The following is a 56,257-nucleotide window of genomic DNA, read 5'->3' as shown; positions in this document are numbered from 1 at the left end:
AGGGCGAGATCGCGCTCGACCTGTCGGAGCGCCCGGTGGGCCTGATGACCGGCTACCACGGCGACCCGGAGCGCACGGACGAGGCGATGGCGGGCGGCTACTACCGCACGGGGGACATCGGTTCGCGCGACGCGGACGGCTACCTCACCTATGTGGGCCGCGCGGACGACGTGTTCAAGGCGTCCGACTACAAGATCAGCCCCTTCGAGCTGGAAAGCGCTCTCCTGGAGCACGAGGCGGTGGCCGAGGCCGCCGTGGTGCCCGCGCCGGACGAACTGCGGCTCGCCGTACCGAAGGCGTACATCGTGCTCGCCGACGGCTGGGAGCCCGGACCCGGCACCGCGAAGGCCCTCTTCGCGCACTCCCGCGAAGTGCTCGCGCCCTACAAGCGGCTGCGCAGGCTGGAGTTCGGCCCGTTGCCCAAGACCATCTCCGGCAAGATCCGCCGCATCGAACTGCGCGAGGCCACGGCCGAGGGCTCGGAGAACGAGTACCGCGAGGAGGACTTCCGGTGACCACTGCCCTGTCGTACACGCACGGCACGGGCGACACCGCCCTGCTCGGCGACACCATCGGCGCGAACCTCCGCCGTACGGCGGCCACGTGGCCGGACCGGGAGGCCCTGGTCGACGTGCCCTCCGGGCGGCGCTGGACCTACGCCGAATTCACCGTCGACGTCGACCGGTTGGCGTGCGCGCTGCTCGCGAGCGGGGTGGCCAAGGGCGACCGCGTCGGCGTTTGGGCGATCAACTGCCCCGAGTGGATGCTCGTGCAGTACGCCACCGCCCGCATCGGCGCCGTGATGGTCAACATCAACCCGGCCTACCGCACCCACGAGGTCGAGTACGTCCTCAACCAGGCGGGCATCTCCCTGCTGTTCGCGACCCCGGCCCACAAGAGCAGCGACTACCGCGCCATGGTGGAGGAAGTGCGCGGCAGGTGCCCCGAGTTGCGGGAGGCGGTGTACTTCGGGGAGCCGGGCTGGGAGGAGTTCGGCACGCGGGGCGAGCGGCTGGGCGCGGCCGAACTGGACGCCCGAGACGCGGAGTTGTCCTGCGACGACCCGATCAACATCCAGTACACCTCGGGGACGACCGGCTTCCCGAAGGGAGCCACCCTCTCCCACCACAACATTCTCAACAATGGTTACTTCGTCGGGGAGTTGGTCTCCTACACCGAGCAGGACCGGGTCTGCGTTCCCGTCCCGTTCTACCACTGTTTCGGCATGGTGATGGGAAACCTCGCGGCCACCTCGCACGGCGCCTGCATCGTCATCCCCGCCCCGTCCTTCGAGCCGGAGGCCACCCTGGAGGCGGTCCAGCGGGAGCGCTGCACCTCGCTGTACGGCGTACCCACCATGTTCATCGCGGAGTTGAACCTCCCCGGCTTCGCGGACCACGACCTCTCGTCCCTGCGCACCGGCATCATGGCGGGCTCCCCCTGCCCGGTCGAGGTGATGAAGCGGGTCGTCGCCGAGATGCACATGGCCGAGGTCTCCATCTGCTACGGCATGACCGAGACCTCCCCGGTCTCCCTCCAGACCCGCGTGGACGACGACCTGGAACACCGCTGCGGCACCGTCGGCCGCGTGCTGCCCCACCTGGAGGTCAAGGTCGTCGACCCGGCCACGGGTGTCACCCGACCCCGAGGCGCGGCAGGCGAGTTGTGCACCCGGGGCTACAGCGTGATGCTCGGCTACTGGGACGAGCCCGAGCGCACCGCCGAGGCGATCGACGCGGGGCGCTGGATGCACACCGGGGACCTCGCGGTCATGCGGGAGGACGGGTACGTCGAGATCGTCGGCCGCATCAAGGACATGATCATCCGGGGCGGCGAGAACATCTACCCGCGCGAGATCGAGGAGTTCCTTTACGGCCACCCCAAGATCCGCGACGTCCAGGTGGTCGGCGTGCCCCACGAGCGGTACGGCGAGGAGGTCCTGGCCTGCGTCGTCCCGCAGGACGCGGCGGACCCGCTCACCCTGGAGGAGCTGCACGCGTACTGCCGGGACCGGCTCGCCCATTACAAGATCCCGAGCCGTCTTCAGATCCTGGCGGGGTTCCCAATGACCGTGTCGGGCAAGGTGCGGAAGGTGGAGTTGCGGGAGACGTACGGGGAGCTGCGCGGGGACTGAGGGGGTCGGGGACTGAGCGGGTCGTACGGAGCGAGGTCGTCGTACGGAGCCGGAGGCCGTACGCAGTGATGTCGCTCCGGTATCTCGTGGGGCGCGGCCACCCCCGTGGCCCGACCGGCCGGGCCGCGCCCCACGAGTCCCCCGTGCGGGACCTCGCCGCCCCCGTCCCGGCGGGCCCCGCGTGGTCGTAATCTGCCCGTCGCAAAGGGTGGTTGAAGCATTCCCGGGCGGGTTCAGAGGTTGATTTGAGGTTGGGCGGTCCGTCGTCGCGCCGGGCGTTGTCAGTGGCGTGTGTCACGCTCCGGGCATGGGATTCTTCGACGATCTGGTCCTGCCGGAAGAGCCGGCGGAGGCGGGTGACGTACTCGCCCGGCTGCGCCCGCCGGACGCGGACGACGGGCGGTACGCCCCGCCCCTGGACCGGTACGTGCCGGTGCGGGTCGCCCAGGTCGAACCGGCCGGGACCGGGCCGGAGACCCGGGTACTGCTGACCGGCTGGTCCGTGTGGCCGGGCTCGGTCACCCTGCACCTCGCGGTCTTCCGCCGGACCCGCCGGAACGGCGGCGGGGCGCCACGGCAATCCGGCCTCCGCGTGGGCCTGCTCCTGCCCGACGGGCGCCGGGTGACCTCCCTGGACGGCGTCACGACGCGCCGGATCGCCTTCACCGGTCCGCAGGGCGAGCCGCGCGTGGCCCAGACGGATCAGGCGATCGGCCTGATACCGCTGGACCCGGGACTCCGCCCCGCCCTCTTCAGAACGGACGTGGACCTCTATCTGCCGGAGCTGCCGCCGCCGGGGCGCGCCGAGCTGGTGGTCGAGTGGCCCGACGAGGCGATAGCGGAGACGCGCACCGCTGTGGACACGGACGCGCTGCGCGCGGCTGCGGCGGGGGTGGTGGAGGTGTGGCCGGAGGCGAGGTCAGTGGCGCCCGAGCCGGAGGCCGCCGGACAGACGGCCCTGGCGTGGACGGCGATGGGCGGCCCCGCGGCCTTCCTGGCCCCGCCCCTGAGCCGCGACCAGATCGAGCGACTGCGCCGGGAGGAGGAGGCCCGGCAGCGCTACGTCCCCCGTGCCGACTGGGAGGGGCTGCGGTACGACGACTGGGCGGACGCGGCGCTGATCCGGGCCCGGCTCGACGGCGGGGCCGCGCCCACCGCCTCCGTCGGACGGCCCGGCACCACCGCGCTGCACCTGGCGGCCGAGTGGGGTTCGGCGGAGGCGGTCCGGGTGCTCCTGGACCGGCTGGGCGAGGACGCGGATGCCGACCTACGGGACGAGGACGGCCACACCCCGCTCTGGCACGCGGTGTGCGCCATGGACGAGGACCGCGTTCGGCTGCTGCTCGCCGCCGGAGCGGACGCCTGGACGCCCCAGTTCGGCCCCTGGTCCCCGGGTCGGCTGCTGCTGACCACGCCGCTGGCCCCGCTCGTACGGGACCTCCCCGGCGCGGTGGAACTCTCCGAGGCGGAGATCGCCGCCCAGCGAGCGGCGGACGCGCTGATCGCGGCCTTCAGCACGGAACCGGTGTGGATCGAGGGCCTCGGCGTCTGCTTCGTCCGCGATCTGACCGAGGACGAGGTGATCCGCCGCCTCGGCGCCGACCCCGCGGACTGTCCCGTCGAGGACCTGGACGGGGCGGAGTTCGACGGGCTGGACTGGGAGGAGTCCCTGAGATACGTCGCCGTCCGGCACGTGGACGGCACCCCGGGCGGTTGCGTGATCACCCAGGACGGCTATCTGCCCAGCGACAGCCCCCTCCTCCGCGCCGTCTCACCCGGCACCACCGCCTACGGCCTCTACTTCAACCCCAAGGGCGGCGCGTTCGGCGCCCTGGCTCGCGACGGCGAAGTCGTCCACACCGGGGAGATAGGTCTCTGGCCCCACGACTCGGACCCCGCCTACTGGCCCTTCCGCTTCTGGCAGCGCGACCGGTCCATCCCCTGGGGCGCCAACCATCTGGCCTACGCCTGCGGGGCGGCGGGCCTGACCATCACGGATGCGCGAAACACGGCAGACCGGAACGCGCGGGGGAGGTGGGCGCGGCTGGGGTTGCCGGAGGAGTGAGGGCGGGGGAACGAGGCCCTGAGCCGCCCGCCAGGGCCCCGCTAGGGCTCCGGTTCCGACAGCCCCGGCCACTCGTCCGGACCGCCCCCCTGCCAGTCGATCAAGTCGCTCTCCTCGACCTCGATGCGGTCCAGGTCGGCCATGCGGAGGATCTCGATCACGTCGTCCAGGTGGGAGGCGAGGCCGAGGGTGACGTCGCCCTCGGTGACTCGGCGGGAGCCGTCGAGGGCGGGGGCGTGGACGACGATGTGGGGGTGGTGGGGTGCGGCCATGGGTCCAGCCTCCTGCCGACGGCGGGGCCGCGCACGTCGGAGCGGCTCGTCATACGCACCCCGCGCACCCGCGCACCCGCGCACCCGCGCACCTCCGCACCCCCCGGCACCCTGCACCCCCCCCGCACCCGTGCACCCCACGCACCCGCACATCGCGCGGACCCACGTACCCGCCCCCGCGTACCCCCGCGCCCCCACCGGGACGGCCGCCGCAAGAGTTCGCCCAGGCTTCATCATCCGCAGCGCCCGCACTCTTCCCCCGCACCGGCCGCCCCTCTAGCCTCACGTCGCCCACTGTCCCGTCCAGAAAGGCGACTTGACGATGCGTCATCTGCTCACGCGCGCAGCGAGACGGCTCGGTACGCGCACCGCTGTCGTGGCGGTCACCACGGCCCTCGCCGTGGCGGCCCCCTTCCCGGCCGCAGCGACGACCGGCCAGGAACCCCTGTCCCAGCTGGTCGACCCGCTCCTCGGCTCCGCGAACGGCGGCAACACCTTCCCCGGCGCCACCCTGCCCCAGGGCATGATCGCCTGGTCGCCCACGAGCACCACCGGGGACCAGACCAACACGGGGGCGGCGAACGGCTACGCGTACAACACCACCCGGATACGCGGCCTGAGCCTGACCCACGTCAACGGCGCGGGCTGTCACCCCGGCGCGGCCGGTGACGTGCCGATCATGCCGTTCGTCGGGGACGTGACCTCCTCGCCGAGCGCCGACACCCGGGACGCGGTGTACGCCGCCGACTTCTCCCACGCCGACGAGAAGGCCGTGCCAGGGCGCTACACCCTCGGCCTCGCCTCCGGCGCCTCCGCCGACCTGGCCGTGAGCGAGCGCGCCGGGGTCGCCGACTTCCGCTTCCCGGCCGACCGCCCGGCCAGCCTGCTGTTCCGCGTCTCCAACTCCCTCAACGGCAGCGAGGACGCGCACGTCGACATCGACGCCGCCCACCGCAAGGTGAGCGGCTGGGTCCTGACCGGCGCCTTCTGCGGCCGTCGCGCCAACGGCGGGACCAACAACCGCAAGAGCTACTACCGCCTCCACTTCAGCGCCACCTTCGACCGCGACTTCGCCACCACCGGCACCTGGCACGACGGCACCCTCTCACCGGGCGCCACCTCGGCGGACGGCGGCGAGGGATACGCCACCGGCAATGACCGGGCCGGACGCGGCTCCGGCGGCTGGGTCGGCTTCGACACCCGCGCTGACAACGATGTCCACATGCGGATCGGCATCTCCTACGTCAGCCTCGCGGGCGCCGAGGCCAACCTCCGCCACGAGATCGCCCCGCACGCGAGCGTGGCCGACGTGGCCGCGGCCGGGGCGCGCGCCTGGGACCGCGAGCTGAGCACCGTACGGGTGGAGGGCGGCAGTACGGCCCGCCGTACCGCCTTCTACACCGCGCTCTACCACTCCCTCATGCAGCCCAACCTGATCAGCGACACCGACGGCCGCTACCGGGGCATGGACCAGGCCGTGCACCGGCTCGCGCGCGGACAGCGGGCGCAGTACAGCAACTTCTCCGGCTGGGACCAGTACCGCGCCCAGATCCAGCTGCTCGCGCTGCTACGGCCCACCGTCGCGGGCGACTTCGCGCAGTCGCTGTACAACTTCGCCCGGCAGAACGGGGGAGTGTGGGACCGCTGGGTGCACATCAGCGGCGCGACCCACGTGATGACCGGCGACCCCTCCGCCGCGACCCTGGCGACCTTCTACGCCATGGGAGTGCGCAACTTCGACTACAACGGCGCCTACGCCTCCCTCGTCCGCCAGGCCACCGTCCCCACCCCCGCCGACCTCTCCGACGCGGGCTGCCCCGGCCAGTGCGAGGGCCAACGCCCCAACCTGGCCCAGTACTTGACCTCGCACTACGCCGCCCAGGACGTGTGCCACTGCTGGGGCGGCGCCGCCGAGACCCTGGAGGACGCGGTCGCGGACTTCGGACTCGCCCAGTGGGCGAAGCTGCTCGGCCGCACCGAGGACGCCAAGTCCTTCACCGAGCGCGCCGGTTACTGGCGCAACGTCTTCAACCCGGACACCGGCTACATCCAGGCCCGCCGTCTCGACGGCTCCTGGGTCACGCCGTTCAGCCCCGGCAGCGACCTCGGGTTCGCGCAGGGCACCAGCGCCACGTACACCTGGATGGTTCCGCAGGACGTCCAGGGGCTCGCCGAGGCGATGGGCGGCCGGAGCCAGGCCGAGGCCCGGCTCGACGGCTTCTTCCACAAGCCGGACGGCTCCTGGTCGGTACGCGGCGGTGACGCGCTGCGCTACGACCCCACCAACGAGCCCGGCATCCACGCCCCTTGGCTCTACAACGCCCTCGGCGCCCCCTGGAAGACCCAGGCCACCGTCCGCCAGATCCTGGACACCGTCTACACCACGGGCCCCGGTGGCCTGCCCGGCAACGACGACCTCGGCACCATGTCCGCCTGGTACGTCTTCTCCGCCCTCGGCATCTACCCCGAGACCCCGGGCCGCGCCACCCTCCTGCTCGGCGCCCCCCTCTTCCCGAAGGCGACCGTCGCCCGCCCGCACCACCGCGACCTCGTCATCACCGCCCCGGAGGCCGATGACACCCACCTCTACATCGACGCCGTACGCCGTGGCGGGCACCCGCTCACCCGCTCCTGGCTCGGCCCCGACGTCCTCCGCTCCGGCGCCAGGCTGGACTTCCACCTGACCACGGCGCCCAACACCACCTGGGCGACCGACGAGAGCGAGCTGCCGAAGTGACGTGAGCGACGGACCGGCCCTGCGGACCGCACTCCGCAGGGCCGGACGGTCCACAGCAACAGTCACTGACCTCCGCCCCCGCGCCCTCCGTTAAGGTCATGACCGAACGGCAGGGGCACGCCACGCCGGCCGGGCCGCGCTGCGCGATCCACCACGTCAGGGGGCACCCGTGCGACTGAGAGCGGAGTTCACCACCGAACCCTTCGACCTGGACGAGGCCCCCGCGCACGCCGTGGTGGCCCGCGAGGTCATCGAGGGCGCCGGGCTCGACGCCGTGGACGTGGGACCGTTCGGCAACACGGTCGAGGGCAGCGCCGACGGGGTGCTCGCCGCGCTGGACGAGGTGCTGCGCCGCACCCTCGGCGCGGGCGCCACCCGGATCTCCCTCCAGGTCAACGTGATCGGCGCCGAGGAGGAGGGCAGATGACCCCCACCCCGGACGAGCCCTTCGTCGCCGCCGTGAAACCGCTGGTCGACGCCATGGGCGGCCGGCTCCTCCCGCCGGACGAGGCGGGCCCCGACGACGTGGTCCTCGCCTGGGCGGGCGCCGATGTCGTCGCCGTACGGCTGCCCCAGCTCGCGGAGTCCCTGGACCACATCCTCGCCGCCATGGAGCGCGCGCGGGGCCGCCCGCTGGCCGACCTGGACCGCAAGGCCAAGCAGGAGGTCGTCCGCACCCTGGAGGCGCGGGGTGCCTTCGCTGTACGGCACGGAGTGGAGACGGTGGCCGGGGCGCTCGGCGTCAGCCGCTTCACCATCTACAACTACCTCAACCGGGAGAAGGGCCGCTGAGAGGCGGGGCAGCCGAGGGACTTGGCAGCAGAGGGGCCCGGGCGCCCTTCCGGGGCCTGTTAACCCGGAATTTTCAACAAAGTGTTGACGTGCCGTCGCCGTCAGGCGTTAGCTGACCGCACCTCGTCCGGCACGACGGCCCACGCGGCCACGGAGGCGCCCGTGACTTCGCCAGCGACACCCCCGGGACTGGCCCGGTTCAACGCCCTGGAGGACCACGCGGCCCGCGCCGCCCTCCACGAGGTCTGCGCCGCCGCCGAGTGGGGCCGCCGTCTGCTCGCCGCCCGGCCGTACGCCACCCCGGACGAGCTGTACGCCGCCGCCGACACCGCCCTCGCGGAGCTGGACGAGCCCGGCCTCACGGAGGCCATCGCGGGCCACCCCCCGATCGGCCGGCCCAAGCCCGGCGACCCCGCCTCCGCCCGGGAACAGCGCGGCATGGCGGGCGCCTCCGACGACCTGCGCGCGGAGATGCTGGACCTGAACCTCGCCTACCAGGAGCGGTTCGGCCATGTCTTCCTCATCTGCGCCACCGGACTGACCGCCGAGCGGATGCGCGACGCCCTGAAGGAGCGGATCGGCAACACGCCGGAGCGCGAGAGGGAGATCGCTCGCGCCGAACTGGGCAGGATCAACCGCATCCGGCTGACCCGCCTCGTCGCCAAGGACGCGTGACCCATGCCCACCACCTCCGTCTCCACCCACGTCCTCGACACCGCCGCGGGCCGCCCCGCCGCGGGTATCGCCGTACGGCTCCTCGCCCGCGCCGCGCCCGACGCCGACTGGCGGGAGGCGGGCACCGGGGCCACCGACACCGACGGCCGCTGCCGCGATCTGCCCGACCCGCCCGAGGGCACGACCGCGGTACGGCTGGACTTCGCCGTGGAGCCGTACCTCGCCGCGTCCGGGACGTCCGCGTTCTTCCCCGAGGTGAGCGTCACCTTCGCCGTACGCCCCGGCGAGCACTACCACGTACCGCTGCTGCTCAGCCCGTTCGGCTACTCCGTATACCGAGGGAGTTAGCACCATGGCCGATGTGTCCCGCCCCGCAGGCCCCGCGTTCCTGGGCCAGAACCAGTACGGCAAGGCCGAGAACCGGGTCGTCCGGATCACCCGCGACGGCACCACCCACCACATCAAGGACCTCAACGTCTCCGTCACGCTCAGCGGCGAGATGGACGAGGTCCACTACTCCGGCTCCAACACCAACGTGCTGCCGACCGACACCACCAAGAACACGGTGTACGCCTTCGCCAAGCAGCACGGCATCGAGTCCGCCGAGGCGTTCGGCATCCACCTCGCCCGGCACTTCGTCACCTCGCGGGAAGCGATCGGGCGGGCGCGTATCCGCATCGAGGAGTACGCCTGGGAGCGGATCGCGCTGCCCGGCGCCCCCGACGGCGGCCACTCCTTCGTCCGCAAGGGCCAGGAGACCCGGCTCGCCCAGATCACGTACGACGGCTCGGCGTGGGAGGTGGTCTCGGGCCTCGCGGACCTGGTGGTGCTGAACTCGACCGACTCCGAGTTCTGGGGGTACGCCAAGGACGAGTACACGACGCTGCCCGAGGCGTACGACCGCGTGCTGGCCACCGAGGTCACCGCCCGCTGGCGGTACGGCTGGACCGGCGAGGGCAAGACCCCCGACTGGGACGTCTCGTACGAGGAGGCCCGGCGCCAGCTGCTGACGGCCTTCGCCGGGACGTACTCGTACTCGCTCCAGCAGACCCTGTACGCGATGGGCTCGCAGGTGCTGGAGACGCGCGACGAGATCGACGAGATCCGGCTCTCGCTGCCGAACAAGCACCACTTCCTGGTCGACCTCGCGCCCTTCGGGCTGACCAACGACAACGAGGTGTACCTCGCCGCCGACCGGCCCTACGGGCTCATCGAGGCGACCGTCCTGCGGGAGGGGCGCGAGGCGGCGATCCCGGTGGACCTGACCAATCTCTGAGCCATCCCCGAGCACAAAGGACGCACCCGTGGCAGCAGCCGAGCGCATCGTCATCGAGAACTGCGCGATCGCGACCGTCGACGCGGACGACACCGAGTACGCCTCGGGGCATGTGGTCCTCGCGGGCGACCGGATCGAGTCGGTCGGCGCGGGCCCGGCGCCCGAGGGGCTGACGGACGTCGGCCGCCGCATCGACGCCACCGGGCATCTGGCGACCCCCGGCCTGGTCAACACCCACCACCACTTCTACCAGTGGCTCACCCGGGGCCTGGCCACCGACCACAACCTCTTCGACTGGCTGGTCGCGCTGTACCCGACCTGGGCGCGCCTTGACGAGGACATGGTCCGCGTGGCCGCGCAGGGCTCCCTCGCGATGATGGCGCGCGGGGGAGTGACCACCGCGATGGACCACCACTACGTGTATCCGCGCGGCACCGGCGACCTGTCCGGGGCGATCATCCGGGCCGCCCGCGAGACCGGCGTGCGCTTCACCCTGGCCCGGGGCTCGATGGACCGGGGCGAGTCGGACGGCGGACTGCCCCCGGACTTCGCGGTGGAGTCCCTGGACGACGCGCTGGCGGCCACGGAGGCGACGGTGCGCGAGCACCACGACTCCTCCTTCGGTGCCATGACCCAGGTCGCGGTCGCCCCCTGCTCGCCCTTCTCGGTCTCGACCGAACTGATGCGCCGGGGCGCCGAGTTGGCGCGCTCGCTCGGGGTGCGGCTGCACACGCACGGCTCGGAGACGGTGGAGGAGGAGAAGTTCTGCCACGAGCTGTTCGGCATGGGCCCGACCGACTACTTCGAGTCCACCGGCTGGCTCGGCGAGGACGTGTGGATGGCGCACTGCGTCCACATGAACGACTCCGACATCGCCGCCTTCGCCCGCACCGGCACCGGCGTCGCCCACTGCCCGTCCTCCAACGCCCGTCTCGCGGCCGGTATCGCGCGCGTCCCCGACCTGCTCCGCGCGGGTGTCCCGGTCGGCCTCGGCGTCGACGGCACGGCGTCCAACGAGTCCGGCGAACTCCACACCGAACTGCGCAACGCCCTCCTCGTCAACCGCCTCGGCCCCCACCGCGAGTCCGCCCTCACCGCCCGCCAGGCCCTGCGGCTCGGCACCTACGGCGGCGCCCAAGTCCTCGGCCGTGCGGGGGAGATCGGTTCCCTGGAGCCGGGCAAGCTGGCCGACCTGGTCCTGTGGCGCCTGGACACCCTGGCCCACGCCTCCATCGCCGACCCGGTCGCCGCCCTGGTCCTCGGCGCGGCGGCCCCGGTCACGGCGTCGTTCGTCGGCGGACGGCAGATCGTGGCGGACGGACGCCTGCTGCACGTCGACGAGGAGGCCGTCGCCCGCGCGACCCGGGCCGAGGCGCGGCGACTGGCGCGGATCGCCGGACAGGCGTGACGCGGGGGCGCGGGGGCGCGGGCCGGTTCGTCCGGTCAGAGCCCGAACAGGACGGGGTCCGCGGCCAGTTCCTTGAACACCTCGCGCGGGTCGGCGACCAGCTTGCGCTTCGCCAGGTCCATCAGGCCGCCCACGGCGGTGACCTCGGCGGCGAGGGTGCCGTCGAGTTTGCGTATCTCCTGGCGGATGCGGAAGGTCTTGCCCTCGGTCCACTCGAACGCGCAGGTCACGTCGGTCTCGTCACCGGCGAGCAGTTCGCGCCGGAAGCGGATCGTGGTCTCCAGGGCGACCGGACCCACGCCCCGGCCGACCAGGCGCGCCTGGCTGATTCCGGCGGCCTGGAGGAGGGACCAGCGGGCGTGCTCGGCGTAGTTGAGGTAGACCGCCTGGTTGAGGTGGCCCTGGGTGTCGGTCTCGTAGCCGCGGACGGTCACACGGACGGAAAACGGTTCGGGCACTGCGTCCCCTTCTCGCGTCGGACTTCTCCGGTCACCCGATCTTGGCACGCGGCTCACACCCGGCGCGGGGACGCCAGCAGATACCGGACCCGGGTACGGGGCTCGGTGCACACCCCGGGCTGCCAGCCCGCCCCCTCCAGGGTGGCCGCACAGGCCCGCAGGCTCTCCTCGTCCGGCGCGTACACGGCGACCGCCTCCGGCTGCGGGGTGGCGCGCACCCGGTAACCGGGTGTCTCCCCGCTCTCCGGCTGGTGCCCGGCCGCCTCAAGGGCGAGTGCGGCGGCCCGCACGAGGTGGCTGCGCTCCCACGCGCAGGGGCGGTCCGTCGCGCCGTCCCGGTTGGTCATCCGCCGCATCTCGAGGAGCCCCTGCCAGGCCCCGCGCACCTCGCGCAGCCGGGCAGGACCAGAGGAGGCCCCCCGCTCCTCCTCGCCCCCGGCCCGCGCCGCGAAGACCCCGCCGGAGGCGGACTGGGACACGGCCGCCGGTGCGTCCGCCCCCTCCTCCCGTATCCGCTGCCCCGCCGGAGTCAGAAAGTGATCGTGCGGCGGTCTCGGATGCCGAAAGGCCAGCCCCCGCTTCACCAGCCCCGCGAGCTGCGCCTCCGTCCCCCGCAACCGCCCCGTCTCCGGATCGGCCTCCTCCATGACCCGCCGCTGCGCGGCACTCGGCGGTCCTCCCACGACCGACTCCCTCCGCTCCGCACCCGAACTGGACCCGCCCACCGGCGGACCCATTTCCGAAGCGTACGGCGGGGGTCTGACAACGCCCTCCGGCTACTGCCGGTATCCGCTCAGGAAGCGCCCGATCCGGCCGATCGCCGCCTCCAGGTCGTCCGCGTGGGGGAGGGTGAGGATGCGGAAGTGGTCGGGAGCGGGCCAGTTGAAGCCGGTGCCCTGGACGACCTGGATCTTCTCGCGGAGGAGGAGGTCGAGGACGAAGCGTTCGTCGTCGTGGATCTTGTGGACCTTGGGGTCCAGGCGGGGGAAGGCGTACAGGGCGCCCTTGGGTTTGACGCAGGAGACGCCGGGGATCTCGTTCAGCTTCTCCCAGGCGACGTTGCGCTGTTCGTGGAGGCGTCCGCCCGGGGTGGTGAGGTCACGGATGGACTGGCGGCCACCGAGCGCGGCCTGGATGGCGTACTGCGCGGGCGCGTTGGCGCACAGCCGCATGGAGGCCAGCATGGTCAGGCCCTCCAGGTAGTTCCTGGCGTGCTGCCTGGGTCCGGTGACCACCAGCCAGCCGGAGCGGAAGCCCGCCACCCGGTAGGTCTTGGAGAGGCCGCAGAAGGTGAGGACGACCAGGTCGGGGGCGAGGGCGGCGGCCGAGTGGTGCACGGCGTCGTCGTAGAGGATCTGGTCGTAGATCTCGTCGGCGAAGACCATGAGGCCGTGGCGGCGGGCGAGGTCGAGGATGCCCTCGACGATCTCCTTGGGGTACACCGCGCCGGTCGGGTTGTTCGGGTTGATGATGACCACGGCCTTGGTGCGGTCCGTGATCTTGGATTCCATGTCGGCCAGGTCGGGGGTCCAGTCGGCCTGCTCGTCGCAGAGGTAGTGGACCGCCTTGCCACCGGCCAGCGTCGTCACCGCCGTCCACAGCGGGAAGTCCGGGGCCGGGATCAGGATCTCGTCGCCGTCCTCGACCAGGGCCTGTACGGCCATGGAGACCAGTTCCGAGACGCCGTTGCCGAGGAACACGTCGTCCACGTCGACTTCCAGGCCGAGGTCCTGGTAGCGCTGGGCGACCGCGCGGCGGGCGGAGAGGATGCCGCGCGAGTCCGTGTAGCCGTGCGCCTGCGGGAGCATCCGGATCATGTCCTGGAGGATCTCCTCCGGCGCCTCGAACCCGAAGACGGCCGGGTTGCCGGTGTTCAGGCGCAGCACGCTGTGCCCCGCTTCCTCCAGCGCGTCGGCGTGCTCTATCACCGGGCCACGGATCTCGTAGCAGACCTCACTCAGCTTGTTCGACTGCCGGAATTCCATGCGCCGCACCCCTTCGCCGTCTGGTGACACTTGGTTTTACCAAGCGAGAGCTTGGAAAGTCCAACGAACTGTCTAGACTGCGTCCCATGCCACCTCGCCGACGCTACGACCAGTACTGCTCCGCGGCCCGCGCCCTCGACCTCGTCGGGGACCGCTGGACCCTGCTGATCGTCCGGGAACTGCTGGCCGGTCCGCGCCGCTACACCGATCTGCACGCCGACCTCCCCGGGGTGAGCACCGACGTCCTCGCCTCCCGCCTCAAGGACATGGAGCGCGACGGCCTCGCCACCCGGCGCCGCCTCCCGCCGCCCGGCGCGGCCTTCGTCTATGAACTCACCCCGCGCGGACGTGGGTTGCTGCCCGTGCTCCAGGCGCTGGGGGAGTGGGGCCGGGACGGCCTGCAGGAGCGGCGCCCCACCGACGCCGTCCGCGCGCACTGGTTCGCGCTGCCCCTGCTGACCGCGCTGCGCGGGGTGGACACCGGGCCCGGAACGCTGGAAGTCGGCCTGGAGGAAGGGAACTTCCATCTGTACGTCGGCGCCGAGGACGGCCCGGTCTACGGCGACGGACCCGCGCCCGGCGGCGCGGACGCGCGGCTCGTGATGGACGAGGGGACCTGTACGGCCGTCGTCCGGGGCGAGTTGACGGTTCCCGAGGGGATACAGGCCGGGCGGATCACCGTGACCGGCGACAGCCCGCTGGGCAAGGCGCTCCGGGAGGAGTGAGCCCTGGGAACGACCGAAGGCCCGCCTCGGGGGCGGGCCTTCGGCCACGGGCTTCAACTAGGGTGTACGGCCACTGACTTCAGCCGCCGCTCAGGCGCCCGGCGGCACCCGGTACGGCCGTCCCGAGCCCCGCGTCAGCGCGTACCCGCCGATACCGGCGAGCGCGGCCAGCACGCCGCCGATCGCGGTCCACACCCAGCGGTCGGACCACCAGTTGGAGGACCAGCCGTCGTCCGGCTCGATGCCGGAGAGCACGGCCGACTTCGAACCGTCGTCCTCCGCCTGGGACTTGACCGCGATGCCCGGCACGAGCGGCTTCGCCAGCGAACCGTCGACCGCCGCCGCGCCGCCGATGTCCTTGGACCCGACGCGCACTTCGGTGCTCACCGGCTTGCCGAGGTCGCCGGAGGAGAGGTTCAGCACCGTCAGCCGGACGTAGTACGTGCCCGGCAGCGGGTCGTTCGCCCACGGCTCGGACCAGGCCCGCACCGTGCGCAGCACACAGGCCAGTTCGACCGAGGGCGCGTCCTGCGCGGCGGTGCGCGTCGCCGCGCCGTACTGGCACGCCTGGCGGCGGCGCAGGCCGTCATAGACGTCGATCTGCCAGGTCTGGCCCGCGTGGGCCTGCGGCAGCTTCACCGTCGCCCGCACGGTGGGGCGCTGGCCCGCGTCCGCCGCGAACGACCAGTAGAAGTAGTCACCGGTGGAGCCGGACGCGGTGGCCGTCTGCCCCTGGTCCATCTCCGCCGCCGTACGGAACGAGGTGCCCGCCTGGGTGGGCGCCTTGGCGTCGGACGACGCGCTCGGCGACGGGGAGGAGTCGGCCACGGCCGGAGCGGCGGCGAGCCCGAGCGCCAGCGCGGCGACACTCAACACATGGGTGAAACGCATCAGTTGGTCCTCCAGACCGCGACCCGCCAGCGCGACAGCCAGCCCCACAGCAGACCGGCGACGAAGCCGGTGAGCACCAGCGCGCCCAGCAGCCACCAGCCGCGTCCGAGACCGAAGGCGGCCACGTCATGGGCCGCGGACGGACCGTCCACCACGTCCACCGTCAGCTCAAGCGGCAGACCCGGCGTGGTCTTCACCCCCGGCGCCGCCGAGAAGGAGTTGGTGACCTGGAGACACACCGGCTCCGCGGTCGCGGTGTCGTCGTCGCTGTCCGGCTTGGCGTAGCGCAGACCCGTGGAGATCACGTCCGTGCGGCCCCGGCCGGCCGCCTCGCCGCGCACGATCTCGCGGCCCTTCGCGGTCACCGCGCGCAGCAGCACGCCGTAGTCCGGGGAGACGGCGCGGTCGTCCGCGACGCTCACCGAGGCCCGCAGCTCCTGACCGGGCCGCACGTCGACCTTGTACCAGCGCTCGCGGCCGAACTCCTCACGGTCGGTGAAGAGTCCGGACTTCAGCGTCGGGGCGGCGGCGCAGGAGGCGGCGCCGTCGGTGGCCACCGGGGTCACCACCGGGTCGGCCGCGCGGTCCACCAACTGGCCGACACGGTCGGACAGTTCCTCCTTGTGCCGGACGGAGGTGTAGGTGCCGCCGGTGGCGTCCGCGATGCAGCTGAGCTGGTCACGGGTCTTGGCGTCGGGCACCAGGCCCAGGGTGTCGATGGTGAGCCCGATGCCCTTGGCGGCTATCTCGCGGGCCACCTCGCACGGGTCGAGCGGCTGGCAGGTGTCCTCGCCGTCGCTGATCAGGACGATGCGGCGGGTGCCGTCGCCGCCCTGGAGGTCGTCGGCGGCCTTCAGCAGCGCGGGGCCGATCGGGGTCCAGCCGGTCGGCGAGAGCGTCGCCACCGCCGTCTTGGCCTCCGTCCGGTCCAACGGGCCCACCGGGTAGAGCTGTTCGGTGTCCTTGCAGCCGGTCTTGCGGTCGTTGCCCCGGTAGTTGGCGCCCAGGGTGCGGATGCCGAGTTCCACCTCCTTGGGCGTCGCGTCGAGAACCTCGTTGAACGCCTGCTTCGCCGCGGCCATTCTGGTGCCGCCGTCGATGTCCCGGGCCCGCATGGACCCGCTGACGTCCAGGACGAGTTCGACCTTCGGAGCAGCCGCCTGTGGCTCTGTCTCGTCCGCCACAGCTCCGCCGGGAAACGCGATCCCGGCTCCCAGGGCCGCGAGCAGGGCGCAGACGCCTGTCGCCAGCCGATGTCTTCTGATCATCGGCGGATCCTATTGACCGGACGCGCCCCGCTCCAAAACGAATGGGTGTGGCAGCGCCGCCCATTGGTCGCCCGGCGTCTCGGGCGACAGCCGCATCAGCGTCAACGCCTTGGCGGGCAGCGGCTCCTCGCACAGCGCCGCCAGATCCGGCGTACGGGGCAGTCCGGGCAACGCGGCCCGCAGCGCGGCGGCCAGGGCCGGGCCCGAACCGGCCGTCGCGGCCAGCGCGCCCGCCACCAGCGAGCCGAACAGCTTGCGCCGCAACACCGTGACGTCGTCCGAAATCAGACGCCCGGTCAGCGCGGGCGGCGTGATGCCATGCCGGGCCAGCCGCTCGGGGCTGATCCGGATGTCCGCCAGATCGCGGTAGACCAGCCGCAGCGGGGTGTCGTCCGCCGCGAGCACCACGAGCAGGTTCTGCCCGTGCGCCTCCAGCGCGACCCCGAGGTCCAGCAGCCGCAGCCCGATGGTCAGCGCGAGCCGCGTGAAGGCGGCCATCCACTCGGCGGAGCGCGGCAGTTCGGTCGCGGCCAGCGCCGCCACCGGCACCACCCGCTCGCCCGGACCCGCGTACAGCTCCGGCGACTCCCGCAACTGCGCGGCCAGATCGGGGGAGTGGGCGGTGGCCGCGCCCAGTGCGCGGGTGACGTGCAGCAGACCGTCGGTGCGCTCGGCCAGCTCCGTCGCGAACGAGGAGAGCGTGGCCGACGCCCGCACCGAGTACACCGAGATGTCCCGCACCGAGGAGGTCAGCCGGGCGCTCAGCGCCGTCTTCACGTGCGGGCCGCCCGGGACCGCCAGCGTGCGCAACGCCATCAACGGGCGTGCGGCGCACCAGGGTTCGGCCGACCGCTTCAGCACATGCGCCGCCTGCCAGGGATGCACCGGCAGCAACAGATCGCCCCCGGCCCGCAGTTCCTCGGGCCAGCCGCCCGACACCAGGCACTCCGACGCCGGTACGGCCACCGTCCCCAGCAAGACCACCGGCCGGTGCTCCGGGCCGTACGCCAGCTGGTCCGCCACCGAGAAACCGGGCCGGGAACGGCAGTTGGGGTGGTACGGATGACCGTCCACCACGCGCTGTTCCCACTCCCAGTCGTGCCCGGGCCGCTCCTTCGACACCTCGGCGTCCGCCCGTGAGAGCGCCAGCGAGGCCACGCTGCCCGCGAGTTCACCGGCGAAGGCCGCCGCGTGCGGCACCGCCAGGTCGGTCATCAGGCGCGCCGGGTCGTCGTAGCGCTCCCGGTCCAGCCGTATCGCACGGACGTGGTCGCCGGTCGCGTACGGGTCGCAGTACGGGCCGCGCAGCGTCCGGCCGTCGGCCAGGCGCAGGGTGTGTCCCTCGGCGTCCGTGGCGCGTCCGGTGATCCAGGGCAGCGGCTCGTGGACCAGCGCCCGCCACAGCCGGGTCAGGACGGCCCCCCGGGCTCCCGGCAGCGCGGCCGTGTACCGGCCGAGCAGGGCGGGCCGTACGGCGGCCAGCTCCTCGGCGATCTCGGCCTCGGCAGTGGGAGAGTGGTACACGTCGGCTCCTCGGGGACGGGCAGCTCAGAGCACGATTGTCGGCTACGCGAGCCATACTGAACGCGACCGGCCCCCGGACGCGAACCGGCGGACGGCGCGGTCCGCCCGCGTGAGGACACCGGCGTCGAAAAGCCCCACGAGTACGGTCGAAGAGCCCGACGAGCACGAACGAATGGATCGCGTGGACCTCCACCCTCACACCGACGACGCCGGCCGGCGTGCCGACGCCTACGCGGCGGCGCCGCTGCTCAACTGCCTGCTGCGCGAGGTCGCCACGCCGCTCCCGGACCCCGGCGAGCGGCCCGTCCACCGGCTGCCCGGCACCGGTCGGCTGCTGCGCGTGCGCCCCGGCCGCCGCCCGGCGGAGCCCGAGGTGCGCACCGGGGACCGATGGCAGCGCATCGGCCACACCGAGCTGGTCAAACTCGTCGCGGAGGAGCTGCGTCGGCAGACCGGCCTGACCGGGGGCGATCTGCCCGCCGAGATGATCGACAGCCGGGACACGGTCGCCGCGCTGCTCACCGCCCGCGCCCGCACCGTCGCGCCCGAGGACCCGTATCTGCGCTCCGAACAGTCGCTGATCACCGGCCACCCCCACCACCCCGCCCCCAAGGCGCGCGGCGGCGGTCCGGCCGCCGCCTGGCTGCGCTACGCCCCCGAGGCCCACGGCCGCTTCCCGCTGACCCTGCTCGGCGTCCGCGCGGACCAGGTGGCCGAGGAGGGCGACACCAGCGCCCTGGACGCCCTCGGCACCGCCCCGCCCGGCTACCGGCTGCTGCCCGCCCACCCCTGGCAGCTCGACCTCCTCGCCCGTGAACTGGCCCCCGCCTTCGAGGACGGGCGCCTTGTCCGGCTCGGCGAGACGCCGTTCGTGGTGTGGCCGACGGCCGCCGTCCGCACGGTGTACGAGCCCGGGCGCGATCTGTTCCTGAAGTTCAGCCTCGATGTCCGCATCACCAACGACATCCGCCGCCTGTGGCGCCACGACCTGGCCCAGCTCGGCCGCACCGACGCGGCGGCCACCGGCGCCTTCGCGGCCATGGGCGGCCCCGCCGCCTGGCTGAGCGACCGGGGCTACCGCACCGCCGCCTTCGCCTTCGAGGAACTGGCCGTCCTCGTCCGCGACGGCCTGCGCGACCACGTCCTGCCCGGCGCCACCCCGCTGCTCGCCGCCGGGCTCGCGGAGGGCTTCGACGGCAGTCCGCTGGCCGCCGCGTCCGACCCCGACGCCTGGTGGGCGGCCTATCTGCGGGCGGTCGTGCCGCCCGCGCTCACCGCCTTCGACACCCACGGCGTCGTCCTGGAGGCCCATCTCCAGAACACCCTGGTCGCCGTGGACGCCGGTGGTACGCCCGTCCAGGCGCTCTTCCGCGACGCCGAGGGCGCGAAGCTCCTGCCGGAGGTCTCCCGCGCGGCGGGCTGGGAGCGGCTGGTGTACTGCCTGGTCGTCAACAACCTCATCGAGATCGCCGCCGCCCTCGCCGAACACCACCCCGGCTTCGACCCGTGGCCCGCAGCCCGCCGCGAACTGGCCCGCCACGGGCTGCCGGACGGGCTGCGCGAGATACCGGCCCTGCTGACGGCGCCCAGCCTGCCGGGCAAGACCAATCTGCTGCTGCGGTGGACCGGCGCGGACGGCGCGGACGCCCGCTATCTGCCGCTGCCCAACCCACTGGCCGACGGACACCCGGGCGGGTGATCTAGGCTGGCCGGTGTGCTGCGCGAGGTGACCGCCGTCCGATACGTGACCCCGTTGCGGTCCGGCGGCTCCGTGCCCGGAGTCGTCGAGGCCGACGACCTGGGGACCTATGTCGTGAAGTTCACCGGCTCCGCCCAGGGACACAAGGCCCTGGTCGCCGAGGTGATCGTCGGGGAGCTGGCCCGCGCGCTCGGGCTGCGCTTCCCCGAACTGGTCCTGGTGCACTTCGACCCGGCCATCGCCGCCGACGAGCCGCACCAGGAGGTGCGTGAGCTGCACGGCGCCAGCGCGGGCGTCAACCTCGGCATGGACTATCTGTCCGGCGCCGTCGACCTCACCCCCGAGCTGGCCCGCGACTTCCCCGTGGACCCGCTGGAGGCGGGCCGCATCGTCTGGCTCGACGCGCTCACCGCCAACGTGGACCGCACCGTCCACAGCTCCAACCTGATGCTCTGGCCCACGCGCGGCACCGTGCCCCCGCGCCTGTGGCTCATCGACCACGGCGCCGCCCTCGTCTTCCACCACCGCTGGGACACCACCGCGCCCGGCAAGAAGTACGACTTCCGCCACCACGCCCTCGGCGTCTACGGCCCCGACGTACGGGCCGCCGACGCCGAACTGGCCCCGCTGGTGACCGAGGAACTGCTGCGCCGCGTGGTCGCCGAGGTGCCGGACGCCTGGCTCGCCGAGGACGCGGGCTTCGCGACCCCGGACGACGTGCGCGCCGCCTATGTCGACTACCTCCTCGACCGGGTCCGGCTGTCCGAGCAGTGGCTGCCCACCGAGTTCCCCAGCCGCGAGGAGATCGCGGCCGAGAACGCCGCGCGCGCGGAACGCACCCAGCGGGGGCGTCCGGACTGGCTCAAGGCGGTGCCCGATCTGCACGGCAGACCGGCGGCGGAACAGGACTGGTCGGTGCATCTGAAATGAGCGGTGCGTCTGCAACGAGGGGGCCGCGATGAGCCATCGTGTCGTGATCGAGTACTGCACCCAGTGCCGCTGGCTGCCCCGCGCGGCCTGGCTGGCGCAGGAACTGCTCACCACCTTCGAGAGCGAGCTGACCGAGCTGTCGCTCAAGCCCGGCACCGGCGGCGTCTTCGTCGTCCGGGTCGACGACGAGGTGGTCTGGGACCGCCGCGAGCAGGGCTTCCCCGAGCCCACGGCGGTCAAGCGGCTGGTCCGCGACCGGGTGGCCCCGGGCCGCTCCCTCGGTCACTCGGACAAGGGAGGCGACCCGGCGCCCGGGGTCAGCCCCTGAGGTGCCGGTAGGCGGGCAGCGTCAGGAAGTCGGCGTACTCCGCGTCCAGGGCCACCTGGAGGAAGAGATCGTGCGCCTCCTGCCAGCGGCCCGCGGCGAACGCCTCCTCGCCCAACTCCTCGCGGATGGCGGTCAGTTCCTCGGCCGCGACCGAGCGCACCAGCTCGGCCGTGGCCCGCTCGCCGTTCTCGAACTCCACGCCCGCGTTGATCCACTGCCAGATCTGCGACCGTGAGATCTCCGCCGTGGCCGCGTCCTCCATCAGATGGAAGATGGCCACGGCGCCCAGGCCCCGCAGCCACGCCTCGATGTAACGGACGCCCACCTGAACGGCGTTGACCAGCCCGTCGTACGTCGGCCGCGCCTCCAGCGCCCCGACCGCCAGCAGGTCGGCCGCCGTCACCCGGACGTCCTCGCGCAGCCGGTCCTTCTGGTGCGGGCGGTCGCCGAGCACCTTGTCGAAGGACTCCAGGGCGATCGGCACCAGGTCCGGATGCGCTACCCAGGAGCCGTCGAAACCGTCCGCCGCCTCACGGTCCTTGTCCGCGCGCACCTTCTCGAAGGCGACCCGGTTGACCTCCGCGTCCTTGCGGGACGGGATGAACGCCGCCATCCCGCCGATCGCATGGGCACCCCGCTGGTGGCAGGTACGGACGAGGAGTTCGGTGTACGCCCGCATGAACGGCGCGGTCATCGTGACCGCGTTGCGGTCCGGCAGCACGAACTCGGGCCCCGCGTCACGGAAGTTCTTGATGATCGAGAAGAGATAGTCCCAGCGTCCCGCGTTCAACCCCGAGGCGTGCTCGCGGAGTTCGTAAAGGATCTCCTCCATCTCGAACGCGGCCGTGATCGTCTCGATCAGCACGGTGGCCCGTACGGTGCCGCGCGGGACGCCCAGATACTCCTGCGCGAACACGAACACGTCGTTCCACAGCCGGGCTTCGAGATGCGACTCGGTCTTCGGCAGATAGAAGTACGGCCCCTTGCCGAGATCGAGCAGCCGCCGGGTGTTGTGGAAGAAGTACAGCCCGAAGTCCACGAGCGCCCCGGGCAGCGGGGTGCCGTCGGCGCCGACCAGATGCCGCTCGTCCAGATGCCAGCCGCGCGGGCGCATCACGACGGTCGCCAGCTCCTCGTCCGGGCGCAGCGCGTACGACTTCCCGGTGCGCTCGTCCGTGAAGTCCACGCGGCGCGCGTAGGCGTCCCTCAGGTTGAGCTGGCCGAGGACCACGTTCTCCCACGTGGGCGCCGAGGCGTCCTCGAAGTCGGCCAGCCAGATCCGGGCGCCCGAGTTCAGCGCGTTCACCGTCATCCGGCGGTCGGTGGGACCGGTGATCTCCACCCGCCGGTCCTCCAGGGCGGGCGGCGCCGGGGCGACCCGCCAGGACGCGTCCGCGCGCACGTCCGCCGTCTCCGGCAGGAAGTCCAGCGTGCCCGTCCGCGCGATCTCCTCCCGCCGCCGGGCCCGGCGGGGCAGCAGCTCGTTCCGCCGGGGCGTGAAACGCCGGTGCAGCTCCCCGAGAAACGCCAGCGCCTCGTCGGTCAGCACCTCCTCCTGCCGGGGCAGCGACGGGGCGTCCACGACCGTGGGCGGGGACGACGCGGGTGCGGACATGAGCGGTCACTTCCTCACTGCATGGACGGTCATCTGCAGGCACGGTCGCTGCACGGACGGTCGCTTCCGAGAAGCGGATCGTAGGTTTTTCCCGGGGGAACCTCAACGGGGGGCGGATCTTCGGCGGGGCGGCACCCGCCGCGCGCGGGTCACTCCAGCCGCTTCAGATCGGCCTCCGTGTCGATGTCGTACGCCTCCGCCACGTCCCCGCACTCCACCAGCCGCAGGTCCGCCGCGTGCTCCCGCAGATAGGCCCGTGCGCCCCGGTCGCCGGTGGCGGTCGCGGCGACGCCGGGCCAGTGGACGGAGCCGAGCAGGACCGGGTGGCCGCGTACGCCGTCGTAGGCCGCCGAAGCGAGGGAGCGCTCGTCCTCGAACGCGGCCAGGACCCGGGCGGCTGCCGTCGGACCGATACCCGGCTGGTCGACCAGGCTCACCAGGGCGCCGCGGGCGCCCGTACCCGCGAGGGAGCGGAGTCCGGCGCGCAGGGAGGAGCCCATGCCGTCGGGCCAGTCGGGGTTGTCGACGAGGACGCAGCCGTCGAGCCGGGCGCGCTCGCGGACCTCGGCCGCTTGCGCGCCCAGGACCACGTGGACCCGGGCGCATCCGGCGGCGCGCAGGACTCCGGCCGCGTGCTCGACCAGGAGGCGCCCCCGGTAGGGCAGCAGCGCCTTGGGGTGCCCGCCGAGCCGGCTGCCGCCGCCAGCGGCGAGGAGCAGCCCGGCGAGGTCGCCGCGAGGGGTCTGCGAGGTCGGTGTCATGGGTGCTGCATACCCGGCAGCCGGGAATCATGCTCCGCACCCGCCACCTCCGCCACACCCGCGCACCCTTGACGGCGCACCGCCCGCCGTGAAGACTCCTTCAACAGAACGTTGAATTCCGTTACATGGGCGTAAATCCCGTTTCCGGAATGTGAACCGCCTGGTCGACGGCCGAGAGGGGTCCGGGTGTCCGACGCCGAGCTGGCGCTGCGTTCGACGCGCGTCGTCACACCGGAGGGGACGCGGGCCGCCACGGTCACCGTCGCCGCCGGGACCGTCACCGCGGTGCTGCCGTACGACACGCCGCTGCCGGACGCGACCCGGCTGGAGGAGCTGGGCGATCACGCGCTGCTGCCCGGCCTGGTCGACACGCATGTGCACGTCAACGACCCCGGCCGGGCCGAGTGGGAGGGCTTCCGCACCGCCACGCGCGCGGCGGCGGCCGGGGGCATCACCACGCTCGTGGACATGCCGCTCAACTCCCTCCCCCCGACCACCACCACGGCCCACCTGGACGTCAAACGGGCCGCCGCGCAAGGCCGTACGCACATCGACGTCGGCTTCTGGGGCGGCGCGCTGCCCGGCAACGTCAAGGATCTGCGTCCGCTGCACGAGGCGGGCGTCTTCGGGTTCAAGGCGTTCCTGTCGCCGTCCGGCGTGGACGAGTTCCCGCATCTGGAGCGGGAGCAACTGGCCCGCTCGCTCGCGGAGATCGCCGGATTCGACGGTCTGCTGATCGTGCATGCCGAGGACCCGGCCCGGCTCGCCGACGCCCCCGCCGGGACCGCGTACGCGGGCTTCCTCGCCTCCCGCCCGCACGCCGCCGAGACCGAGGCCATCGCCCAACTGATCGAGCAAGCCCGGCGCTTGGACGCCCGGATCCACGTCCTCCACCTCTCCTCCGCCGCCGCGCTCCCGCTGATCGCCGCCGCCGAGACCGAGGGCGTCCGGCTCACCGTGGAGACCTGCCCGCACTACCTCACCCTCACCGCCGAGGAAGTCCCGGACGGAGCCAGCGAGTTCAAGTGCTGCCCGCCCATCCGCGAGGCCGCCAACCAGGACCTGCTCTGGCAGGCGCTCGCGGACGGCACGATCGACTGCGTGGTGACCGACCACTCGCCGTCCACCGCCGACCTCAAGACGCCGGACTTCGCGACCGCCTGGGGCGGCATCTCCGGCCTCCAGCTGAGCCTTCCGGCGGTATGGACCGAGGCGCGCCGCCGAGGCCACGACCTTACGGACGTGGTCCGTTGGATGTCCGTGCGGACCGCCGCCCTGGCCGGTCTCGACCGCAAGGGCGCCATCGCACCCGGCCGCGACGCCGACTTCGCCGTCCTGGCCCCCGAGGAGACCTTCACCGTCGACCCGGCCCGGCTCCAGCACCGCAACCCGGTCACCGCGTACGCGGGCAGAACGCTGCACGGTGTCGTCAAGTCGACCTGGCTGCGCGGCGAACGGGTGTACGCGGACGGGGAGTTCACCGAACCCAGGGGACGCCTCCTCACCCGTACCCGATGAACCCCCGCCCGAGCGAGAGGAACCCCGTGACGGAGCCCCGATTCACCGGCCCCGCAGCCCCGTTCGGCGGCGGCGACCCCTACGCCGACTACCGCACCGCCGACTTCGCCTTCACGACGTACGCCGACCTCGCCGACCGGCGGCTCGGCGCGGGGGTCGTCGCCGCGAACGACGAGTTCTTCGCCGAGCGGGAGAACCTGCTCACGCCCGGCCGGGCCGTCTTCGACCCCGAACGGTTCGGCCACAAGGGCAAGGTGATGGACGGCTGGGAGACCCGGCGGCGGCGCGGCACGGACGCCGGGCACCCGTGGCCCACCGCCGAGGACCACGACTGGGCGCTGATCCGCCTCGGCGCGCCCGGGGTGATCCGGGGGATCGTCGTCGACACCGCCCACTTCCGGGGCAACCACCCCGAAGCCGTCTCCGTCGAGGCCGCCTCGGTGCCCGGCACCCCGTCACCGCACCAGCTCGTCGGCGACGACGTGAAGTGGACGACGCTCGTCCCGCGCACCCCCGTCGGCGGCCACGCGGCCAACGGCTTCACGGTGTCGGCCCGGCAGCGCTTCACCCACCTGCGCCTCAGCCAGCACCCCGACGGCGGGATCGCGCGGCTGCGGGTGTACGGCGAGGTCGTCCCGGACCCGTCCTGGCTCGCCGCGCTCGGCACCTTCGACGTGGTCGCGCTGGAGAACGGAGGGCGCGCCGAGGACGCCTCCGACCGCTTCTACTCCCCGGCCGCCCACACCATCCTGCCGGGCACCTCACGCCGTATGGACGAGGGCTGGGAGACACGGCGACGGCGCGACCGGGGCCACGACTGGATCACCTATCGCCTCGCCGCCCAGTCGGAGATCCGGGCGATCGAGATCGACACGGCGTATCTGAAGGGCAACAGCGCGGGGTGGGCGTCGGTGTCGGTACGGGACGGCAAGGGCGAGGACGAGGACTGGACGGAGATCCTGCCCCGTACCCGCCTCCAGCCCGACACCCGCCACCGCTTCGTCCTCCCGGCCCCGGCCGTCGGGACGCACGCGCGGGTGGACATCTATCCGGACGGCGGCATCTCCCGGCTCCGTCTGTACGGCTCGCTCACGGAGGCGGGCGCGTCGCAACTCGCGGCGCGGCACCGGGAGTCGGGCGGCTGAGCAGACCGGCCGTATCACCCGCCGCCGCCCGGGGCGGTCACTCCGCCGCGTAGGCCCGCAGGAACGTGTCCACGGCCGCCTCCGCCAGCGCCCGCATCTCCGCCGTGCCCGGCTTGCGGGTGCCGAGGCGGGAGCGGATCTCCAGCGGGCCGGTGATCAGGGCGAGCAACTGCTCGGCGGCGAGGGCGGGTTCACAGGGGCGCAGACGGCCGGAGAGGGTGAGCCGGGCGAGCCGGTCCGCCATGGCCTCGGCGATGCGCACCGAGGTGCGGTCCTGGACGGCCTCGATCAGATCGGGGAAGCGGGTCACCTGCGCATAGGTCAGTCGGCGCAGTGAGCGGGAGCGGATGTCGCAACAGGAGCGCACCAGTTGGTACGCGACCTCGTTCAGGGTTCCGCGCAGGTCGTCGCCCGGGGAGCGCATGCGGTCGAGCACCGCGAGGTTGCGGTCCATCACCGCGTCGGCCGCGGCCGTCAGGGTCTCCCGGAACAGGGTCTCCTTGTCCGTGAAGTGGTTGTAGACCGTCGGCTTGGCGACCTTCGCGCGCTCGGCGATCTCCTGCACCAGCGCGTTCGCGTAACCGTGCTCCGCGAACACGTCGAAAGCCGCGTCGAGGATCGCCCGCCGCTTGTCGATGCGACCGCGTGAGGCCGTCCGCGCTTGCGTCGCCGCTGCTGATGCCATGCGTCCAGGCTAACCGCCGACGACCCGGCCCGTACCCGTCGGTGCAGTTTTCCGAACTCGGCCGTTTCTTTACTCACGAGGTTGGTAAATTGAACCCGCAGGTTCATTTAGCAAGCCGACTCCGGCGGGAGACGACGATGACCACCCCCTTGGACGACAAGCTCGACCCGGCCTTACGGCGGACGATCGGTGTGATCCTCATCGGCGGGATCATGGGCATCCTCGACGGGTCGATGACCGCCGTCGCCGTGGACACCCTGGCCACCCGCTTCGACGCCTCGCTCACCATGACCGGCTGGGTGTCGACCGGCTATCTCCTGGCGCTGACCGTGACCATCCCCGTCACCGCGTGGGCGGTGGAGCGGGTCGGCGGCAGGCGGCTGTGGCTGTCCGGCCTCGTGCTGTTCCTGGCCGGGTCGGTCGCCTCGGGGCTCGCCTGGAACATCGGCAGTCTCATCCTCTTCCGCGTGGTGCAGGGCGTCGGCGCCGGGATCCTCGATCCGCTGATGCTCACCCTGCTGGCCCGCGCCGCAGGACCCGCCCTGATCGGCCGGGTCATGGGTGTGATGGGCATCGTCGGCTCGACCGGGCCCGTGCTCGGGCCGATCGTCGGCGGCGTCATCCTGCAAGGGCTGGACTGGCGCTGGATGTTCTTCGTCAACGTGCCGATCGTGCTCGTCGCCTTCGTCCTCGCCCGGCGCACCCTGCCCGCCGACCCGCCCGAGGGCCGCGCTTCGGTCGGCCGCCTCGACGTCCTGGGCGTCGCGCTGATCGGCCCCGGCGTCGCGACCGGCGTGCTCGCGCTGTCGGAGGTCGCCCAGCGCGGCTCCCTCACCCATGGGCAGGTGCTGCTCCCGCTCGCCGTCGCCGTCGTCCTGCTCGCCGGGTATGCGCTCCACGCGCTCCCCACCCACGCGACCCCGCCGCTGATCGACCTCAGGCTCTTCACCCGGCGCGGCTTCACCGCGAGCGTCGTCGCGGCGGCCGTACTGGGGCTCGCCACCTTCGCGAGCATCTTCGTGATCCCGCTGTACTACCAACAGGTGCGCGGCTACGGCGTGTTCGAGTCCGGACTGCGCCTGGCGCCCTTCGGTGTCGGCTCCGCCCTGGTGATGCCGCTCGCGGGACGCCTGTCCGACCGCTGGGGCTCCCGCAACCTCGCCCTGACCGGCGCGGCGATCGCCCTGCTCAGCTCGCTGGCGTTCAGCCGGTTCGACGCGCACACCGTGCAACTGTGGCCGCTCCTGGCCGCCTTCACCCTCGGCATCGGCACGGGCTCGGCGGGCGCCCCGGTGATCGGCTCGGTCTACCGCACGCTGCCACCCCAACTCGTCCCGCAGGGCAGCTCGGTGCTCTACATGCTCAACCAGCTCGGCGCCTCGATCGGCATCGCGGTGGTCGCGCTGCTGATGCAGAACGCGGGCGCGGCGCATCCCGGGGCCGGGTTCCGCCATGCGTATCTGGCGGTGGGGGTGGCGCTGGTCGTGATGATCGTGGCGAGTCTGTTCATCCCGGGGCGCGTGGTGGCGAGATCTGTGGCTGAGGAGCCCGGCGCCGAGAAGCCTGCTGATTTTGTGGGCGGCTGATATCGCCCGGGTGTATTTGTTCGGTGGCATGGGAAGCGTTTATTTCGAAACACCGGTGACGGAAATTCGGATACATCGGTGACAGTTTTCGAAAGTCCCGATCTCCGCCCGCGCTCACGCGTGGGAAAAGGACCTACATCGGCCCCGTCCCCGCCGCGACCAGCCCCGCCACCGGCGCCACGTAACGGCGGCTGATGAGCCAGCGGCCGTCCTCCTGTTCGAAGTCGTCCTCCACGAGACCGACCACGGTCCAGTCGGCGGGGCGGGGGCGGCCGTCGGGGGTGCGGGTGGCGTTCCAGTGCCAGACCGTGGCGTAAGCCTGCAGGTGGGGGCGGCCTTCAGTCCATTCGATGAGGGTCTGGCCGAGGACGTGGGCGACCGTGGGCTCGCGCCGTCGGCGGCTGCCCGCCGACATGAAGGCGGTGAATTCGTCGCGGCCGTGGAAGCGCTGGGTGGGCCCGGGCATCACGTCGTACTCGATCAGGGCGTCCTTGGTGAAGCAGTCGACGAGCCGTTCGTAACGGCCCGTGTCCACCAGCCGGAAAAACGTGTAGAAAGTCCGGTAGATCTCCCGCTCCGCCGCGATGGTGGCAAGAAGATCGTCGTTCATGGAGGCCATGTCGGTCCTTTCCGGGCCGCCGGACGAGTTTCCGCTCATGATGCCACGGAATTCCCGGCGGATGGGAATGATCCATTGACCGTTCTTGGTGAAACTCGCTACGGCGCAGGGTGTTGTCGGGGCCACCACGGCCTGCTGTTCCGGGGCGCGGCGTCGGCCGCGAAGCGGGCGGTCCGCGTAAGTGATCCGGAAGGGCGGGGGAGGTCAGCTCTGGGCGGTGGGCCGGACGACGATGTCGTTCACGTCGACCGTGGCGGGCTGTTCGATCGCGAAGGCGATGGCCCGGGCGATCGCGTCGGGCGGGATCGCGATGTCGTCCCGCATCTTCGTGATCTCTTCTCTGACCCGGGAGTTGGTCGACGCCTCGGCGAAGTCGGTCGCGGTCGCGCCAGGCGAGACGGTGGTCACCCGCAGGGAGCCGCCGGCTTCCTGGCGCAGTCCTTCGCAGATGGCCCGGACCGCGACCTTGGTACCGGCGTAGACAGCCATGGTCGGCACGATGCGCAACGCGGCCGTGGAGGCGATGGTGATGAAGTGGCCGGTGCCCTGCGCCCGGAACACCGGCAGCGCGGCGCCGATCCCGTGCAGCACACCCTTCACATTGACGTCGACCATGTGGTCCCACTCCTCGACGCGCAGATCGTCGAGAGGCGAGATGGTGCCGACTCCGGCGCTGCTGACGAGTACGTCGAGTCGGCCGAAGCGCTCACCGGCCAGCGCGACCAGGGCGTGCAGGTCGTCCCGTCGGGTCACGTCGGTGCGGATCCGCACGGCCGTGCCGCCCGCCTTCTCGATCCGGGCCACCAGGTCCGTCAGGCGTGCGGACCGGCGTGCGCCGAGGACGAGTCGCGCGCCGCGTTCGGCGAGCAGCAGGGCCGTCGCCTCACCGATGCCGCTGCTGGCTCCCGTGATCGCCACCACTTTGCCCTTGATTCCGGACATGAGTTGCCCTCTCCCTCATCGGAACCGGCACCGGGCCGGGGCCGGGTGCCGGTGTGACCGTGTGAGGCCGTCGGTCATGCCGCGGCCCGTGCTCGCACACCAGTCTGCGAGGGGCTTAGCCTGGTATCCAGACCGTGTTTATTCTGGAACTGAGGGTGCCATCCGTCATGTCCACGCAGCCGGACCAACGCCGTCAGCTGAGCGAATTCCTGCGCAGCCGGAGAGAGCGCCTGACCCCCGGCGAGGTGGGCCTGCCCCCAACCGGCCGCCGTCGGACTCCGGGACTTCGCCGGGAGGAGCTGGCACTGCTGGCCGGGATCAGCGCCACCTGGTACACGTACCTGGAACAGGGGCGAAAGATCCGCGCCTCCGAACAGGTGCTCAACGCCCTCGCCGTGGCGCTGCGGCTCGACCGGCCCGAGCGCGATCACCTTCTCCAGCTCGCCGGTCACACGCCCGCGACCGAGGCCGAGGAACGCGAGCCGCTGACGGCCGAGGCGGGTGCCGTCCCCCTGCTGCTCCAGCCGAACCCGGCGTACATCATCGGCGGCAACTATGACGTCCTCAGTCACAACCAGGCGGCCCACGAGCTGTTCCCGGGGCTCGTCACCGGGGCGGACCGGCCCGCCAACTTCGCCCGCTGGGTGTTCCTCGAACCGGTGGCCCGGGACGTCCTGGTCGACTGGGAACCCGAAGCGCGCGGCCTGCTCGGCCGGCTCCGGACGCTGGCGGCACGCCATTGCGGCGATGCGCGGTACACCCGGCTGATCGAGGAGCTGAACGAGGGCAGCCCACAGGTGCGGGACTGGTGGCCGCAGTACGAGGTGCAGGCCCGGCACAGCGGCCGGAAACGGCTACGGCACCCGCAGCGGGGAGCGGTCGAGTACGCGTACACCGCTTTCCACCTGGCCGAACAACCGGAACAGACGCTGGTCGTCTATGCCGACAGCGGCGAACCCCCGACGGGAGCGCAGCCCTGACCGGCGGCAGATCGCGTACCGGGGGCATGCGGGGCCGCCGGGTACTGGAGGGCCCGACCGATGAGTTGCGGGCCGGGCCGGGGTCTGCACCGTTGACCACGGCGGCACCCGCCGACAACGGACCCCGCAGCGGAAGAAGGCACCTCATGGCCACGCTAGTCTCCACCGTCTTCGTCAGCCTGGACGGTGTGTACCAGGGGCCCGGCGGCCCGGAAGAGGACACCAGCGGCGGCTTCGGCCAGGGCGGCTGGACCGTGCCGTTCTCCGACCCGGACTTCGGCGAGTTCATCACCGGGGTCTTCGAGAAGCCCGAGGCGTTCCTGCTCGGCCGTCACACCTACGACATCTTCGCCTCGTACTGGCCGCACGTGACCGACCCGGACCACCTGATCGCGGCGAAGCTCAACGGCCTCCCCAAGTACGTCGTCTCCGCCACCCTTCAGGACCCGTCCTGGAACCGCACCACCGTCCTCTCCGGCGACCTGGCCAAGGAGGTCCGCACCCTCAAGGAGAGGACCGAGGGGCAGCTCCAGATCCACGGCAGCGGCGCCCTGGTCCGCGCCCTGATCAACCTCCGCCTCCTGGACACGCTCCACCTCGCGACCTTCCCGGTCGTCCTCGGCGCGGGCCGCCGCCTCTTCGCGGAGGGCGCCGTCCCCACCCGCTTCCGCCACACGGCGGGCCGCGTCACGAGCACGGGTGTCTCCCTCCAGACGTACGACGTGGCGGGCGACCCCGAGTACGGCAGTTTCGCGCTGCCCGACGAGGCGTGAGGCGCCGCCTCGCGACGCGTGGGACGGGGCCGGAAGGCCCCCTCCCGGGAGGTTAACTCCGCGAGAACTCATCGGACCTGACGGGAAAATCCACATCTTTGGCATTGACATGCCCACGTCTACGCGCGTCATCATGAGGGCATGAGATTCCCCCCACGAACGTCTCGCATCGGTGCCGCCGCCGCGCTGCTCTCCGCGCTCCTCGTCGGCGGCACGGTCGCCACCGGCACGGCGGACGCGGCCACCGCCTCCGTCGGCAGCATCTGCTACGGCTCGCTGCCCTCGCAGGCCTACGACACCCTGGAACTCATCGACCAGGGCGGCCCGTTCCCCTACTCGCAGGACGGCGTCGTCTTCCAGAACCGTGAAGGCGTCCTGCCCAGCCAGTCCAACGGCTACTACCACGAGTACACCGTCAAGACCCCGGGCGAGTCCACCCGCGGCGCCCGACGCATCGTCACCGGCCAGGCGTACGAGGAGGACTACTACACCTCCGACCACTACGCCACGTTCGATCTGATCGACTTCGGCTGCTGACCCACCCCCACACGACCCGCCCAGCGACCCTTCCCCCCACACCAGGGGTCGCTGGGCGGGTCCGTGACCGCTCGCCCGCCGTAGGGAACCTCGCCGCGAGAGGAGAGCGGGCCGATGCCCGGCAAGGACGCCAGAGGTGTGTTCGACCGCTGTGCCGGAGAGGTGGAAGCCGCGCCCGTCGCTCTTGGGCAGGTGCTGTACCGGCTCGTTCTCAAGAACTCCGCCAAGGGGAGGCGGTCGGCGAGCTTCCAGGCGGATCTGACGTCCTGGTTGCGGCGGTCTCAGCGGGGTGAGTGTGATGCCGGGGAGGCGTACGACATGTTCTCCCTCTCGGCGGCTCACTGGGCCTTCCTGGCGGCGCTCGGGATCGTGTCGGGGATGTTCCTCGATCACCTCTTCGGCGTCTCGTTCGCCGTGTTCCCCGCGTTGTGCCTGTTCTCCGCGGCCGACGCGGTGCGGGCGAGGCGCAGCCGCAAGAACCTCACGTACCGTCCGATCGCCCGTCGGTGGGTCATTCCCGTCGCGGCGTCGGTGTCGCTGCTGGCGGTCTGGCGCGTGGTCCTCGCCGGGGGGTGAAGCGGGGCGTGTGCTGGCGGAGCCCCGTGGTCGTCGGTGCGGCGACCGGAATCGCCGCACCGACGACGAGAAGAGGCCGCCCCTACACCCTGAGCGCGTCCCCTTCATAAGGCGTCCCCAGCCGGTCCGGGACCTCCGCCAGTGCCACCGCACGCCGCTCGCGGCGCGACGTCTCGCACGCCTCCGCGATGCGCAGGGCATGGAGGGCCTCGCGGCCGTCGCAGGGGTTGGGGAGTTCGCCTCGGACGACGTCCACGAAGGCGCGCAGTTCCGCCTCGTAGGCGGAGCCGAAGCGCTCGAAGAAGCCGCCCCACGGCTTGTCGCAGGGGGGAGGGCCGGTCGGTTCGGTGGAGGCGACCGGGGTGCGGTCGTCCAGGCCGACCACGACGGTGTCCCGTTCCCCGGCCAGTTCCATGCGGACGTCGTAGCCCGCGCCGTTCAGCCGGGTCGCCGTCGCGGTCGCGAGGGTGCCGTCGTCCAGGGTGAGGACCGCCGCGCCGGTGTCCACGTCACCGGCCGCGCGGAACATCGGCGGCCCGGCGTCGGAGCCGCTGGCGTAGACGTCGGTCACCTCGCGCCCTGTCACCCAGCGCAGGACGTCGAAGTCGTGGATCAGGGTGTCCCGGAACAGCCCGCCGGACAGCGGCAGCCACTCCGGCGGGGGCGGCGACTGGTCGGAGGTGAGCGCCCGCACGGTGTGCAGACGCCCGAGTCTGCCGGAGCGCACCGCCTCGCGCGCGCCCACGTACCCCGCGTCGAAGCGCCGCTGGAAGCCCATCTGCAGCACGGTTCCGGCGGACTCGACCTCCGCGAGCGCGTGCAGCGTGCCCGGCAGGTCGAGCGCGATCGGCTTCTCGCAGAACACCGGAAGACCCGAGCGGGCCGCCCGCCCGATCAGCTCCGCGTGCGCGGACGTCGCCGTGGTGATCACCACAGCGTCCACGCCCCACTGGAAGACCTCGTCCACCCCGGGCGCCGCCGTCTCGCCCAGACGGTGTGCCAACTCCTGTGCCCGTAACGGATTCGAGTCCGTCAGGATGAGCGATCCGACCTCCCTGTGGCGGCTGAGCGTGTTCGCGTGGATGGTGCCGATGCGGCCCGTACCGATGACCCCGATGCGCATGGAAACAAAGTGGAGGGCCGTCCTGTACTTGTCAATCAGTATGTCCGGACAATCGGACTTCACGACTTCCCGTCAACCGGGCACCGGACTACGCTCGGGCCCGTGCCGAAACCAGATGTGGACCCGACCGTGGCGCTCGCCCTCCGCGTGGACCGCGGCTCCCCGGTCCCGTTGTACTTCCAGCTCTCCCAGCAGCTGGAGGCCGCCATCGAGCGCGGCGCGCTCACCCCGGGCAGCCTGCTCGGCAACGAGATCGAGCTGGCCGCGCGGCTCGGTCTGTCCCGGCCCACCGTCCGCCAGGCCATCCAGTCCCTGGTCGACAAGGGGCTCCTGGTGCGCCGCCGGGGCGTCGGCACCCAGGTCGTGCACAGCCAGGTCAAACGCCCGCTGGAGCTGAGCAGCCTCTACGACGACCTGGAGGCGGCCGGACAGCGCCCCGCCACCAAGGTGCTCGTCAACACCATGGTGCCCGCGTCCACCGAGGTCGCCGCCGCGCTCGGCCTGCCCGAGGGCAGCGACGTGCACCGCGTCGAGCGGCTGCGCCTCGCGCACGGCGAGCCGATGGCGTACCTCGTCAACCATCTGCCGCCCGGCCTGCTCGACCTCGACACCGGCCGCTTGGAGGCCACCGGCCTGTACCGGATGATGCGCGCGGCCGGGATCACCCTGCACAGCGCCCGCCAGTCCATCGGCGCGCGCGGCGCCACCCCCGCCGAGGCCGAACGGCTCACCGAGGCCGAGGGCGCCCCCCTGCTCACCATGAGACGCGCCACGTACGACGACACCGGCCGGGCCGTCGAGTACGGCGACCATGTCTACCGTCCGGCCCGCTACTCCTTCGAATTCCAGCTCCTCGTACGGTCCTGAGGCGGCCCCGAGCCCGTCCTGAGGTGCCCTCGATCCGCCCCTTCGCATGTCCGGATGTCCGGACAAAGTGACCGTAATGGGTGCCCCGGGCATGTAACGAGTGTTCCGTATGTTCGATACTGAAGTGTTTGGGGCAGGTGACGGCACCGCCGGGACGAACCGACGGAGTGCTCGCCCGCCCCTCTCGCACGTTGGAGCACGGTCTAGTTACGCAGCAAGAAGGGCACGGCCTCGTGGCACGGTTTCGGACCCGGGTGGGCAGGACGATGGCAGGGGCGCTCGGTGTGATCGCCTGTCTGTCGCTCGCCGCTTGTAGCAGCACCGGCGGCAAGCGCGCCGAGGACGCCCGCAAGGCAGCGGCGGCCCAGGGCAGGTCGGCGGTGAACACCCCCCGCTGGACCTTCGCGATGATCACCCACTCCGGAGACGGCGACACCTTCTGGGACATCGTGCAGAGCGGCGCCAAGCAGGCCGCGATCAAGGACAACATCAACTTCCTGTACTCGCACGACGACGAGGCCCAGCAGCAGGCGCAGCTGGTCGACGCCGCCGTGGACAAGAAGGTCGACGGCATCATCGTCACCCTCGCCAAGCCCGCCGCGCTCAAGGCCGCGGTCGCCCGCGCCGAGAAGGCCGGCATCCCGGTCGTCACGGTGAACTCCGGGTCCGCCGACTCCAAGAAGTTCGGCGCCCTCACCCACGTCGGCCAGGACGAGACCATCGCCGGTGAGGCCGTCGGCGACGAGCTGAACAAGCGCGGCCGCAAGAAGGCCCTGTGCATCCTGCACGAGCAGGGCAACGTCGGCCACGAGCAGCGCTGCGACGGTGTCGCCAAGACCTTCCACGGCCGCGTGCAGAAGCTCTACGTCAACGGCACCAACATGCCCGACGTGCAGTCCGCGATCGAGGCCAAGCTCCAGGCCGACAAGTCCCTGGACGCCGTCGTCACCCTGGGCGCCCCCTACGCCGACACCGCCGCCAAGGCCAAGCAGGACGCGGGCAGCAAGGCCGAGATCGACACCTTCGACCTCAACGCCAAGGTCGCCGCCGAGCTGAAGGACGGCACCCTCGGCTTCGCCGTCGACCAGCAGCCCTACCTCCAGGGCTACGAGGCGATCGACCTGCTGTGGCTGTACAAGTACAACGGCGACATGCTCGGCGGCGGCAAGCCCGTCCTGACCGGACCGCAGATCATCACCAAGGACCAGGCCGGCGCGCTCGCCGAGTACACCCAGCGGGGCACCCGATGAGTACGACCACCGGCATCGCCGCGCCGCCCGGCCCCGACGGGCCGTCCGCCGACGAACGCCTGCTGCGGACCTCCCCGCTGCGCAAGCTGCTGGCCCGTCCCGAGCTGGGCTCGGTCGTCGGCGCCCTCGCCGTCTTCGTGTTCTTCGCCTTCGTCGCCGACGGCTTCCTGCACGCGGCGAGCCTCAGCACCGTCCTCTACGCCTCCTCGACCATCGGCATCATGGCGGTGCCCGTGGCCCTGCTGATGATCGGCGGCGAGTTCGACCTGTCGGCGGGCGTCATGGTGACGTCGTCCGCGCTGATCTCCTCGATGTTCAGCTATCAGATGACGGCCAACGTCTGGGTCGGCGCGGGCGTCTCCCTGCTGGTCACGCTCGCGATCGGCGCCTTCAACGGCTTCATGCTGACGCGCACCAAGCTGCCCAGCTTCATCGTCACGCTCGGCACCTTCCTGATGCTGACCGGCATGAACCTCGGCTTCACCAAGCTGATCGACGGCACGGTCTCCACCAAGAGCATCGGCGACATGGAGGGCTTCCCCAGCGCCCACGCCCTCTTCGCCTCGACGCTCACGATCGGCGGCGTCGACTTCAAGGTGACCATCCTGTGGTGGCTCGCCCTGGTCGCCGTCGCCTCCTGGGTGCTGCTGCGCACCCGCGTCGGCAACTGGATCTTCGCCGTCGGCGGCAACGCGGACGCGGCCCGCGCGGTCGGCGTGCCCGTCGCCAGGACCAAGATCGGCCTGTACATGGGCGTCGCCTTCGGCGCCTGGATCTCCGGCCAGCACCTGCTCTTCTCCTTCGACGCCGTCCAGTCCGGCGAGGGCGTCGGCAACGAGCTGATCTACATCATCGCGGCCGTCATCGGCGGCTGTCTGATCACCGGCGGCTACGGCAGCGCGGTCGGCTCGGCGGTCGGCGCGCTCCTGTTCGGCATGACCAGCAAGGGCATCGTCTTCGCCGAGTGGAACCCCGACTGGTTCAAGTTCTTCCTCGGAGCGATGCTCCTCCTCGCGACCCTGCTCAACACCTGGGTCCGCAAGCGTGCGGAGGCCACGAAATGACCGTGACCGAAGAGCGCGTGCCGCTCGTCGAGCTGACCGACGTCAGCAAGCACTACGGCAACGTCCGCGCCCTGGAGGGCGTCTCCCTGGAGGTCCACGCCGGGGAGATCACCTGCGTCCTCGGCGACAACGGCGCGGGCAAGTCCACCCTGATCAAGATGATCGCGGGACTGCACCGCCACGACGGCGGCACCCTGAGCATCGAGGGCGAGGAGACCCGGCTCACCTCCCCGCGTGACGCTCTGGACCGGGGCATCGCCACCGTCTACCAGGACCTCGCCGTCGTCTCCCTGATGCCGGTCTGGCGGAACTTCTTCCTCGGCTCCGAGCCGCGCAAGGGCCGGGGCCCCTTCCGCCGCCTGGACATCGAGCACATGCGCCGCACCACCCGCGCCGAACTGCTGCGCATGGGCATCGACCTGCGTGACGTGGACCAGCCCATCGGCACCCTGTCCGGCGGCGAGCGCCAGTGCGTCGCCATCGCCCGCGCCGTCCACTTCGGCGCCAAGGTTCTCGTCCTGGACGAGCCGACCGCCGCACTGGGCGTCAAGCAGTCCGGTGTGGTCCTCAAATATGTGGCCGCAGCCCGCGACGAGGGCCTGGGCGTTGTGCTGATCACCCACAACCCGCACCACGCGTACCTGGTCGGCGACCGGTTCGTACTGCTGCGGCGCGGCACCATGGTGGGCAATCACACACGTGACGAGATCACCCTGGACGAGCTGACCAAGCAGATGGCGGGCGGCGCCGACCTCGACGCCCTGGTGCACGAACTCCGGCGCGGCTGACGGCGGCCGGGAGCGCGCCCGCGGCGTCCATGGTCGCGCGCGCTCCCTTATCCCGCGTTGACACCACGTACTCGCCCGTTGAGGCAGAATCGACGACGATGAGCACCTACCGCGACCTCACGGCCCCCATCGGTTCCCGCCGAGCGCCCGTACTGCGGACCGTCGGCACCCGGGAACGCCGTTCCCTTCTGACGGCTCCCCGCGTGCCCACCGTCGGCATCGACATCGGCGGCACCAAGGTCATGGCGGGCGTCGTGGACGCCGACGGCAACATCCTGGAGAAGCTCCGCACGGAGACCCCGGACAAGTCCAAGAGCCCCCAGGTCGTCGAGGACACCATCGTCGAACTGGTCCTGGACCTCTCCGACCGGCACGACGTGCACGCCGTCGGCATCGGCGCGGCCGGCTGGGTCGACGCCGACCGCAACCGGGTGCTCTTCGCCCCCCACCTGTCCTGGCGCAACGAACCGCTGCGCGACCGCCTCTCCGGCCGCCTCTCGGTGCCCGTCCTGGTGGACAACGACGCCAACACCGCCGCCTGGGCCGAGTGGCGCTTCGGCGCCGGACGCGGCGAGGACCACCTCGTCATGATCACCCTCGGCACCGGCATCGGCGGCGCCATCCTGGAGGACGGCCAGGTCAAGCGCGGCAAGTTCGGCGTCGCGGGCGAGTTCGGCCATATGCAGGTCGTGCCCGGCGGACACCGCTGCCCCTGCGGCAACCGGGGCTGCTGGGAGCAGTACAGCTCCGGCAACGCGCTCGTGCGCGAGGCCAAGGAGCTGGCCGCCGCCGACTCGCCCGTCGCCTACGGCATCATCGAGCACGTCAAGGGCCAGATCGGCGACATCTCCGGGCCCATGATCACGGAGCTGGCCCGCGAGGGCGACGCGATGTGCATCGAGCTGCTGCAGGACATCGGGCAGTGGCTCGGCGTCGGCATCGCCAACCTCGCCGCCGCCCTCGACCCCTCCTGCTTCGTCATCGGCGGTGGCGTCAGCGCCGCCGACGACCTGCTGATCGGCCCCGCCCGGGACGCCTTCAAGCGCCAGCTCACCGGGCGCGGCTACCGCCCCGAGGCCCGCATCGCCCGCGCCCAGCTCGGCCCCGAGGCCGGCATGGTGGGCGCCGCCGACCTCGCCCGCCTGGTCGCCCGCCGCTTCCGCCGCGCCAAGCGCCGCCGCGTCGAGCGGCACGAACGCTACGAGCGGTACGTCCAGGGCCGCCGGGACCGGGACACCGCATGACCACCTCGCTGCCGCACCAGGCGGCGTCCCCAGACACCCCGCACGCCCCCGCCGAGAACCCCGGCCACCGCATCCGCCGCCGCGCGCTCACGCTGCTGATCATCGTGCTGCTCATCGGCGTACCTGCGGGCTATCTGGTGATCTCCGCGAACCAGAGCCGCGACAGCGGCAAGGACAAGGAGGCGAAGTACTCGGCCACCGGCCTCACCCCGGGCTGGCCCTCCAAGGTGCAGCGCCGTCTCTACCAGGTCGCCGTCCCGCGCCCCGCCGACTACCTCGCCTACTACGAGACCAACAACTGGAAGACCAGCCGTCTCTACGTGCAGTTCCGCACCAACGACGCGGGCCTGGACAGCTTCCTCGCCACCATGGGCCTGCGCCGCGACGAGCTGAAGAAGGGCGACCTCACCATCGGCGCCCGCGACCGCAAGGTCTCCGGCTGGAACTTCGCGGGCCCCGGCCCCTGGGTCGGCCTGACCCGCGCCCAGAAGAACCCGGCCCCCACCCAGGACGTGGTCGTGAACCTCTCCGACCCGCAGTACCCGATGGTCTACGCGGTCTCCCGCACGGTGCCGTGACCGGGCCCCGGCCGGTGCCGTGAGCCGGTCGGGACGGCCGCCGGAGCCGATTGTCAGACCCCGCCCGTACAGTCGGAGACAACTGGTCCGACAAGCGGGCGGGAGGTGACAGGACGTATGGACGGCGGCACGGCCGTGCTGAGCGAGCGCGCGTACTCCGAGGCGATCGGGGGACGCATCCCGGCGTACCTCGCCACCCTCTACCTGCCCGCGCCCCTGCCCCGCGAGGGCCGCATCGCGCTCTGGTCGCCCGACGGCACCCCGCTGCCCGAACCGGACGGCTCCGGGGGCACGCTCACCGAGCTGACCGTCGTCCGCCGCCACGGCGCGACCGTACGACGCCGCCAGGTCCCCGCGCTGACCCTGCCGCTCATGGACGCGCTGCCGCTGCTGGCGAATGCCCGGCACGACACCACCGCCCACCCCGCCACCGTCTGCTGGGGCGCCGCCGCGCTGCACGCCCTGCGCCTGGCCGCCCGGGGACGACTGCTGCCCGGCCTCACCCCGAGCGGCCACGACGCCTGGCGCGCGGGCCCGCTGGAACCCGACGACATCGCGCACCTGCGCGCCGTCGCCGCCGCCCTGCCCGCCGAGGGCCACGCCGTGCCGCTGCCCGGCCCGGGCCCGCTCCGGCTGCCCGAACCCGAGGCCCTGGTCCGCTCCTTCCTGGACGCGGTCGCCGACACCCTGCCCCGCACCCCCGCCGCCCCGCACACCGGCGGGCGCCCCTTCGCCGCCCGCGAACCCCAGCCGCTGCCCGGGGCCCACGACTGGGCCGCCGAGGTCGCCGCGGGCATGGACGCGGGCGTCCGGATCTCGCTGCGCCTGGACCTGTCGGCGTACGCGGTCTTCGACGCGGGCGACGACAGCGGCTCGCGCGCGGCGGGCGCGGCCGTCGTCCAGGTGCACAGCCTCGCCGACCCCACCCTGGTCACCGACGCGGCGGCCCTGTGGGCGGGGGAGGCCGACACCGCCTTCGGACCCCGCGCGCGCGTGGACGCCGCCCTCGCCGTCCGGCGCGCGGCCCGCGTGTGGGCGCCCCTGGAACGGCTGGCCGAGCGCGACGTCCCCGACGTGCTCGCGCTGTCCGAGGACGAGGTGAGCGACCTGCTCGGGGCCGCGGCCGGACGGCTCGCCGCCGCCGGGGTCGGCGTGCACTGGCCCCGCGACCTCGCCCAGGACCTCAGCGCCGCCGCCGTGGTCCGCCCCGCGCCCGGCTCGGCCACCGACGGCACCGGCTTCTTCGACAGCGAGGACCTGCTCCAGTTCCGCTGGCAGCTCGCGCTCGGCGGCGACCCGCTCAGCGAGGCCGAGATGGACGCCCTGGCCGAGGCCCACCGGCCCGTCGTACGGCTCCGGGACCGCTGGGTCCTGGTCGACCCCGCGCTCGTCCGCAAGGCCCGCACACGCGAACTCGGCCTGCTCGACCCGGTCGACGCGCTCTCCGTCGCGCTCACCGGCACCGCCGAGGTGGACGGCGAGACCGTCGAGGCCGTCCCCACCGGCGCCCTCGCCGCCCTGCGCGACCGCCTCACCGCCGGACTCGCCCCCGCCGAGGCGCCGCCAGGGCTGGCCGCCACCCTCCGCGACTACCAGCTGCGCGGCCTGGCCTGGCTCGACCTCATGACCTCCCTCGGCCTCGGCGGCTGCCTCGCCGACGACATGGGCCTCGGCAAGACCGTCACCCTCATCGCCCTGCACCTCAAGCGCGCCCACCCGGAGCCGACCCTCGTGGTCTGCCCCGCCTCCCTGCTCGGCAACTGGCAGCGCGAGATCAACCGCTTCGCGCCCGGCGTCCCCGTCCGCCGCTTCCACGGCGCCGACCGCACGCTGGACGGGGTCTTCGGCGGCTTCGTCCTCACCACCTACGGCACGATGCGCTCCGCCGCCGAACAGCTTGCGGACCGCCCCTGGGGCATGGTCGTCGCCGACGAGGCCCAGCACGTGAAGAACCCGTACTCCGCGACCGCCAAGGCCCTGCGCACCATCGGCACCCCCGCGCGCGTGGCGCTCACCGGCACCCCCGTCGAGAACAACCTCTCCGAACTGTGGGCGCTGCTCGACTGGACCACCCCCGGACTCCTCGGCCCCCTCCAGTCCTTCCGCGCCCGGCACGCGCGCGCGGTCGAGAACGGCGAGGACCAGGAGGCCGCCGAGCGCCTGGCCCGCCTCGTCCGGCCCTTCCTGCTGCGCCGCAAGAAGTCCGACCCCGGTATCGTCCCCGAACTGCCGCCCAAGACCGAGACCGACCACCCGGTCCCGCTCGGCCGCGAACAGGCCGCGCTGTACGAGGCGGTGGTGCGCGAGTCCATGGCGGCCATCGAGTCCGCCGACGGCATCGCCCGGCGCGGGCTCGTCCTCAAGCTGCTCGGCGCGCTGAAGCAGATCTGCGATCACCCCGCGCTGTACCTCAAGGAGGGCGCTTCCCGCCCGGACGGCCTCGCCGCCCGCTCCGGCAAACTCGCTCTGTTCGACGAGCTGTTGGACACGGTGCTGGCCGAGGACGGCTCGGTGCTCGTCTTCACGCAGTACGTCGGCATGGCCCAGCTGATCACCGCCCACCTCGGCGCCCGCGCGGTTCCGGTGGACCTGCTGCACGGCGGCACACCCGTACCCGAGCGGGAGCGCATGGTCGACCGCTTCCAGGCCGGTGAGACCCCGGTCCTGGTCCTCTCCCTCAAGGCGGCGGGCACCGGCCTCAACCTCACCCGCGCGGGCCATGTCGTCCACTTCGACCGCTGGTGGAACCCCGCGGTGGAGGACCAGGCCACCGACCGGGCCTACCGCATCGGCCAGACCCAGCCCGTCCAGGTCCACCGCCTGGTCACCGAGGGCACCGTCGAGGACCGCATCGCGGAGATGCTGACGGCCAAGCGCGCCCTGGCCGACGCCATCCTGGGCTCCGGCGAGGCCGCCCTCACCGAACTCACCGACCGCGAACTGTCCGACCTGGTCTCGCTGCGGAGGCCGTCATGACGGAGTCCAGCTCCAGCCCGGCCGAGGCGGCCCGGAGGGCGTTGCGGGAGGCCCGGGCAAAGGCGTCCGCCTCGGCGGAGGAGGACACGACAGCGCCGGCGCCCCGACGAGCCGAACCTTCGGGGGCCGAGGAGCCCAGGCCGTCGGGCCTCACGTCCTGGACCGGTGAGTCCTCCCATGCGGGGGAGCAGGGTGAGCCCGTCCGGGCCGGGGACATCGCCCGAGCCGCCCTCCGCGCCGCCGTCACCCAGCGGCTGAGCGGGAACGCCCGAGCGGAGGGCGCTGCCGCTGGCTCGACGACGGCGGAAACGCCCTCTGACCTGGCGGCGACCGACGGGGCGGCCCCTGTCCCCGAGCCCGAAGACACCAGCCTGGAGCCGGACGACGTCCGCCCCGGCCGAGCGGTCGATGGCTCCGCCGCTTCGGGCGCCGAAGTCGTTGCCCCCGCGCCGAAGGTGGAGGGCGTCAGCTCTGGTCCGAGTGCGGTCGGCGTCGCTCCTGGCTTGGGGGCGGATGGCGTTGGCACCGGCCGCGTGGCCGGTGGCTCCGCCGCCTTGGGGTCCGAAGTCGTTGCCCCCGCGCCGAGGGCGGAGGGCGTCAGTTCCGGTCCGAGTGCGGCCGGTGCCGCTCCTGGTCTGGGGGCGGATGGCGTCCGCCCCGGCCGAGCGGTCGATGGCTCCGCCGCTTCGGGCGCCGAAGTCGTTGCCCCCGTACCGAGGGCGGAGGGCGTCAGTTCCGGTTCGAGTGCGGCCGGTGCCGCTTCTGGCTTGGGGGCGGATGGCGTTGGCCCCGCGCCGAGGGCGGAGGGCGTCAGCTCCCGTCCGAGCGAGGTCGGCGCCGCTTCTGGCCTGCGAGCGGAGGGCCCCGGCACCGGCCGTGTGTCCGTTGGCTTCGCCGCTGCGGGCCCCGGAGGCGCTGCCCTCGCCCCTGGCGCGGACGGAACCGCCCCCGGCCCGAGCATGGCCCACCCCGCCCCCGGCCCGGTGCCGGAAGGCACCGTCCCCGAACCGGCCACGGTCGACCCCACCCCCCGCCCGGCGGCGGACGCCGTACCCACCGGCCAGGCGGCTGACGGACCGACGGCTTCGGAAGCCGAGCCCACCAGCGCCCACCCGACCGCCGAAGGCGACCTGGCCGGAGAAGCCCCCACTCCCGCGACCCGCCCAGCCACCCCCCGCCGCCCCGGCGACGCCGCCCGCGAGGCGTTGCGGGCCGCGCGGGCGGAGGCGCTGCGGGCTCAGGCCGAGCAGGAGAAGCGGCGACCGGCCCGTAAGGCGGTGCCCAAGGCCGCCGCCGCTCCCGCCGAGGGAACGCCCGCAGCCGCTCGCGCTCAAGTGGTCCGTGAAGTACGGGACTTCCTCGCGACCGCCTTCCGCATGCCCACCTGGGAGGACGCCCCCGAGGAGACCACGGAGGCCGAAGACCCCGCCCCGGAGCCGGAGTTCACGCGCTCCCACCCCGTCCCGCCAGAGCCCGCGCACGCGGCCCCGCACGTCCCCGCCACCATGGCCACCCCGCACCGCGACAACGAACTCCGCCGTACCTTCCCGGCGTTCGCGCCCCGCGAGGAGACGGACGGGTTCGCCGACACCTGGTGGGGCAACGCCTGGGTGGAGGCGCTGGAGCGGGGCGCGCTGGACCCTAAGCGAGTGGCGCGCGGCCGGGGTTACGCGGACGCGGGGCACGTGGACGCGATCACCGTGACGCCGGGTCAGGTGCTGGCGTACGTACGGGGAAGCCGCCCCCGGCCCTACCGCGTACAAGTCACCCTGCCCACACTCCAGGACGCGGACTGGGAGCGGTTCCTGGAGGCCGCCGTGGAGCGCCCGGGGCACATCGCCGCGCTGCTCGACAAGGAGCTGCCGCACTCCCTGGCGGACTGCGGCGCACCCCTGCTGCCCGGCCCCGCCGAGCTGACCCCCCGCTGCAACTGCCCCGACTCCGGCCACCCCTGCAAGCACGCGGCAGCGCTCTGCTACCAGACGGCACGGCTGCTGGACGCCGACCCCTTCGTGCTGCTTCTGCTGCGCGGCCGGGGCGAGCGCGAGCTGCTGGACACGCTGTCGCGGCGCAGCGCCGCCCACGCGGCCCGCGCCGCCCGGGAGGGGCTGTCCGAGGACCTGCCGGGCGTACGGGCCACGGAGGCGCTTACCGAGCGACGACTGCCGCCCCCGCCCCCGCCGTTGCCCGCCCCCGCGCACCCCGAGCAGCCCCCGGTGTACCCGGCGGTCCCCGGCGGCCCCGACCCCTTCGCGCTGGACCAGCTCGCCACCGACGCCGCCGCCCGCGCGCACGCCCTGCTCACCACCGGCCGCGACCCGGTGGGCGGCCTGACCCTGTGGCAGGACGCGGTGCGCCTCGCCGCCGCCCGCCCCGGCTCCGGCCTGACCGCCGCGACCCGCGCGCTGTACGCCACGCTGGCCTCGGCGGCGGGCCGTACCCCCGCCGACCTGGCCCGCGCGGTGGCCGCCTGGCGGCAGGGCGGACTCGCGGGACTGGACGTCCTGGAGGAGCCGTGGAACCCCCCGGCGGGCCGCTTCGACCGGGCCCGCCCGCTGCTGATCGCCGCCGGACTGCCCCCGTTCCGCCCCTGGCACAACCACCTCACCCACCCGCTCGGCCACGTCCAGCTCCGCTTCGGCCAGGACGGCCTCTGGTACGCCTACGAGTCCGAGCCGGACCGCGCCGACTGGTGGCCCCGCGGCACCCCCGCCCTCGACCCGGTCGACGCCCTCACCGCCCTGGACGCCCTGGCCGACCTCTGACCGGCCGCACCAGCGAATGCCCCGACAGCGAACGCCCCGACAGGAGGCCCCCGTTGCACCTGCGCGATGTGACCCCGGACGACCTCGACGCGTACATACGGATGCGCTGCGACCCCGTCATGATGGCCGACCTCGGCGGCCCGCTGCCCCGTGCGGGCATGGCCGACAAGGTCCGCAGGGACGCCGAGCAGGCCGCCGCCGACCGGGCCTGGATCAAGATGATCGTCCCGGACCCGGCCCACCCCGGGACGGTCGCGGGGACCGTCACCCTCTGGTTGCACGACACCCCCCACGGACCGATGTCCGAGATCGGGTGGATGGTGCTGCCCGAGTTCCAGGGGCGGGGGCTCGCCAAGCGGGCGGTGCGCGCACTGCTCGCGCGGGCCCGCGAGGAGGACCGCTGGGGCATCGTGCACGCCTTCCCCGCGACGGACAACGCGCCGTCCAACGGCGTCTGCCGCTCCCTCGGCTTCCAGTTCGTCGCGGAGACCGACGTGGAGTTCGCCGGACGGACCCTGCGCACCCATCACTGGACCGTGGACCCCCGGCAGCCGTCCCGGCCGTGAAGACCGTGTGAGGATTCCCCGGCGATCCCCGTCAACGCACCCCCCGCACCGCCCCCCACGAAACGGGCACACCCGACCGGCGGTTAGCGTGGTGCGGTGAGTGAGAAGAAGACCCCTGCCCTCCAGTACCGGTTCGACGGCCCCGAAGACGCCCCCGTGATCGTTCTCGGGCCCTCCCTCGGGACGACCTGGCACATGTTCGATCGTCAGGTGCCGGAACTGGTCAAGCAGTGGCGGGTCTTCCGGTTCGACCTGCCGGGGCACGGCGGCGCCCCCGCCCACCCGGCCGGTTCCGTCGGCGAGTTGGCCGACCGGCTGCTGACCACGCTCGACGCGCTCGGCGTCCAGCGCTTCGGCTACGCGGGCTGCGCACTCGGCGGCGCCGTCGGCCTCGAACTGGCGCTGCGCCACCCCGAACGGCTCGCCTCGCTCGCGCTGATCGCCGCCTCGCCCCGCTTCGGCACCCCCGACGAGTTCCGCCAGCGCGGCGTGATCGTACGGACCAACGGGCTCGACCCGATCGCCCGCAGCGCGCCCGAGCGCTGGTTCACCGGCGGGTTCGCCGCCGCGCAGCCCGCCATCACCGAGTGGGCCGTGCAGATGGTGCGCACCACCGACCCCGGCTGCTACATCGCCGCCTGCGAGGCGCTGGCCGCCTTCGACGTACGGCCCGAGCTGGGCCGGGTCGGCGTGCCGACGCTCGTCCTGGTCGGCTCCGAGGACCAGGTCACCGGCCCCGCCGAGGCCCGCACGCTGGTCGCCGGGGTGCCCGACGCCCGGCTCGCGGTCGTCCCCGGCGCCTCCCACCTGGTGCCGGTCGAGCAGCCCGCCGCCGTCACCGACCTGCTCGTACGCCACTTCTCCACCGCCTGGCAGCAGCCGTACGACACCGGGCAGACGGCGCTGCCCGCCGCGACCGCCGTCCCCGCGCTGGCCGCGCCGCCGCAGCCCGTGCCGGTCGCGCCGCTGGAGATCGCCCCGCCCGTCGTCGTACCGCAGCAGGCGCCCGGTGTGGCCGACCGGTACGAGACCGGGCTCAAGATCCGCCGCGAGGTGCTGGGCGACGCGCACGTGGAGGGGGTGCTCGCGGAGGCCGATGCCTTCTCCGGCGACTTCGAGGAGTTCGTCACCCGCTACGCCTGGGGCGAGATCTGGGACCGCCCCGGCCTAGACCGCAGGTCCCGCAGCTGTGTCACGCTCACCGCGCTCGTCGCGGGCGGCCACCTGGAGGAGCTGGCCTTCCACACCCGCGCGGCGCTGCGCAACGGCCTGACTCCGGCCGAGATCAAGGAAGTGCTGCTCCAGGCGTCGGTGTACTGCGGAGTCCCGGCCGCCGCCGGAGCCTTCCGGGTGGCCCAGCGCGTCATCCGCGAGGAGACCACGCCCGCCGAGTGAGTGCCGGGCGGCCCGAGGCGACAGGATGGAGACCATGAGGTTCACCAAGAAGTCCCACGCGTGCGTACGCCTGGAGAAGGACGGGCGGACGCTCGTCATCGACCCCGGCGGCTTCAGCGAGACCGACGCCGCCCTCGGCGCCGACGTCATCCTGATCACGCACGAGCACCCGGACCACTTCGACGAGGGCCGCCTGCGCACTGCCATGGAGGCCAACCCGCAGGCCGAGATCTGGACCCTGAGGTCCGTCGCGGACCAGATCTCCGCCGCCTTCCCCGGCCGTGTGCACACCGTCGGCCACGGCGACACCTTCACGGCCGAGGGCTTCGACGTCCAGGTCCACGGCGAACTCCACGCGGTCATCCACCCGGACATCCCGCGCATCACCAACGTCGGCTATCTGATCGACGGCGGCACGATCTTCCACCCCGGCGACGCCCTCACCGTCCCCGACCAGCCCGTGGAGACCCTGCTGCTCCCGGTCATGGCCCCCTGGAACAAGATCGCCGAGGTCATCGAGTACGTCCGCGAGGTCAAGCCTCAGCGCGCCTACGACATCCACGACGCCCTGCTCACCGACCTCGCCCGCCCGATCTACGACCGCCAGATCGGCTCCCTCACCGGTGCCGAGCATCTGCGCCTGGCCCCGGGGGACGACGCCCGCCTCTGAGGCCCGCCGAGCCCCCTCGCCCGAAGGCCCGTTGTCGGACCCGGCGGGTAGGTTGTGGGACATGCGCATCGCCACCTGGAACGTGAACTCGATCACCGCTCGGCTGCCGAGGCTGCTCGCCTGGCTGGAGAGCAGCGGCACCGACGTGCTCTGCCTCCAGGAGGCCAAGATCGCCGAGGAGCAGTTCCCGTTCGAGCCGCTGCGCGAGCTGGGGTACGAGGCGGCGGTGCACGCCACCGGGCGGTGGAACGGAGTGGCGGTGCTCTCCCGCGTCGGCATCGAGGACGTGGTCAAGGGCCTGCCCGGCGACCCGGGGTACGACGGCGTGGTGGAGCCCCGCGCCCTGTCGGCCACCTGCGGCCCGGTCCGCGTCTGGTCGGTGTACGTGCCCAACGGCCGCGAGGTGGACCACCCGCACTACGCGTACAAGCTCCAGTGGTTCGAGGCTCTGAAGGCGGCCGTCGCCGGTGACGCGGCGGGCGGCCGTCCCTTCGCGATCCTCGGGGACTACAACGTGGCGCCGACGGACGACGACGTCTACGACCGCGCCGCCTTCGAGGGCTCCACCCATGTCACCCCCGCCGAGCGCGCCGCCCTCGCCTCCCTGCGCGAGACCGGGCTGACCGACGTGGTCCCGCGCCCGCTGAAGTACGACAAGCCGTTCACGTACTGGGACTACCGCCAGCTCTGCTTCCCGAAGAACCGCGGCATGCGCATCGACCTGGTCTACGGCAACGACCCCTTCGCCGGAGCCGTCAAGGACGCCTATGTGGACCGCGAGGAGCGCAAGGGCAAGGGCGCCTCGGATCACGCGCCCGTGGTGGTCGACCTCGACGTGTGATGCCACGCTGGGGGCATGAACATTCCGTTCCTGGGAGCCCGGCACCGCAAGAGCGGTGACGTGGCGCCGCCGGCCGACCCCGAGGCCATCGCCGCGCTGCTCTCCGAGTGCGAGCTGCTGCGCTCCCAGGCGGAGGAGGCGGGCTTCCGTCTCGACGACACCCCGGCCTCCCTGGAGGCCCTGGACCAGCTGCTTCCGCGCTGGCGCGACGACACGGAGCTGCTGCCCTGGCTGGGCAACGACGCCGGGCTCTATCTGGGCACCGTCGTCGTGCGCACCGTACCCGGCGCGGCCTGGCACCTGCGGGAGGACGGTGAGCCCGTGCTGCGGCTCGCCTCGGGCCGGGAGGTGGAGGTCGTGGACTGCGGCCGGGAGTGGGCCTCCGGGGGCGTCCCCGAGCTGTCCCAGCTGTACGCGGAGCTGTCCGAGGTCTGAACACCCGCCCCGCCCTGCGCCGCGCCGCCCACGCCCCCGCCCGGCCCGGCTCGGGCGTGTAAATACGGCTAATGCCCGAAAGGCGCGTGTCGTCCATCCGTGTGGCGGTCGGCTGGATAGTTTGCGGCCAGCACGACACGGCTGAGAGTGAGTAGGGCTGCGGATGGCCGTCGATCCGTTGATCGAACTGCGCGACGTCAACAAGTACTACGGGGATCTGCACGTCCTCCAGGACATCGACCTCACGGTCGGCAAGGGGGAGGTGGTCGTCGTCATCGGCCCCTCGGGGTCGGGCAAGTCGACGCTGTGCCGCACGATCAACCGGCTGGAGACCGTCGAGTCCGGCACGATCACCCTGGACGGCGAGCCGCTGCCGCAGGAGGGCCGGGCGCTGGCGCGGCTGCGCGCCGAGGTCGGCATGGTCTTCCAGTCGTTCAACCTCTTCGCCCACAAGACCGTCCTGGAGAACGTCTCCCTCGCGCAGATCAAGGTGCGCGGCCGCAAGAAGGCCGACGCCGAGCGCCGTTCCCGTGAACTCCTGGACCGGGTCGGGCTGCTGGCGCACGCCGACAAGTTCCCGGCCCAGCTCTCCGGCGGCCAGCAGCAGCGCGTGGCCATCGCCCGCGCCCTCGCCATGGACCCCAAGGCGCTGCTCTTCGACGAGCCGACCTCGGCCCTGGACCCCGAGATGATCAACGAGGTCCTGGAGGTCATGCAGCAGCTGGCCCGCGAGGGCATGACCATGATCGTCGTCACCCACGAGATGGGCTTCGCCCGCTCCGCCGCCAACCGGGTCGTCTTCATGGCCGACGGCCGGATCATGGAGGACCGCACCCCGGAGGAGTTCTTCACCGCTCCGCGCAGCGAGCGCGCCAAGGACTTCCTCTCCAAGATCCTCAAACACTGACCGGGGGAGTGCGTCCCATGTCCCGCGACACCCGTGCGCCCCGCGCCCGGCTGCTGCCCGTCCTGTCCGTGCTCCTTGCCCTGCTCGCCCTGCTCGCCCCGCTCGCCGCCTGCGGCAAGGACGGCAGCCCGCCCGCCAAGGGCCCCGCCCCCGAGCAGCTTCCGCACTACGCGGTCGACCGCACCTTCACCCTGCCCGCGTCCCCGACCTGGAAGCGGGCCAAGAAGCGCGGCCACTTCGTCGTCGGCGCCAAGGAGGACCAGCCCTACCTCGGCGAGAAGGACCCGGCGACCGGCGTCTACTCGGGCTTCGACATCGAGATCGCCAAGATGCTCTCCGCCTCCCTCGGCTTCCCCGGCGACAGCGTCCGCTTCCGCACCATCGCCTCCGCCAACCGCGAGACGGCCCTGCAGAACGGCCAGATCGACTACTACGTCGGCACCTACACCATCAACGCCAACCGCAAGAAGCTGGTGGGCTTCGCGGGCCCGTACTACATGGCGGGCCAGTCCCTGCTGGTGCGCAAGGACACCGACGACATCCACGGCCCGCAGGACCTCGCCGGCAAACGCGTGTGCTCGGCGGCCGGTTCGACGCCGTACCAGCGCATCAAGGACGACTATCCGAAGGCCGTCCTGGTCGCCTACGACACCTACTCGGTGTGCGTCGACAACCTGCTCACCTATCAGGTCGACGCGGTCACCACCGACGACGCGATCCTGATCGGCTACGCGGCCAAGGCCCCCGACGAACTCAAGGTCGTCGGCAGGCCGTTCTCCAAGGAGCCCTACGGCATCGGCGTCCCGCACGGCGACAACGCCCTGCGTTTCGCCCTGGACGACGCCCTCGCGGCCCGGGAGAAGAACGGCGACTGGAAGAGGGCGTACAACGCGACACTCGGCCTGTCCGGCGTGCCCGCCCCCCAACCTCCGCTGATCGACCGCTATCCGGCGAGCTGACTGAGGACGGCATGAACGTACTGACAGACAACTTCGCCGTCTACGGCGAGGGTTTCCTCGGCACGGTCGAACTGACCGTCTACGCCTCCCTGCTGGCGCTCGCCCTGGGCTTCCTGATGGCGTCCTTCCGCGTCGCCCCCGTGGCCTCCCTGCGGGTCTTCGGCACCGCCTGGGTGACCGTGCTGCGCAACACCCCGCTCACCCTGCTGTTCTTCGCGGTGCTGCTCGGGCTGCCCCGCTTCGGACTCGTGCTGCCCTTCCAGGCGTTCGCGGTCCTCGCGCTCGGCTGCTACACCTCGGCGTTCATCTGCGAGGCGCTGCGCTCCGGCATCAACACCGTGCCCCGGGGCCAGGGAGAAGCCGCCCGCAGCCTCGGCATGACCTTCTCGCAGACCCTGAGCGTGGTCGTGCTGCCGCAGGCGTTCCGCTCGGTCATCCCGCCCATCGGCTCGACCCTGATCGCGCTCGCCAAGAACTCGGCCATCGCGGGCGCCTTCAGCGTCACCGAACTCCTCGGCACCTACAAGACCTTGAGCGAGCTGGGCTACAACATCGTCTGGATCTTCGTCTGGATCGCGGTGGGCTACCTGATCATCACCCTCGCGATCAGCGCCCTGTTCAACCTCCTGGAGCGCCGCTGGGGAGTCGCCCGATGACCGGCACCACCGCCCTCTACGACGTCCCCGGACCCGGCACGAGGCGCCGCCACACCCTCTACGCCGTCCTCTCCACGGCCGTGCTGCTCGGCCTGGTCGCCTGGATCCTCTATCTCCTGTTCGCCACCGACCAGTTCACCTACACCAAGTGGATGCCGTTCGAGTACAAGGGCATCCAGGAACTGCTGCTGCGCGGCCTCGGCAACACCCTCAAGGCGTTCGCCATGGCGGCCGTGCTCTCGCTGGCCCTCGGCGGGTTGCTGGCCGTCGGACGGCTCTCCGACCACCGAGCGGTGCGCTGGCTGGCCACGCTCGTCGTGGAGTTCTTCCGCGCGATGCCCGTCCTGGTCATGATCTTCTTCATCTTCGTGGCGCTCAAGGTGCAGGCGCTGCCCGCCCTCGTCGCCGGACTGACCCTCTACAACGGCTCGGTGCTCGCCGAGGTCTTCCGCTCCGGCGTCAACGCCGTCGAACGCGGCCAGCGCGAGGCCGCGTTCGCGCTCGGCATGCGGAAGACCCAGGTCATGACCTACGTGCTCGTACCGCAGGCGGTGCGGGCCATGTTGCCCGCGATCATCAGCCAGTTGGTGGTCGCGCTGAAGGACACCTCGCTCGGCTTCCTCATCACCTACGAGGAGTTCCTCCACGCCGGGAAGCTCATCGCCTCGAACCTCGACTACGATTTGCCGTTCATCCCCGTGGTGATGGTGATCTCGCCGATCTACATCGGGATGTGCATGTTGCTCTCGTGGTTCGCCGGCTGGGTGGCCCGCCGGGAGCAGCGCAGTCCCAAGACCGAGGCCGTGGCGGTCGCCGAGGCCGGTCCTGGGACACTGCTGCCCGGTGGGGAGCCACCCACGGCGCCGAAGCCGTGAAGGGGGCGGCAGGACAACGGGCCATGCTCGTCCGGCGGCAGCCGGAGATCACTGCTCGCGCAGCGGGACCGAGACGTACGACGGGTCGGCCTGAGGCGAGGAGAAGGTCAGCTGCGCGCCGGACGGGTTGTGCTCGATGTAGAGCGGGTCCACGGTGTCCACGACCAGGGCCAGCCGGTGCCCGGACGGCACGTCGTACGCCGTCGAGAACAGATCCAGGTCCACGCCGAACGGCTCGCCCGGCGTCTTCCCGTGCCAGGTCAGCGGGGCGTGCGTGACCAGCTTGCCGATGCCGAGCGGGCCCACGTCGTACAGATAGGCCACCAGGGTGCCGCTCTCTGCGGTCGGGGTGAGCGTGGTGTGCAGCCGTGCGGTGCCGCGCACGCGCTGCGGGGTGCCGTACCGCTCCGACTGCCACACGGCCGCCCAGCGGCGCGGCAGCAGCGGAATGGAGGCCATCGGCGGCAGCTTGGCGAACTGGTCCAGGGCGCCGGAGAGCAGCACGACGCCGCCGTCCGCGCCGGAGTCGACGTTCGCGTGGATGGTCGTGGTGCCGGGAAGGGCGAGCTTGCGCTCGGTGGCGGCGACCGACTTCCAGTCCGGGTAGCCCTCGTAGCCGCCCGCGTCGCGGGACTCCAGCTGGACGGGGCGCTCGCGGTCGATGCCGTTGTCCACGCCGCGCAGATAGTGGTCGAACCAGCGGGCGGTGTCCGACCACACGTCGTTGGGCAGCCCGAACAGGCCGGTCAGCTCCGGGGTGGCGTGGTCGCCGGAGCGCAGTTCCAGGCGCTTGGGGCCGGTCAGTCGCTCGTAGAAGTCGGCGTACTGGTTGACCGGGAAGACCGAATCGCTCCAGGCGCCCGCGAGGAGGACGGCGGGCTTGGTCTTGTTCAGCCGGTCCAGATAGGAGGCCGCCGAGCGCCGGTCGCCCCACGCGGTCAGCTCGCTCTCCTTGGAGAGGTCGGAGGCGTAGAAGCTGTCGAAGATCCCGCGCAGCTCGGGGCCCTCGCGGCCGGTGACCAGGCCCGCGCCGTCCAGCAGGGCCCCCGCCTGGACGTGCTGGGTGCGGCCGGAGTAGATCGAGCCGATCAGGTCGGCCCAGCCGCTGAGCGCCGCCACGGCCTTGACGCGGGGGTCGTGCGCGGCGGCGAGCAGGCTGATGCCCGCGCCGTAGGAGACGCCCGCCATGCCGATGCGGTCGGGGTCGGCGGGGGTGTGGGCCAGCGCCCAGTCGATCACCTTGGAGGCGTCCGCGAGGTCGGGCGGCCCGGCCACCTCGATCTCGCCGCCGGACTGCCAGAAGCCGCGCACGTTGTAGGTGAGGACCACATAGCCGGACTCGGCGAGCTTGCGGGCCTGGGCGAGGTACTGCACCTGGGGCAGGCCCCAGCTGGTGGGCAGGACGAGGAGCGGGTGGCGGCCGGTGGCGGTGTCGCCGGGGGGTGTGACGACGTTGGCCTTGAGGACGGTGCCGCCGTCGCCGGGAATGTCGACGAAGCGTACGGAGGGGGCGGCGGCCTGGGCCGCCGGGGCCAGTCCGACGAGGGCCCCGGCGGCCAGCGCCGCCGAGACGGTGCCGACGGCGCAGGTGCGCAGGGTGCGGTGGGGGGATCGCATGGGTCACTCCTGACGCGTGCCAGTGCAAAGTGACCCGAGGGTAGTGGGCGGTTGCCGAGTCAAGTAACCCGTCGGTAAGTTACGTACGGGTAAAGGTTGTCGGTCGGGACTGTTGAACGCGAGCGGTGAACGCTACGACGCCTGCGACGCCGGTCGCGCCTCTTCCTCCGTGACCGGGAAGGGCGCCTGCGCGGCCCGGGTCACATCGGCGACCAGCTCCACCAGATCCGGGCCGTACGCCTGGGAGTTGACCACCTTCAGCAGCAGCACGAACGGGCCGTTGCCGTGCTTGCGCGCCAACCGCGGGTGATTGCGGGCCAGATAGCGCGTCGCGGCCTGGTTGGTGATGGCCCGCTGCCCGCAGAACAGGAACACCGGCCGGGTCTCGCGCCCCGCCGTCACCTTGGCGAGCAGCACGTACTCGGTCGTGCCCGGCTCCATCCGGTAGGTCTGCGAACCGATGCGGAACGCGCCCCGGTTGGGCCCCTTCTCCTTCTCCGTGTTGACCCGGATGCCGGGCAGCAGCGCCGTCATATGGGCCTGCATCCGCCGGTTGGAGGCCGGGCCGCCCACACAGAACTCGGTGCGCTCCCCGAACCCCTGGTGGGTCGCGTCCTGCGTCACCACCTGGAAGTGCGCTCCGCACTCCTTGACCAGCGCGGACAGTTCGAGCAGCGCGAACACGTCGAAGCGGTGCACGGCGGGCTCGGTCGCGGCCGGGTCGCGGTTGACGACGAGCAGGGACTCCGCGTTCTCCGGCAGCCCGAAGAACGCCTGCTCGCGCCGCAGCCTGCGCCGCCACAGGTAGGTGCGGGCGAGCCAGCCGAGCGCGGCGCTGACACCGGCGGCTATGACACCCAGGACGATGTTCCGTACGTCGTCGTTCATGGCCGCGCATGCTATCGGGCCCAGAGCCCCGCCTCGTACCGGCGTTCGGTCTGTGGCGGTCGTGTGACGGGAGGCTGAGGCGTACTGTCGAGACATCCCCGATCCGGTTACGCTGCGCGGACGTCACCCCCGGGAGGTACGCATGGCACGTCCTGGCACGCGCGGGCTCGCGGTGGTCGCCGTCTCGGCCGCCGTTCTGTCGACCGTGGCCGCGGGGCCGCCGCACCCGGCAGGACAGCCCGCCAAGACCCCCGTCGCCGTCGGCTACGGCGGCGCGGTCGCCAGTGTGGACGCCGACGCCACCGCCGCGGGCATCGAGGTGCTGAGGAAGGGCGGCAACGCGGTCGACGCGGCTGTCGCCACCGCCGCCGCGCTCGGGGTCACCGAGCCGTACTCGGCGGGCATCGGCGGAGGCGGCTACTTCGTCTACTACGACGCCAAGTCCCGTACGGTGCGCACGATCGACGGCCGCGAGACGGCTCCGCTGACCGCCGGGAGCGACCTCTTCCAGGAGAACGGCAAGCCGCTCGCCTTCGCGGACGCCGTCAGCAGCGGGCTGAGCGTCGGTACCCCCGGCACGCCCGCCACCTGGAGCACCGCGCTGGACAAGTGGGGCACCCGGCCGCTGGCGAGCGTCCTCCGGCCCGCCGAGCGCATCGCCCGCGACGGCTTCACGGTGGACTCCACCTTCCGCTCGCAGACCTCCGACAACGAGACGCGGTTCCGCTACTTCCCGGACACCGCGCGGCTGTTCCTGCCCGGTGGACAACTGCCCGTCGTGGGCTCGACGTTCAAGAACCCGGAACTGGCGCGTACGTACCAGGAGTTGGGGCGCAAGGGTGTCGACGCGGTCTACAAGGGTGACCTCGGCCGGGACATCGTCTCCACC

General features: G+C 72.4%; 54 protein-coding genes (2 of these 54 cut by a window edge). 39 read left to right on the top strand and 15 right to left on the bottom strand.

Annotation, left to right across the window (positions count from 1 at the left end):
• From B079_RS0117245 to B079_RS0117235, 3 genes are all read left to right on the top strand, one after another.
• Window positions 1-515: the 3' end of an AMP-binding protein gene (locus B079_RS0117245; RefSeq protein WP_018547089.1), read on the top strand. 1,159 nt of this gene lie to the left of the window's left edge; the window shows 515 of its 1,674 coding nt (coding positions 1,160-1,674); the start codon falls outside the window, past its left edge; the stop codon is at window positions 513-515.
• Window positions 512-2,134: an AMP-binding protein gene (locus B079_RS0117240; protein WP_018547088.1), complete on the top strand. Its 1,623-nt coding sequence runs from the start codon at window positions 512-514 to the stop codon at window positions 2,132-2,134. Before B079_RS0117245 ends, B079_RS0117240 begins: the two co-directional genes overlap by 4 nt.
• A gap of 307 nt (window positions 2,135-2,441) precedes the next feature.
• On the top strand, window positions 2,442-4,199 hold the full coding sequence (locus B079_RS0117235) for an ankyrin repeat domain-containing protein (protein ID WP_018547087.1): 1,758 nt from the start codon (window positions 2,442-2,444) through the stop codon (window positions 4,197-4,199).
• 41 nt (window positions 4,200-4,240) lie between these two features.
• Here B079_RS0117235 and B079_RS0117230 read toward each other — a convergent pair whose 3' ends face one another.
• Window positions 4,241-4,471 carry a hypothetical protein gene (locus B079_RS0117230; RefSeq protein WP_018547086.1) on the bottom strand — a complete coding sequence of 77 codons (231 nt, stop codon included), beginning with the start codon at window positions 4,469-4,471 and terminating at the stop codon, window positions 4,241-4,243.
• A gap of 322 nt (window positions 4,472-4,793) precedes the next feature.
• Between B079_RS0117230 and B079_RS0117225 the strand changes: the two genes are divergently transcribed.
• The 7 genes from B079_RS0117225 (at window position 4,794) to B079_RS0117195 (ending at window position 11,359) form a co-directional block, all read left to right on the top strand.
• Window positions 4,794-7,208, top strand: a complete 2,415-nt coding sequence (locus B079_RS0117225; protein ID WP_026248790.1) for a GH92 family glycosyl hydrolase — start codon at window positions 4,794-4,796, stop codon at window positions 7,206-7,208.
• Between the two features lie 169 nt (window positions 7,209-7,377).
• Window positions 7,378-7,635: a hypothetical protein gene (locus tag B079_RS0117220; protein ID WP_018547084.1), complete on the top strand. Its 258-nt coding sequence runs from the start codon at window positions 7,378-7,380 to the stop codon at window positions 7,633-7,635.
• On the top strand, window positions 7,632-8,000 hold the full coding sequence (locus B079_RS0117215) for a helix-turn-helix domain-containing protein (protein WP_018547083.1): 369 nt from the start codon (window positions 7,632-7,634) through the stop codon (window positions 7,998-8,000). Before B079_RS0117220 ends, B079_RS0117215 begins: the two co-directional genes overlap by 4 nt.
• 162 nt (window positions 8,001-8,162) lie before the next feature.
• Entirely contained in the window at window positions 8,163-8,675 is a 513-nt protein-coding gene (gene uraD / locus B079_RS0117210) for a 2-oxo-4-hydroxy-4-carboxy-5-ureidoimidazoline decarboxylase (protein WP_018547082.1), read from the top strand.
• Window positions 8,676-8,678: 3 nt separating this feature from the next.
• A complete protein-coding gene (gene uraH, locus B079_RS0117205; RefSeq protein ID WP_018547081.1) occupies window positions 8,679-9,023 on the top strand; it encodes a hydroxyisourate hydrolase in 345 nt (114 codons plus the stop codon).
• A gap of 4 nt (window positions 9,024-9,027) precedes the next feature.
• The gene (gene pucL / locus B079_RS0117200; RefSeq protein ID WP_018547080.1) at window positions 9,028-9,951 is read left to right on the top strand and encodes a factor-independent urate hydroxylase; all 924 of its coding nucleotides are present in this window, start codon (window positions 9,028-9,030) and stop codon (window positions 9,949-9,951) included.
• Between the two features lie 28 nt (window positions 9,952-9,979).
• Window positions 9,980-11,359, top strand: coding sequence for an 8-oxoguanine deaminase (locus B079_RS0117195; protein ID WP_018547079.1), 1,380 nt, complete (start codon window positions 9,980-9,982; stop codon window positions 11,357-11,359).
• Between the two features lie 35 nt (window positions 11,360-11,394).
• Here B079_RS0117195 and B079_RS0117190 read toward each other — a convergent pair whose 3' ends face one another.
• The 3 genes from B079_RS0117190 to B079_RS0117180 all read right to left on the bottom strand — a co-directional run bounded on the left by B079_RS0117190 (window position 11,395) and on the right by B079_RS0117180 (window position 13,802).
• A complete protein-coding gene (locus B079_RS0117190; RefSeq protein WP_026248788.1) occupies window positions 11,395-11,817 on the bottom strand; it encodes an acyl-CoA thioesterase in 423 nt (140 codons plus the stop codon).
• A gap of 53 nt (window positions 11,818-11,870) precedes the next feature.
• The gene (locus tag B079_RS0117185) at window positions 11,871-12,500 is read right to left on the bottom strand and encodes a hypothetical protein (protein WP_026248787.1); all 630 of its coding nucleotides are present in this window, start codon (window positions 12,498-12,500) and stop codon (window positions 11,871-11,873) included.
• A 93-nt stretch (window positions 12,501-12,593) separates the two neighbouring features.
• Window positions 12,594-13,802 (bottom strand): pyridoxal phosphate-dependent aminotransferase, encoded by a 1,209-nt coding sequence (locus tag B079_RS0117180; RefSeq protein ID WP_018547076.1) that lies wholly within the window; start codon window positions 13,800-13,802, stop codon window positions 12,594-12,596.
• Between the two features lie 86 nt (window positions 13,803-13,888).
• Between B079_RS0117180 and B079_RS0117175 the strand changes: the two genes are divergently transcribed.
• The gene (locus B079_RS0117175) at window positions 13,889-14,527 is read left to right on the top strand and encodes a winged helix-turn-helix transcriptional regulator (RefSeq protein WP_018547075.1); all 639 of its coding nucleotides are present in this window, start codon (window positions 13,889-13,891) and stop codon (window positions 14,525-14,527) included.
• Between the two features lie 90 nt (window positions 14,528-14,617).
• Here the strand turns inward: B079_RS0117175 and B079_RS0117170 are convergent, their stop codons facing one another.
• The 3 genes from B079_RS0117170 to B079_RS0117160 are packed head-to-tail and all read right to left on the bottom strand — an operon-like array spanning window position 14,618 to window position 18,210.
• Window positions 14,618-15,418: a hypothetical protein gene (locus tag B079_RS0117170; RefSeq protein WP_018547074.1), complete on the bottom strand. Its 801-nt coding sequence runs from the start codon at window positions 15,416-15,418 to the stop codon at window positions 14,618-14,620.
• The gene (locus B079_RS0117165) at window positions 15,418-16,686 is read right to left on the bottom strand and encodes a VWA domain-containing protein (protein ID WP_026248786.1); all 1,269 of its coding nucleotides are present in this window, start codon (window positions 16,684-16,686) and stop codon (window positions 15,418-15,420) included. The genes B079_RS0117170 and B079_RS0117165 overlap by 1 nt, the downstream gene beginning before the upstream one ends.
• Before the next feature lie 9 nt (window positions 16,687-16,695).
• Window positions 16,696-18,210 carry an IucA/IucC family protein gene (locus tag B079_RS0117160; RefSeq protein WP_018547072.1) on the bottom strand — a complete coding sequence of 505 codons (1,515 nt, stop codon included), beginning with the start codon at window positions 18,208-18,210 and terminating at the stop codon, window positions 16,696-16,698.
• Between the two features lie 172 nt (window positions 18,211-18,382).
• Here B079_RS0117160 and B079_RS0117155 point away from each other — a divergent pair, with 172 nt between their 5' ends.
• The 3 genes from B079_RS0117155 to B079_RS0117145 are packed head-to-tail and all read left to right on the top strand — an operon-like array spanning window position 18,383 to window position 21,167.
• Window positions 18,383-19,909 (top strand): IucA/IucC family protein, encoded by a 1,527-nt coding sequence (locus tag B079_RS0117155; protein ID WP_037801637.1) that lies wholly within the window; start codon window positions 18,383-18,385, stop codon window positions 19,907-19,909.
• 15 nt (window positions 19,910-19,924) lie between these two features.
• Window positions 19,925-20,839 (top strand): HipA family kinase, encoded by a 915-nt coding sequence (locus B079_RS0117150; RefSeq protein WP_018547070.1) that lies wholly within the window; start codon window positions 19,925-19,927, stop codon window positions 20,837-20,839.
• 28 nt (window positions 20,840-20,867) lie between these two features.
• Entirely contained in the window at window positions 20,868-21,167 is a 300-nt protein-coding gene (locus tag B079_RS0117145) for a SelT/SelW/SelH family protein (protein ID WP_018547069.1), read from the top strand.
• Here B079_RS0117145 and aceB read toward each other — a convergent pair.
• On the bottom strand, window positions 21,157-22,782 hold the full coding sequence (gene aceB, locus B079_RS0117140) for a malate synthase A (RefSeq protein ID WP_018547068.1): 1,626 nt from the start codon (window positions 22,780-22,782) through the stop codon (window positions 21,157-21,159). The genes B079_RS0117145 and aceB overlap by 11 nt on opposite strands.
• Before the next feature lie 149 nt (window positions 22,783-22,931).
• Window positions 22,932-23,543, bottom strand: coding sequence for a nucleotidyltransferase family protein (locus B079_RS0117135; protein WP_018547067.1), 612 nt, complete (start codon window positions 23,541-23,543; stop codon window positions 22,932-22,934).
• 186 nt (window positions 23,544-23,729) lie between these two features.
• Between B079_RS0117135 and allB the strand changes: the two genes are divergently transcribed.
• Complete coding sequence (allB, locus tag B079_RS0117130; RefSeq protein ID WP_018547066.1) at window positions 23,730-25,061, top strand: allantoinase AllB; 1,332 nt, start codon at window positions 23,730-23,732, stop codon at window positions 25,059-25,061.
• Window positions 25,058-26,206, top strand: a complete 1,149-nt coding sequence (gene alc, locus B079_RS0117125; protein WP_051095172.1) for an allantoicase — start codon at window positions 25,058-25,060, stop codon at window positions 26,204-26,206. Before allB ends, alc begins: the two co-directional genes overlap by 4 nt.
• Before the next feature lie 37 nt (window positions 26,207-26,243).
• Here the strand turns inward: alc and B079_RS0117120 are convergent, their stop codons facing one another.
• Complete coding sequence (locus B079_RS0117120) at window positions 26,244-26,891, bottom strand: TetR/AcrR family transcriptional regulator (protein ID WP_026248785.1); 648 nt, start codon at window positions 26,889-26,891, stop codon at window positions 26,244-26,246.
• Window positions 26,892-27,028: 137 nt separating this feature from the next.
• Between B079_RS0117120 and B079_RS0117115 the strand changes: the two genes are divergently transcribed.
• Entirely contained in the window at window positions 27,029-28,477 is a 1,449-nt protein-coding gene (locus B079_RS0117115) for an MDR family MFS transporter (RefSeq protein ID WP_018547063.1), read from the top strand.
• Window positions 28,478-28,610: 133 nt separating this feature from the next.
• Here the strand turns inward: B079_RS0117115 and B079_RS0117110 are convergent, their stop codons facing one another.
• Both B079_RS0117110 and B079_RS0117105 read right to left on the bottom strand, forming a co-directional pair.
• The gene (locus B079_RS0117110; RefSeq protein ID WP_234016806.1) at window positions 28,611-29,135 is read right to left on the bottom strand and encodes a nuclear transport factor 2 family protein; all 525 of its coding nucleotides are present in this window, start codon (window positions 29,133-29,135) and stop codon (window positions 28,611-28,613) included.
• A gap of 165 nt (window positions 29,136-29,300) precedes the next feature.
• Window positions 29,301-30,038 (bottom strand): SDR family oxidoreductase, encoded by a 738-nt coding sequence (locus B079_RS0117105; protein ID WP_018547061.1) that lies wholly within the window; start codon window positions 30,036-30,038, stop codon window positions 29,301-29,303.
• A gap of 167 nt (window positions 30,039-30,205) precedes the next feature.
• Here B079_RS0117105 and B079_RS0117100 point away from each other — a divergent pair, with 167 nt between their 5' ends.
• From B079_RS0117100 to B079_RS0117085, 4 genes are all read left to right on the top strand, one after another.
• Window positions 30,206-31,018, top strand: a complete 813-nt coding sequence (locus B079_RS0117100; RefSeq protein ID WP_018547060.1) for a helix-turn-helix transcriptional regulator — start codon at window positions 30,206-30,208, stop codon at window positions 31,016-31,018.
• Window positions 31,019-31,164: 146 nt separating this feature from the next.
• Window positions 31,165-31,791: a dihydrofolate reductase family protein gene (locus B079_RS0117095; RefSeq protein ID WP_018547059.1), complete on the top strand. Its 627-nt coding sequence runs from the start codon at window positions 31,165-31,167 to the stop codon at window positions 31,789-31,791.
• 141 nt (window positions 31,792-31,932) lie between these two features.
• Window positions 31,933-32,328, top strand: a complete 396-nt coding sequence (locus B079_RS0117090) for a ribonuclease domain-containing protein (protein WP_018547058.1) — start codon at window positions 31,933-31,935, stop codon at window positions 32,326-32,328.
• A gap of 114 nt (window positions 32,329-32,442) precedes the next feature.
• Window positions 32,443-32,904 carry a hypothetical protein gene (locus tag B079_RS0117085; RefSeq protein WP_018547057.1) on the top strand — a complete coding sequence of 154 codons (462 nt, stop codon included), beginning with the start codon at window positions 32,443-32,445 and terminating at the stop codon, window positions 32,902-32,904.
• An 82-nt stretch (window positions 32,905-32,986) separates the two neighbouring features.
• Here the strand turns inward: B079_RS0117085 and B079_RS0117080 are convergent, their stop codons facing one another.
• Window positions 32,987-34,027: a Gfo/Idh/MocA family oxidoreductase gene (locus B079_RS0117080; protein WP_018547056.1), complete on the bottom strand. Its 1,041-nt coding sequence runs from the start codon at window positions 34,025-34,027 to the stop codon at window positions 32,987-32,989.
• A 129-nt stretch (window positions 34,028-34,156) separates the two neighbouring features.
• Here B079_RS0117080 and B079_RS0117075 point away from each other — a divergent pair, with 129 nt between their 5' ends.
• The 17 genes from B079_RS0117075 to B079_RS0116995 all read left to right on the top strand — a co-directional run bounded on the left by B079_RS0117075 (window position 34,157) and on the right by B079_RS0116995 (window position 52,863).
• Window positions 34,157-34,894, top strand: coding sequence for a GntR family transcriptional regulator (locus B079_RS0117075; protein WP_086022388.1), 738 nt, complete (start codon window positions 34,157-34,159; stop codon window positions 34,892-34,894).
• A gap of 233 nt (window positions 34,895-35,127) precedes the next feature.
• Window positions 35,128-36,144 (top strand): sugar ABC transporter substrate-binding protein, encoded by a 1,017-nt coding sequence (locus B079_RS0117070; RefSeq protein WP_026248784.1) that lies wholly within the window; start codon window positions 35,128-35,130, stop codon window positions 36,142-36,144.
• Complete coding sequence (locus B079_RS0117065; protein ID WP_018547053.1) at window positions 36,141-37,208, top strand: ABC transporter permease; 1,068 nt, start codon at window positions 36,141-36,143, stop codon at window positions 37,206-37,208. The genes B079_RS0117070 and B079_RS0117065 overlap by 4 nt, the downstream gene beginning before the upstream one ends.
• Complete coding sequence (locus B079_RS0117060; RefSeq protein WP_018547052.1) at window positions 37,205-37,996, top strand: ATP-binding cassette domain-containing protein; 792 nt, start codon at window positions 37,205-37,207, stop codon at window positions 37,994-37,996. Before B079_RS0117065 ends, B079_RS0117060 begins: the two co-directional genes overlap by 4 nt.
• 98 nt (window positions 37,997-38,094) lie before the next feature.
• The gene (locus B079_RS0117055) at window positions 38,095-39,240 is read left to right on the top strand and encodes an ROK family glucokinase (RefSeq protein ID WP_018547051.1); all 1,146 of its coding nucleotides are present in this window, start codon (window positions 38,095-38,097) and stop codon (window positions 39,238-39,240) included.
• Entirely contained in the window at window positions 39,237-39,818 is a 582-nt protein-coding gene (locus tag B079_RS0117050; RefSeq protein WP_018547050.1) for a hypothetical protein, read from the top strand. Before B079_RS0117055 ends, B079_RS0117050 begins: the two co-directional genes overlap by 4 nt.
• Window positions 39,819-39,935: 117 nt before the next feature.
• Window positions 39,936-42,794, top strand: a complete 2,859-nt coding sequence (locus tag B079_RS0117045) for a DEAD/DEAH box helicase (protein ID WP_018547049.1) — start codon at window positions 39,936-39,938, stop codon at window positions 42,792-42,794.
• 959 nt (window positions 42,795-43,753) lie between these two features.
• Window positions 43,754-45,559: an SWIM zinc finger family protein gene (locus B079_RS35210; protein ID WP_018547048.1), complete on the top strand. Its 1,806-nt coding sequence runs from the start codon at window positions 43,754-43,756 to the stop codon at window positions 45,557-45,559.
• Window positions 45,560-45,612: 53 nt separating this feature from the next.
• Window positions 45,613-46,125 (top strand): GNAT family N-acetyltransferase, encoded by a 513-nt coding sequence (locus B079_RS0117035; protein ID WP_018547047.1) that lies wholly within the window; start codon window positions 45,613-45,615, stop codon window positions 46,123-46,125.
• Window positions 46,126-46,221: 96 nt separating this feature from the next.
• Window positions 46,222-47,520, top strand: coding sequence for an alpha/beta fold hydrolase (locus B079_RS0117030; RefSeq protein WP_018547046.1), 1,299 nt, complete (start codon window positions 46,222-46,224; stop codon window positions 47,518-47,520).
• Window positions 47,521-47,554: 34 nt separating this feature from the next.
• The gene (locus tag B079_RS0117025; protein ID WP_026248781.1) at window positions 47,555-48,190 is read left to right on the top strand and encodes an MBL fold metallo-hydrolase; all 636 of its coding nucleotides are present in this window, start codon (window positions 47,555-47,557) and stop codon (window positions 48,188-48,190) included.
• A gap of 61 nt (window positions 48,191-48,251) precedes the next feature.
• Window positions 48,252-49,031 (top strand): exodeoxyribonuclease III, encoded by a 780-nt coding sequence (locus B079_RS0117020; protein ID WP_018547044.1) that lies wholly within the window; start codon window positions 48,252-48,254, stop codon window positions 49,029-49,031.
• 15 nt (window positions 49,032-49,046) lie between these two features.
• The gene (locus tag B079_RS0117015) at window positions 49,047-49,466 is read left to right on the top strand and encodes a DUF6278 family protein (RefSeq protein ID WP_018547043.1); all 420 of its coding nucleotides are present in this window, start codon (window positions 49,047-49,049) and stop codon (window positions 49,464-49,466) included.
• 163 nt (window positions 49,467-49,629) lie between these two features.
• Entirely contained in the window at window positions 49,630-50,373 is a 744-nt protein-coding gene (locus tag B079_RS0117010) for an amino acid ABC transporter ATP-binding protein (RefSeq protein ID WP_018547042.1), read from the top strand.
• Between the two features lie 17 nt (window positions 50,374-50,390).
• Window positions 50,391-51,332 carry a glutamate ABC transporter substrate-binding protein gene (locus B079_RS0117005; protein WP_018547041.1) on the top strand — a complete coding sequence of 314 codons (942 nt, stop codon included), beginning with the start codon at window positions 50,391-50,393 and terminating at the stop codon, window positions 51,330-51,332.
• An 11-nt stretch (window positions 51,333-51,343) separates the two neighbouring features.
• On the top strand, window positions 51,344-51,988 hold the full coding sequence (locus B079_RS0117000; protein ID WP_018547040.1) for an amino acid ABC transporter permease: 645 nt from the start codon (window positions 51,344-51,346) through the stop codon (window positions 51,986-51,988).
• Window positions 51,985-52,863: an amino acid ABC transporter permease gene (locus B079_RS0116995; RefSeq protein WP_018547039.1), complete on the top strand. Its 879-nt coding sequence runs from the start codon at window positions 51,985-51,987 to the stop codon at window positions 52,861-52,863. Before B079_RS0117000 ends, B079_RS0116995 begins: the two co-directional genes overlap by 4 nt.
• 48 nt (window positions 52,864-52,911) lie before the next feature.
• On the opposite strand, the gene B079_RS0116990 is transcribed toward B079_RS0116995, so the two are convergent.
• The gene (locus B079_RS0116990; protein WP_018547038.1) at window positions 52,912-54,480 is read right to left on the bottom strand and encodes an alpha/beta fold hydrolase; all 1,569 of its coding nucleotides are present in this window, start codon (window positions 54,478-54,480) and stop codon (window positions 52,912-52,914) included.
• A 132-nt stretch (window positions 54,481-54,612) separates the two neighbouring features.
• Window positions 54,613-55,368 carry a hypothetical protein gene (locus tag B079_RS0116985; protein ID WP_018547037.1) on the bottom strand — a complete coding sequence of 252 codons (756 nt, stop codon included), beginning with the start codon at window positions 55,366-55,368 and terminating at the stop codon, window positions 54,613-54,615.
• 142 nt (window positions 55,369-55,510) lie between these two features.
• Between B079_RS0116985 and ggt the strand changes: the two genes are divergently transcribed.
• A protein-coding gene (gene ggt / locus B079_RS0116980) for a gamma-glutamyltransferase (protein ID WP_018547036.1) crosses the window boundary here: on the top strand, window positions 55,511-56,257 show its 5' end (the start). 1,050 nt of this gene lie beyond the right edge of the window; 747 of the gene's 1,797 nt are visible here — the first part of the coding sequence; its start codon is at window positions 55,511-55,513; its stop codon lies off the right edge, out of view.

Source organism: Streptomyces sp. LaPpAH-108 (assembly GCF_000373625.1).
Taxonomy (GTDB): Bacteria; Actinomycetota; Actinomycetes; order Streptomycetales; family Streptomycetaceae; genus Streptomyces.
This window is presented reverse-complemented; position numbering and strand designations above follow the sequence as displayed.

What these genes read in the sequence shown, in the direction of transcription:
- B079_RS0117235 (WP_018547087.1), top strand. Translation starts at nt 2,442, where the DNA reads ATGGGATTCTTCGACGATCTGGTCCTGCCGGAAGAGCCGGCGGAGGCG.
- B079_RS0117230 (WP_018547086.1), bottom strand. Translation starts at nt 4,471, where the DNA reads ATGGCCGCACCCCACCACCCCCACATCGTCGTCCACGCCCCCGCCCTC.
- B079_RS0117225 (WP_026248790.1), top strand. Translation starts at nt 4,794, where the DNA reads ATGCGTCATCTGCTCACGCGCGCAGCGAGACGGCTCGGTACGCGCACC.
- B079_RS0117215 (WP_018547083.1), top strand. Translation starts at nt 7,632, where the DNA reads ATGACCCCCACCCCGGACGAGCCCTTCGTCGCCGCCGTGAAACCGCTG.
- uraH (WP_018547081.1), top strand. Translation starts at nt 8,679, where the DNA reads ATGCCCACCACCTCCGTCTCCACCCACGTCCTCGACACCGCCGCGGGC.
- pucL (WP_018547080.1), top strand. Translation starts at nt 9,028, where the DNA reads ATGGCCGATGTGTCCCGCCCCGCAGGCCCCGCGTTCCTGGGCCAGAAC.
- B079_RS0117180 (WP_018547076.1), bottom strand. Translation starts at nt 13,802, where the DNA reads ATGGAATTCCGGCAGTCGAACAAGCTGAGTGAGGTCTGCTACGAGATC.
- B079_RS0117175 (WP_018547075.1), top strand. Translation starts at nt 13,889, where the DNA reads ATGCCACCTCGCCGACGCTACGACCAGTACTGCTCCGCGGCCCGCGCC.
- B079_RS0117170 (WP_018547074.1), bottom strand. Translation starts at nt 15,418, where the DNA reads ATGCGTTTCACCCATGTGTTGAGTGTCGCCGCGCTGGCGCTCGGGCTC.
- B079_RS0117165 (WP_026248786.1), bottom strand. Translation starts at nt 16,686, where the DNA reads ATGATCAGAAGACATCGGCTGGCGACAGGCGTCTGCGCCCTGCTCGCG.
- B079_RS0117155 (WP_037801637.1), top strand. Translation starts at nt 18,383, where the DNA reads ATGGATCGCGTGGACCTCCACCCTCACACCGACGACGCCGGCCGGCGT.
- B079_RS0117145 (WP_018547069.1), top strand. Translation starts at nt 20,868, where the DNA reads ATGAGCCATCGTGTCGTGATCGAGTACTGCACCCAGTGCCGCTGGCTG.
- aceB (WP_018547068.1), bottom strand. Translation starts at nt 22,782, where the DNA reads ATGTCCGCACCCGCGTCGTCCCCGCCCACGGTCGTGGACGCCCCGTCG.
- B079_RS0117135 (WP_018547067.1), bottom strand. Translation starts at nt 23,543, where the DNA reads ATGACACCGACCTCGCAGACCCCTCGCGGCGACCTCGCCGGGCTGCTC.
- alc (WP_051095172.1), top strand. Translation starts at nt 25,058, where the DNA reads ATGAACCCCCGCCCGAGCGAGAGGAACCCCGTGACGGAGCCCCGATTC.
- B079_RS0117120 (WP_026248785.1), bottom strand. Translation starts at nt 26,891, where the DNA reads ATGGCATCAGCAGCGGCGACGCAAGCGCGGACGGCCTCACGCGGTCGC.
- B079_RS0117115 (WP_018547063.1), top strand. Translation starts at nt 27,029, where the DNA reads ATGACCACCCCCTTGGACGACAAGCTCGACCCGGCCTTACGGCGGACG.
- B079_RS0117110 (WP_234016806.1), bottom strand. Translation starts at nt 29,135, where the DNA reads ATGAGCGGAAACTCGTCCGGCGGCCCGGAAAGGACCGACATGGCCTCC.
- B079_RS0117105 (WP_018547061.1), bottom strand. Translation starts at nt 30,038, where the DNA reads ATGTCCGGAATCAAGGGCAAAGTGGTGGCGATCACGGGAGCCAGCAGC.
- B079_RS0117100 (WP_018547060.1), top strand. Translation starts at nt 30,206, where the DNA reads ATGTCCACGCAGCCGGACCAACGCCGTCAGCTGAGCGAATTCCTGCGC.
- B079_RS0117095 (WP_018547059.1), top strand. Translation starts at nt 31,165, where the DNA reads ATGGCCACGCTAGTCTCCACCGTCTTCGTCAGCCTGGACGGTGTGTAC.
- B079_RS0117090 (WP_018547058.1), top strand. Translation starts at nt 31,933, where the DNA reads ATGAGATTCCCCCCACGAACGTCTCGCATCGGTGCCGCCGCCGCGCTG.
- B079_RS0117085 (WP_018547057.1), top strand. Translation starts at nt 32,443, where the DNA reads ATGCCCGGCAAGGACGCCAGAGGTGTGTTCGACCGCTGTGCCGGAGAG.
- B079_RS0117080 (WP_018547056.1), bottom strand. Translation starts at nt 34,027, where the DNA reads ATGCGCATCGGGGTCATCGGTACGGGCCGCATCGGCACCATCCACGCG.
- B079_RS0117065 (WP_018547053.1), top strand. Translation starts at nt 36,141, where the DNA reads ATGAGTACGACCACCGGCATCGCCGCGCCGCCCGGCCCCGACGGGCCG.
- B079_RS0117060 (WP_018547052.1), top strand. Translation starts at nt 37,205, where the DNA reads ATGACCGTGACCGAAGAGCGCGTGCCGCTCGTCGAGCTGACCGACGTC.
- B079_RS0117055 (WP_018547051.1), top strand. Translation starts at nt 38,095, where the DNA reads ATGAGCACCTACCGCGACCTCACGGCCCCCATCGGTTCCCGCCGAGCG.
- B079_RS0117050 (WP_018547050.1), top strand. Translation starts at nt 39,237, where the DNA reads ATGACCACCTCGCTGCCGCACCAGGCGGCGTCCCCAGACACCCCGCAC.
- B079_RS0117045 (WP_018547049.1), top strand. Translation starts at nt 39,936, where the DNA reads ATGGACGGCGGCACGGCCGTGCTGAGCGAGCGCGCGTACTCCGAGGCG.
- B079_RS35210 (WP_018547048.1), top strand. Translation starts at nt 43,754, where the DNA reads ATGGCCCACCCCGCCCCCGGCCCGGTGCCGGAAGGCACCGTCCCCGAA.
- B079_RS0117025 (WP_026248781.1), top strand. Translation starts at nt 47,555, where the DNA reads ATGAGGTTCACCAAGAAGTCCCACGCGTGCGTACGCCTGGAGAAGGAC.
- B079_RS0117020 (WP_018547044.1), top strand. Translation starts at nt 48,252, where the DNA reads ATGCGCATCGCCACCTGGAACGTGAACTCGATCACCGCTCGGCTGCCG.
- B079_RS0117015 (WP_018547043.1), top strand. Translation starts at nt 49,047, where the DNA reads ATGAACATTCCGTTCCTGGGAGCCCGGCACCGCAAGAGCGGTGACGTG.
- B079_RS0117010 (WP_018547042.1), top strand. Translation starts at nt 49,630, where the DNA reads ATGGCCGTCGATCCGTTGATCGAACTGCGCGACGTCAACAAGTACTAC.
- B079_RS0117005 (WP_018547041.1), top strand. Translation starts at nt 50,391, where the DNA reads ATGTCCCGCGACACCCGTGCGCCCCGCGCCCGGCTGCTGCCCGTCCTG.
- B079_RS0117000 (WP_018547040.1), top strand. Translation starts at nt 51,344, where the DNA reads ATGAACGTACTGACAGACAACTTCGCCGTCTACGGCGAGGGTTTCCTC.
- B079_RS0116995 (WP_018547039.1), top strand. Translation starts at nt 51,985, where the DNA reads ATGACCGGCACCACCGCCCTCTACGACGTCCCCGGACCCGGCACGAGG.
- B079_RS0116990 (WP_018547038.1), bottom strand. Translation starts at nt 54,480, where the DNA reads ATGCGATCCCCCCACCGCACCCTGCGCACCTGCGCCGTCGGCACCGTC.
- B079_RS0116985 (WP_018547037.1), bottom strand. Translation starts at nt 55,368, where the DNA reads ATGAACGACGACGTACGGAACATCGTCCTGGGTGTCATAGCCGCCGGT.